The organism is Rhodococcus sp. NPDC079359 (assembly GCF_040702585.1).
Taxonomy (GTDB): domain Bacteria; phylum Actinomycetota; class Actinomycetes; order Mycobacteriales; family Mycobacteriaceae; genus Rhodococcoides.
The window spans coordinates 1-57088 of record NZ_JBFBLH010000019.1 but is presented as its reverse complement, the minus strand read 5'-3'; the positions used below and the strand labels follow the sequence as shown (position 1 = coordinate 57088).

The 57088-nt window shown below is 65.1% G+C and carries 57 protein-coding genes and 1 tRNA gene (1 of these 58 cut by a window edge); 36 read left to right on the top strand and 22 right to left on the bottom strand.

Annotated elements, in window-relative coordinates; genetic code table 11:
• On the top strand, positions 1-276 hold the 3' portion of the coding sequence (locus tag AB0362_RS25955) for a DUF5997 family protein (protein WP_317784332.1). It extends 141 nt beyond the left edge of the window; the window shows 276 of its 417 coding nt (coding positions 142-417); its start codon lies beyond the left edge, outside the window; the stop codon is at positions 274-276.
• Here the strand turns inward: AB0362_RS25955 and AB0362_RS25950 are convergent.
• From AB0362_RS25950 to rhtB, 3 genes are read right to left on the bottom strand one after another with little or no spacing between them, the layout of a single operon-like run.
• Entirely contained in the window at positions 273-656 is a 384-nt protein-coding gene (locus tag AB0362_RS25950; protein WP_149406100.1) for a YchJ family protein, read from the bottom strand. The genes AB0362_RS25955 and AB0362_RS25950 overlap by 4 nt on opposite strands.
• Entirely contained in the window at positions 653-802 is a 150-nt protein-coding gene (locus AB0362_RS25945; RefSeq protein ID WP_155289322.1) for a hypothetical protein, read from the bottom strand. Before AB0362_RS25945 ends, AB0362_RS25950 begins: the two co-directional genes overlap by 4 nt.
• Before the next feature lie 11 nt (positions 803-813).
• Positions 814-1440 carry a homoserine/homoserine lactone efflux protein gene (gene rhtB, locus AB0362_RS25940; protein ID WP_317784331.1) on the bottom strand — a complete coding sequence of 209 codons (627 nt, stop codon included), beginning with the start codon at positions 1438-1440 and terminating at the stop codon, positions 814-816.
• 82 nt (positions 1441-1522) lie between these two features.
• On the opposite strand from rhtB, the gene AB0362_RS25935 reads away from it, so the two are divergent.
• The 12 genes from AB0362_RS25935 to hisI all read left to right on the top strand — a co-directional run bounded on the left by AB0362_RS25935 (position 1523) and on the right by hisI (position 10496).
• Positions 1523-1990: an SRPBCC family protein gene (locus AB0362_RS25935; protein WP_149406097.1), complete on the top strand. Its 468-nt coding sequence runs from the start codon at positions 1523-1525 to the stop codon at positions 1988-1990.
• 21 nt (positions 1991-2011) lie between these two features.
• Positions 2012-2530 (top strand): DinB family protein, encoded by a 519-nt coding sequence (locus AB0362_RS25930; RefSeq protein ID WP_366236292.1) that lies wholly within the window; start codon positions 2012-2014, stop codon positions 2528-2530.
• 89 nt (positions 2531-2619) lie between these two features.
• A complete protein-coding gene (hisD, locus tag AB0362_RS25925) occupies positions 2620-3972 on the top strand; it encodes a histidinol dehydrogenase (RefSeq protein ID WP_094640095.1) in 1353 nt (450 codons plus the stop codon).
• Positions 3969-5099, top strand: coding sequence for a histidinol-phosphate transaminase (locus tag AB0362_RS25920; protein WP_317784328.1), 1131 nt, complete (start codon positions 3969-3971; stop codon positions 5097-5099). Before hisD ends, AB0362_RS25920 begins: the two co-directional genes overlap by 4 nt.
• Positions 5096-5719, top strand: a complete 624-nt coding sequence (gene hisB, locus AB0362_RS25915; protein ID WP_032394340.1) for an imidazoleglycerol-phosphate dehydratase HisB — start codon at positions 5096-5098, stop codon at positions 5717-5719. The genes AB0362_RS25920 and hisB overlap by 4 nt, the downstream gene beginning before the upstream one ends.
• A 61-nt stretch (positions 5720-5780) precedes the next feature.
• Positions 5781-6899, top strand: a complete 1119-nt coding sequence (locus tag AB0362_RS25910) for an MFS transporter (RefSeq protein ID WP_366236294.1) — start codon at positions 5781-5783, stop codon at positions 6897-6899.
• Positions 6896-7525: an imidazole glycerol phosphate synthase subunit HisH gene (gene hisH / locus AB0362_RS25905; RefSeq protein ID WP_037192708.1), complete on the top strand. Its 630-nt coding sequence runs from the start codon at positions 6896-6898 to the stop codon at positions 7523-7525. Before AB0362_RS25910 ends, hisH begins: the two co-directional genes overlap by 4 nt.
• Positions 7522-7728 (top strand): hypothetical protein, encoded by a 207-nt coding sequence (locus AB0362_RS25900; RefSeq protein ID WP_094669887.1) that lies wholly within the window; start codon positions 7522-7524, stop codon positions 7726-7728. The genes hisH and AB0362_RS25900 overlap by 4 nt, the downstream gene beginning before the upstream one ends.
• A gap of 56 nt (positions 7729-7784) precedes the next feature.
• Positions 7785-8519, top strand: coding sequence for a bifunctional 1-(5-phosphoribosyl)-5-((5-phosphoribosylamino)methylideneamino)imidazole-4-carboxamide isomerase/phosphoribosylanthranilate isomerase PriA (priA, locus tag AB0362_RS25895; RefSeq protein ID WP_008715867.1), 735 nt, complete (start codon positions 7785-7787; stop codon positions 8517-8519).
• A gap of 7 nt (positions 8520-8526) precedes the next feature.
• A complete protein-coding gene (locus AB0362_RS25890; protein ID WP_366236291.1) occupies positions 8527-9357 on the top strand; it encodes an inositol monophosphatase family protein in 831 nt (276 codons plus the stop codon).
• A complete protein-coding gene (hisF, locus tag AB0362_RS25885) occupies positions 9354-10127 on the top strand; it encodes an imidazole glycerol phosphate synthase subunit HisF (RefSeq protein WP_366236290.1) in 774 nt (257 codons plus the stop codon). Before AB0362_RS25890 ends, hisF begins: the two co-directional genes overlap by 4 nt.
• A 15-nt stretch (positions 10128-10142) precedes the next feature.
• Positions 10143-10496, top strand: coding sequence for a phosphoribosyl-AMP cyclohydrolase (gene hisI, locus AB0362_RS25880; RefSeq protein ID WP_366236289.1), 354 nt, complete (start codon positions 10143-10145; stop codon positions 10494-10496).
• On the opposite strand, the gene AB0362_RS25875 is transcribed toward hisI, so the two are convergent.
• A complete protein-coding gene (locus tag AB0362_RS25875; protein WP_068052632.1) occupies positions 10487-10993 on the bottom strand; it encodes a MarR family transcriptional regulator in 507 nt (168 codons plus the stop codon). The genes hisI and AB0362_RS25875 overlap by 10 nt on opposite strands.
• An 88-nt stretch (positions 10994-11081) precedes the next feature.
• Complete coding sequence (locus AB0362_RS25870; protein WP_317784325.1) at positions 11082-11543, bottom strand: peroxiredoxin; 462 nt, start codon at positions 11541-11543, stop codon at positions 11082-11084.
• A 56-nt stretch (positions 11544-11599) separates the two neighbouring features.
• Here AB0362_RS25870 and AB0362_RS25865 point away from each other — a divergent pair, with 56 nt between their 5' ends.
• The 12 genes from AB0362_RS25865 (at position 11600) to AB0362_RS25810 (ending at position 28309) form a co-directional block, all read left to right on the top strand.
• Positions 11600-13168: an anthranilate synthase component I gene (locus AB0362_RS25865; protein ID WP_366236288.1), complete on the top strand. Its 1569-nt coding sequence runs from the start codon at positions 11600-11602 to the stop codon at positions 13166-13168.
• Complete coding sequence (locus AB0362_RS25860) at positions 13165-13830, top strand: TIGR02234 family membrane protein (RefSeq protein WP_094688506.1); 666 nt, start codon at positions 13165-13167, stop codon at positions 13828-13830. Before AB0362_RS25865 ends, AB0362_RS25860 begins: the two co-directional genes overlap by 4 nt.
• Positions 13831-13909: 79 nt before the next feature.
• Entirely contained in the window at positions 13910-14719 is an 810-nt protein-coding gene (gene trpC, locus AB0362_RS25855; RefSeq protein WP_037192691.1) for an indole-3-glycerol phosphate synthase TrpC, read from the top strand.
• Between the two features lie 135 nt (positions 14720-14854).
• A complete protein-coding gene (gene trpB / locus AB0362_RS25850; RefSeq protein ID WP_317784487.1) occupies positions 14855-16126 on the top strand; it encodes a tryptophan synthase subunit beta in 1272 nt (423 codons plus the stop codon).
• Positions 16123-16926, top strand: coding sequence for a tryptophan synthase subunit alpha (gene trpA, locus AB0362_RS25845; RefSeq protein ID WP_269593946.1), 804 nt, complete (start codon positions 16123-16125; stop codon positions 16924-16926). The genes trpB and trpA overlap by 4 nt, the downstream gene beginning before the upstream one ends.
• Positions 16923-17942, top strand: a complete 1020-nt coding sequence (lgt, locus tag AB0362_RS25840; RefSeq protein ID WP_366236287.1) for a prolipoprotein diacylglyceryl transferase — start codon at positions 16923-16925, stop codon at positions 17940-17942. The genes trpA and lgt overlap by 4 nt, the downstream gene beginning before the upstream one ends.
• The gene (locus AB0362_RS25835) at positions 17935-18819 is read left to right on the top strand and encodes a TM2 domain-containing protein (protein WP_317808978.1); all 885 of its coding nucleotides are present in this window, start codon (positions 17935-17937) and stop codon (positions 18817-18819) included. The genes lgt and AB0362_RS25835 overlap by 8 nt, the downstream gene beginning before the upstream one ends.
• 38 nt (positions 18820-18857) lie before the next feature.
• On the top strand, positions 18858-19490 hold the full coding sequence (locus AB0362_RS25830; protein WP_317808979.1) for an NINE protein: 633 nt from the start codon (positions 18858-18860) through the stop codon (positions 19488-19490).
• Positions 19491-19756: 266 nt separating this feature from the next.
• A complete protein-coding gene (gene gltB / locus AB0362_RS25825; protein WP_317809000.1) occupies positions 19757-24340 on the top strand; it encodes a glutamate synthase large subunit in 4584 nt (1527 codons plus the stop codon).
• Positions 24333-25838 (top strand): glutamate synthase subunit beta, encoded by a 1506-nt coding sequence (locus AB0362_RS25820; RefSeq protein WP_094640088.1) that lies wholly within the window; start codon positions 24333-24335, stop codon positions 25836-25838. Before gltB ends, AB0362_RS25820 begins: the two co-directional genes overlap by 8 nt.
• A 122-nt stretch (positions 25839-25960) precedes the next feature.
• Positions 25961-27379 carry a pyruvate kinase gene (gene pyk, locus AB0362_RS25815; protein ID WP_082073683.1) on the top strand — a complete coding sequence of 473 codons (1419 nt, stop codon included), beginning with the start codon at positions 25961-25963 and terminating at the stop codon, positions 27377-27379.
• 105 nt (positions 27380-27484) lie between these two features.
• A complete protein-coding gene (locus AB0362_RS25810) occupies positions 27485-28309 on the top strand; it encodes an acyl-CoA thioesterase II (protein ID WP_300521631.1) in 825 nt (274 codons plus the stop codon).
• Here AB0362_RS25810 and AB0362_RS25805 read toward each other — a convergent pair.
• Positions 28275-28793 (bottom strand): DNA-deoxyinosine glycosylase, encoded by a 519-nt coding sequence (locus tag AB0362_RS25805; RefSeq protein ID WP_317784319.1) that lies wholly within the window; start codon positions 28791-28793, stop codon positions 28275-28277. The two genes, AB0362_RS25810 and AB0362_RS25805, sit on opposite strands and share 35 nt — an antisense overlap.
• Positions 28794-28850: 57 nt before the next feature.
• On the opposite strand from AB0362_RS25805, the gene AB0362_RS25800 reads away from it, so the two are divergent.
• Positions 28851-29054, top strand: a complete 204-nt coding sequence (locus AB0362_RS25800) for a hypothetical protein (protein ID WP_141215240.1) — start codon at positions 28851-28853, stop codon at positions 29052-29054.
• On the opposite strand, the gene AB0362_RS25795 is transcribed toward AB0362_RS25800, so the two are convergent.
• Positions 29030-29521, bottom strand: a complete 492-nt coding sequence (locus tag AB0362_RS25795) for an anthrone oxygenase family protein (RefSeq protein WP_317784318.1) — start codon at positions 29519-29521, stop codon at positions 29030-29032. The genes AB0362_RS25800 and AB0362_RS25795 overlap by 25 nt on opposite strands.
• A gap of 18 nt (positions 29522-29539) precedes the next feature.
• Between AB0362_RS25795 and AB0362_RS25790 the strand changes: the two genes are divergently transcribed.
• Complete coding sequence (locus AB0362_RS25790) at positions 29540-30634, top strand: AraC family transcriptional regulator (protein ID WP_317784317.1); 1095 nt, start codon at positions 29540-29542, stop codon at positions 30632-30634.
• On the opposite strand, the gene AB0362_RS25785 is transcribed toward AB0362_RS25790, so the two are convergent.
• From AB0362_RS25785 to AB0362_RS25775, 3 genes are all read right to left on the bottom strand, one after another.
• On the bottom strand, positions 30619-31350 hold the full coding sequence (locus tag AB0362_RS25785) for an AAA family ATPase (RefSeq protein WP_269593954.1): 732 nt from the start codon (positions 31348-31350) through the stop codon (positions 30619-30621). The genes AB0362_RS25790 and AB0362_RS25785 overlap by 16 nt on opposite strands.
• Positions 31351-31353: 3 nt before the next feature.
• Positions 31354-31530 carry a hypothetical protein gene (locus AB0362_RS25780; RefSeq protein WP_188078653.1) on the bottom strand — a complete coding sequence of 59 codons (177 nt, stop codon included), beginning with the start codon at positions 31528-31530 and terminating at the stop codon, positions 31354-31356.
• A 58-nt stretch (positions 31531-31588) separates the two neighbouring features.
• Positions 31589-31665 (bottom strand) — tRNA-Leu (locus tag AB0362_RS25775).
• A 120-nt stretch (positions 31666-31785) separates the two neighbouring features.
• Here AB0362_RS25775 and AB0362_RS25770 point away from each other — a divergent pair.
• Positions 31786-32418 (top strand): ANTAR domain-containing response regulator, encoded by a 633-nt coding sequence (locus AB0362_RS25770; protein WP_317784316.1) that lies wholly within the window; start codon positions 31786-31788, stop codon positions 32416-32418.
• Between the two features lie 173 nt (positions 32419-32591).
• A complete protein-coding gene (locus tag AB0362_RS25765; RefSeq protein WP_068052226.1) occupies positions 32592-33926 on the top strand; it encodes an ABC transporter substrate-binding protein in 1335 nt (444 codons plus the stop codon).
• Positions 33927-34069: 143 nt separating this feature from the next.
• Here AB0362_RS25765 and AB0362_RS25760 read toward each other — a convergent pair whose 3' ends face one another.
• The 4 genes from AB0362_RS25760 to AB0362_RS25745 are packed head-to-tail and all read right to left on the bottom strand — an operon-like array spanning position 34070 to position 38294.
• Entirely contained in the window at positions 34070-34870 is an 801-nt protein-coding gene (locus AB0362_RS25760; RefSeq protein WP_032394315.1) for an ABC transporter ATP-binding protein, read from the bottom strand.
• Positions 34870-35964, bottom strand: a complete 1095-nt coding sequence (locus tag AB0362_RS25755) for an ABC transporter ATP-binding protein (protein WP_230594646.1) — start codon at positions 35962-35964, stop codon at positions 34870-34872. Before AB0362_RS25755 ends, AB0362_RS25760 begins: the two co-directional genes overlap by 1 nt.
• Positions 35957-36946 (bottom strand): branched-chain amino acid ABC transporter permease, encoded by a 990-nt coding sequence (locus AB0362_RS25750; RefSeq protein ID WP_068052136.1) that lies wholly within the window; start codon positions 36944-36946, stop codon positions 35957-35959. The genes AB0362_RS25755 and AB0362_RS25750 overlap by 8 nt, the downstream gene beginning before the upstream one ends.
• A 7-nt stretch (positions 36947-36953) precedes the next feature.
• Positions 36954-38294, bottom strand: coding sequence for a branched-chain amino acid ABC transporter permease (locus AB0362_RS25745; RefSeq protein ID WP_269593956.1), 1341 nt, complete (start codon positions 38292-38294; stop codon positions 36954-36956).
• Positions 38295-38557: 263 nt separating this feature from the next.
• Between AB0362_RS25745 and polA the strand changes: the two genes are divergently transcribed.
• The gene (gene polA, locus AB0362_RS25740; protein ID WP_317784315.1) at positions 38558-41299 is read left to right on the top strand and encodes a DNA polymerase I; all 2742 of its coding nucleotides are present in this window, start codon (positions 38558-38560) and stop codon (positions 41297-41299) included.
• Between the two features lie 84 nt (positions 41300-41383).
• Here polA and trxA read toward each other — a convergent pair whose 3' ends face one another.
• From trxA to AB0362_RS25725, 3 genes are all read right to left on the bottom strand, one after another.
• Positions 41384-41755, bottom strand: coding sequence for a thioredoxin (gene trxA / locus AB0362_RS25735; protein WP_037192657.1), 372 nt, complete (start codon positions 41753-41755; stop codon positions 41384-41386).
• An 86-nt stretch (positions 41756-41841) separates the two neighbouring features.
• A complete protein-coding gene (locus AB0362_RS25730; protein ID WP_317548568.1) occupies positions 41842-42840 on the bottom strand; it encodes a helix-turn-helix domain-containing protein in 999 nt (332 codons plus the stop codon).
• Positions 42841-43050: 210 nt separating this feature from the next.
• Positions 43051-43557: a 2'-5' RNA ligase family protein gene (locus tag AB0362_RS25725; protein ID WP_317784314.1), complete on the bottom strand. Its 507-nt coding sequence runs from the start codon at positions 43555-43557 to the stop codon at positions 43051-43053.
• A 10-nt stretch (positions 43558-43567) separates the two neighbouring features.
• Between AB0362_RS25725 and AB0362_RS25720 the strand changes: the two genes are divergently transcribed.
• Positions 43568-44665, top strand: coding sequence for an isocitrate/isopropylmalate family dehydrogenase (locus AB0362_RS25720; protein ID WP_317784485.1), 1098 nt, complete (start codon positions 43568-43570; stop codon positions 44663-44665).
• Positions 44666-44680: 15 nt separating this feature from the next.
• Here the strand turns inward: AB0362_RS25720 and AB0362_RS25715 are convergent, their stop codons facing one another.
• Positions 44681-45508 carry a class I SAM-dependent methyltransferase gene (locus AB0362_RS25715; RefSeq protein WP_269593959.1) on the bottom strand — a complete coding sequence of 276 codons (828 nt, stop codon included), beginning with the start codon at positions 45506-45508 and terminating at the stop codon, positions 44681-44683.
• Between the two features lie 215 nt (positions 45509-45723).
• Here AB0362_RS25715 and rpsA point away from each other — a divergent pair, with 215 nt between their 5' ends.
• Entirely contained in the window at positions 45724-47202 is a 1479-nt protein-coding gene (gene rpsA / locus AB0362_RS25710; protein WP_027497255.1) for a 30S ribosomal protein S1, read from the top strand.
• A 157-nt stretch (positions 47203-47359) separates the two neighbouring features.
• On the opposite strand, the gene AB0362_RS25705 is transcribed toward rpsA, so the two are convergent.
• Entirely contained in the window at positions 47360-47569 is a 210-nt protein-coding gene (locus AB0362_RS25705) for a hypothetical protein (RefSeq protein ID WP_068050934.1), read from the bottom strand.
• Between the two features lie 129 nt (positions 47570-47698).
• Here AB0362_RS25705 and coaE point away from each other — a divergent pair, with 129 nt between their 5' ends.
• A complete protein-coding gene (coaE, locus tag AB0362_RS25700; RefSeq protein ID WP_317784313.1) occupies positions 47699-48916 on the top strand; it encodes a dephospho-CoA kinase in 1218 nt (405 codons plus the stop codon).
• A 16-nt stretch (positions 48917-48932) separates the two neighbouring features.
• Here the strand turns inward: coaE and AB0362_RS25695 are convergent, their stop codons facing one another.
• Entirely contained in the window at positions 48933-49478 is a 546-nt protein-coding gene (locus AB0362_RS25695) for a DUF402 domain-containing protein (RefSeq protein WP_269593961.1), read from the bottom strand.
• A 78-nt stretch (positions 49479-49556) separates the two neighbouring features.
• Between AB0362_RS25695 and uvrB the strand changes: the two genes are divergently transcribed.
• Positions 49557-51719, top strand: coding sequence for an excinuclease ABC subunit UvrB (gene uvrB, locus AB0362_RS25690; protein WP_128645895.1), 2163 nt, complete (start codon positions 49557-49559; stop codon positions 51717-51719).
• A 19-nt stretch (positions 51720-51738) separates the two neighbouring features.
• Positions 51739-52605, top strand: coding sequence for a hypothetical protein (locus tag AB0362_RS25685; protein WP_366236286.1), 867 nt, complete (start codon positions 51739-51741; stop codon positions 52603-52605).
• Positions 52606-52611: 6 nt separating this feature from the next.
• On the opposite strand, the gene AB0362_RS25680 is transcribed toward AB0362_RS25685, so the two are convergent.
• Together AB0362_RS25680 and AB0362_RS25675 are read right to left on the bottom strand one after the other, a co-directional pair.
• Positions 52612-53469 carry an ABC transporter permease subunit gene (locus AB0362_RS25680; RefSeq protein WP_269593963.1) on the bottom strand — a complete coding sequence of 286 codons (858 nt, stop codon included), beginning with the start codon at positions 53467-53469 and terminating at the stop codon, positions 52612-52614.
• Positions 53466-56339, bottom strand: a complete 2874-nt coding sequence (locus AB0362_RS25675; protein WP_317548565.1) for an alpha/beta fold hydrolase — start codon at positions 56337-56339, stop codon at positions 53466-53468. Before AB0362_RS25675 ends, AB0362_RS25680 begins: the two co-directional genes overlap by 4 nt.
• 184 nt (positions 56340-56523) lie before the next feature.
• On the opposite strand from AB0362_RS25675, the gene AB0362_RS25670 reads away from it, so the two are divergent.
• Positions 56524-56976, top strand: coding sequence for a universal stress protein (locus AB0362_RS25670; RefSeq protein WP_068050983.1), 453 nt, complete (start codon positions 56524-56526; stop codon positions 56974-56976).
• The last annotated feature ends 112 nt before the right edge of the window (positions 56977-57088 follow it).

Below are 57088 nucleotides of genomic sequence, written 5' to 3'. Positions count from 1 at the left end.
CCTCAGTGGTTGACCGACTTGCAGACCAACGGACCCTTCCCGCGCGACGTCATCGCGAAGAAGCTCGGCGTGTCCATCGCAGGACTGGCCCGCGGCGGTGTCACCGAAGCGTTGACCAGTGATGCCATCGATGAGCTCGTCGCCAGCCCGCCGCAGTGGCTCGTCCGGGAGCGTCGCACCCAGATTCAGGTGCGCAAGGATGCCGAACGCATCAAGGAGAAGCAAGAAGCACGTCGTACCGCCGGTAATCGGCCGACAAAGCTCCGCAACCTCTAGCGGGAGACCACCCCGTCGAGGTAACGCCAGCGGCCGTCCACTCGAACGAAGCGGCTCACCTCGGTCATCGAGCCCGCCCCATCGGGATGCTTGTACCGAGCTCGGAATTCGACGGTTCCTGCGTCGTCGAACAATCCACCGGCGTCGGTTGCCAGAATGTCGAGTCGATACCACCGCTGATCGGGGTCCAATTCCAGCTCGGACGGTGCGGTGTCGGAATGCCACGATCTGCGGAGGTAGTCCACGTCTGCGACGGCGAACGCGGTGAATCGCGAACGCATCAGTGTCTCCGCCGTCGGTGCGTTCGCTACTCCGAGCAGATACGGCTCGCAGCATGCGTCGAACGTGTCACCGCTCGAACACGGACACCGCCGACTCACTCCGCTGCTTCCACTTCCACTGTGTAAGTGCCCAGTTCGTGCTCGTCTCGCTTGCCGACGTCCTGGATCCACGTGTTGGCCTCGAGGAGTGTGTCGAACAGTCCCAGTGGGATCGGGTCGCCGCCGAGTGCGTTCTTCATGATCACGCGGTATTTCCTCACGGAGTCACGCGCCGGACGGTCGCGAGAAACGTCGCAGCGGCGAAGAACATCCCGGCGAACGTGCGATTCATCGTTTTCTGCTGGCGCTGCGATTTCATCAGCCGCAGCACCCGAGATGCCAGGGATGTGTATCCGGTCATCACCAGCATGTCGACTGCCACCATCGTGGCCGCGATCGCCAGGTACTGGGCCAGTAGGGGCCGAGCCGGGTCGAGGAACTGGGGGAGCACTGCGACCATGAAGACGACCGCCTTCGGGTTGCTCGCGTTGACGAGGAATCCTCGGGCGAGCATCGTCGTTCCGCGGTCGGCCACCGCTGGAGCGTCGGCGACGTCGGTGGGGGCCGCACGCCATTGCCGAATGCCCAGATAGACCAGGTAGGCGACGCCGAACCATTTGATGGCGGTGAAGGCCAGCGCGGAGTTCGCCAGAACAGCTCCGAGCCCGACGGCGACGATGCCGATCTGCAGGAGCAACCCGATCTGCAACCCGAAGATGTTCCAGTATCCGCGGCGTAGGCCGTAGCGAAGCCCGGTGGACATCGACGCGATGGCACCGGCACCGGGGGAGAGACTGATGACGATGCTCGCGCCGAGGAATGCGAGCCACACTGACCAGGACATGCGTTCATTGAACTACGCCCGTCAACTCCGATTCCGCCCGGCCGCGGGTGTCGAACGCAGCGCGACGGGGTAGACCTCCCGAATGGCAGACATCAGATCCATCGACACAGGACCGCAGCAAGTTTCCAAGCAGACCGAGGTTCGAGCGCCTGCGGCCGAATTGTTCGCGATCGTGGCCGATCCGCGCCGCCATGGCGAACTCGACGGGTCCGGAACCGTCAAGGACACCGTCAAAGGTCCCGATCGTCTCAGTAGCGGTGCCACATTCTCGGTCGGCATGAAGCAGTACGGCGTGCCGTACAAGATCACCAGCACCGTCACCGAGTTCGTCGACGCGGACAAGCACAAGGTCGTCGAGTGGCAGCATCCGCTGGGGCACAGCTGGCGCTGGGAGTTCGAGGAGAAGCAGCCGGGACTGACGACGGTCACCGAGAGCTTCAAGTACGGAACGGCGAAGTCCCCGAAGATGCTGGAACTGTTCAAGATGCCGCAGAAGAACGCCCAGGGCATCAAGAGCACGCTGCACAACCTGGCTGCCCGCTACGCCTGACCTGCATCTATTCTGACCGGCATGCCGATCGATCCCGACACCAAGAACTGGACCTGGGTACTCGAACGAGCGTGCCCGGATTGCGGGTTCGACTCCAGTGCCGTCGTATACGACGACATCCCGGACCTGATTCGCGCCGACGTCGAGCGTTGGGAAGCGGTTCTGCGGCGCAAAGACGTTGCACTGCGACCCGACGACTCGACGTGGTCCGACCTCGAGTACGCCGCGCACGTACGTGACGCGCACCGCGTCTTCCGTACCCGGCTGGCGCTGGTGCTGACCGAGGACGATCCCGAGTTCGCGAACTGGGACCAGGACGCCACTGCGCTGGCGGACGACTACAACTCCCAGGATCCCGCGACAGTGGCGTCGGAACTCGGTGACGCCGCGCGCGCCCTCGCCGACGATTTCGCCGCCGTTCTGCCCGAGAATCGGCATCGGACCGGCCGGCGCAGCGACGGATCGAACTTCTCGGTCGAATCACTGGCCGCCTACTACATTCACGACCCCATCCATCATCTGTGGGACGTGCGGGGCTGAGCGGAATTCGGTGGAACTATCCTGGGTGTTCGAACCACACTGTTACGACCGAACCCCGGCACCGAACCGACTTCACGAAGGGGCCCACTATGCCTGCCCGCATCGAGCTCGCCCGCGTCGATCTACGCGGACGAACTCCATCCACCGCCGAACTACGCGGCGCACTTCCTCGAGGCGGAGTGGATGTCGATTCGGTGCTGCATCAGGTTCGCCCCGTCGTCGATGCCGTCCGCGAACGCGGCACCGAGGCTGCGCTCGAGTTCAGTGAGAAGTTCGACGGCGTCCGGCCGGATCGCATTCGCGTCCCGCAGGAAGAACTGGTCAAGGCCCTCGCCGAGCTCGATTCCGATGTTCGCGCTGCTCTCGAGGTCGCGATCGAACGAACCCGTCTGGTGCACTCGGATCAGCGTCGAACCGACCACACCACTCAGGTGGTACCCGGCGGCACGGTGACCGAACGCTGGATCCCCGTCGATCGCGTCGGCCTGTACGTGCCCGGCGGCAACGCCGTGTATCCGTCGTCGGTCGTGATGAACGTGGTGCCCGCGCAGATCGCAGGCGTCGGCTCTCTGGTGGTGGCATCGCCGCCGCAGAAGAACTTCGGCGGTCTGCCGCACCCGACGATCCTGGCTGCGGCGCAGCTGCTCGGCGTCGACGAGGTCTGGGCCGTCGGCGGTGGACAGGGCGTCGCGCTGCTCACCTACGGCGGCGTCGACACCGACGGCGGCGAGTTGGCACCGGTCGATCTGATCACCGGTCCGGGCAACATCTACGTCACGGCCGCCAAGCGACTGTGTCGCTCGCTCATCGGAATCGACTCCGAGGCAGGACCGACCGAGATCGCGATTCTCGCCGACGCCACCGCGGACCCGATTCACGTGGCAGCGGACCTCATCAGCCAGGCCGAACACGACGTCATGGCGGCCAGTGTGTTGGTCACGGACAGTATCGAACTGGCCGATGCCGTGGACGAGGCCGTCAACGCACAGATGGCGACCACCCGGCATGCAGAACGCGTGGCCACCGCACTGAACGGAAGCCAGTCCGGCATCGTGCTAGTCGACGACGTCACGCAGGGATTGGCCGTGGTCAACGCCTACGCCGCCGAGCACCTCGAGATCCAGACGAAGGACGCGTCCGACGTCGCAGCCCGGGTGCGCAGCGCCGGTGCCGTGTTCGTCGGGGCGTGGTCTCCGGTGAGCCTCGGCGACTACTGCGCCGGCTCCAATCACGTCCTGCCGACGGCGGGATGCGCGCGCCACTCGTCCGGCCTCAGTGTGCAGACGTTCCTGCGCGGAATCCACGTGGTGGACTACAGCGAATCCGCGCTGAAAGATGTTGCAGCACACGTCATTGCGCTGGCGAACGCCGAGGATCTGCCGGCTCACGGAGAAGCGGTGCGGCTGCGGTTCGAAGGGTTGCGTACCGGTGATCCGTCATGACCGATGCTCTGGGACAAGCGGTCTCGCTGGACGACCTCCCACTGCGTGAGGCACTGATCGGCAAGTCACCGTACGGTGCGCCGCAGCTGACCGTGCCGGTTCAGTTGAACACCAACGAAAATCCGCACCCGCCGACGCAGGCCTTGATCGACGATGTGGCGGACTCCGTTCGGCTCGCCGCCGGGCAGTTGCACCGCTACCCGGATCGCGATGCCGACGAATTACGGGCAGACCTCGCCCGCTATCTCACCGAGCAGACCGGCTTCGCGGTCGACGCGGCAAATGTGTGGGCGGCCAACGGCTCCAACGAGATTCTGCAGCAGTTGCTGCAGGCATTCGGGGGACCGGATCGCACCGCGCTGGGCTTCGTACCGTCGTACTCGATGCACCCGATCATCTCCTCCGGGACGCAGACCGAATGGATTCCGGCGAAGCGTCGGGCAGATTTCTCTCTCGACGTCGACTACGCAGTGCAGGCGATCGAAGAACGTCGACCCGATGTCGTGTTCGTCACCAGCCCCAACAATCCGACGGGCCACAGCATCGACGAGGCTGATCTGCGCCGAATCCTCGACGCGGCACCGGGAATCGTGGTGGTCGACGAGGCCTACGCGGAATTCTCCTCTGCGCCGAGCGCGATCGGCTTGATCGAGAGCTACCCCAGCAAGATCGTGGTCAGCCGAACGATGAGCAAGGCGTTCGCGTTCGCCGGCGGTCGGCTGGGATATCTGGTGGCTGCCCCGGCCGTGGTCGACGCAATGTTGTTGGTGCGCTTGCCGTATCACCTATCGGTCGTCACGCAGGCAGCTGCGCGAGCGGCGCTGCGGCATGCCTCGGACACCCTCGGGAGCGTGGCCGAACTCTCCGCCGAACGAGATCGGGTGGCAGCGGCTCTCGGCCGCCAGGGGTACGACGTGGTGCCGTCCGACGCCAACTTCCTGCTCTTCGGCCGGTTCTCCGATGCGGCCGCGACCTGGCAGCGGTACCTGGACGAAGGCGTGCTCATCCGGGACGTCGGAATTCCCGGATATCTTCGCGTCACCATCGGACTGGCGCACGAGAACGACCGATTCCTCACCGTCAGCGCAGCACTCGCATCGACCGAAACAGCAGAGGCACCGAAGTGACCACACCCGCTCCCCGCATCGCCAAGATCGAGCGCACCACCAAGGAATCCGACATCTCGGTCGAGCTGAACCTCGACGGCACCGGCATCGTCGACATCTCCACCGGCGTTCCGTTCTACGACCACATGCTCACCGCGCTCGGCACCCATGCTCGTTTCGACCTGACGGTGCGCGCGAAGGGCGACATCGAGATCGAGGCGCACCACACCGTCGAGGACACTGCGATCGTGCTCGGCCAGGCCCTCGGTCAGGCCCTCGGCGACAAGGCGGGCATCACTCGGTTCGGTGACTCGTTCATTCCGATGGACGAAACGCTCGTGCACGCGGCCGTCGACGTGTCCGGTCGTCCGTACTGCGTACACACCGGCGAGCCGGACTACATGGTGCACTCGGTGATCGGCGGCTACCCCGGTGTTCCGTACTCCACGGTGATCAACAAGCACGTGTTCGAGACGCTGGCCTCGAACGCTCGGATCGCACTGCACGTCCGAGTGATTTATGGCCGCGACCAGCACCACATCACCGAAGCCGAGTTCAAGGCCGTGGCTCGTGCACTGCGTCAGGCCACCGAGTACGACCCTCGCGTCACCGGTGTGCTGTCCACCAAGGGAAGTCTGTGATCGGTCGATCGGCGCTCGTGCATTGAGCAGCCCGAGTTCCATCCGCGGTCTTCCGGCCGCGATGGCCATGGGTGCGGCGTCGTTCGGTGGCTGGGGACTGCTGCTTCCGGTGGTCCCCCTCGCGGTGTCCCAGTCGGGGGCATCGGATGCGGTGGCGGCTGCCAGCACCGCGATCTTCATGGCCACGACGGTGATCACTCAACTGTTCGTGCCGAGCATGCTGATGAAGGTCGGCCACCGCGCGGTCCTCGCGGCCGGATGCCTGCTCCTCGGGTTACCCGCCCTGCTGTTCATCGTCTCCGTCGAGGCCGCACCGGCGCTGGCGGTGTCCGCCCTGCGGGGCACCGGTTTCGGAATGTTGACGGTCGCCGGTGCCGCCATCGTCGCCGAGCTCGCTCCGACGGCGTTGCTCGGCCGGGCAACGGGCGCGCAGGGCATCGCCGTCGCCTTGTCTCAGATGGTCACGCTGCCACTGGGTCTGGTGATTTTCGCGGCGAGTCCGACGGCCGTGTTCGTCCTCGGTGCTCTGGTGCCCGCAGCCGGCCTGATCGGAGTGGCGCTGTTGCCGCCGACCCGGCCCGCACCGCAGCCGCCGAGGATCGAGCGGGTTCGCCTCGACGTACGTCAATTCCTGGTGCCGTGTCTCGTCGTGGCCTCGGTGTCCGCGGCATACGGGGGAATCACCAGTCTGTTGCCGATCGCCGAATCGAACCGAGCCGCGATGATCGGACTCGCACTGGCCGTTGTCAGCGCCGCGATGCTCGTCGGGCGATACGTCGCAGGGTCGGTGGCGGATCGAATCGGAATCGGACGCTCCGTGTTTCCGGCGCTGGTGTCCGCGGCGATCGGGATCGCACTCTTCGCAATCGCCGCGCTCGGCAACATGCCCGCGGCGCTGTTCTTCGTCGCAGCCGTCCTGTTCGGAATCGGGTACGGCGCATGCCAGAACGACAGTCTCGTCATGGCGTTCGACGCAGCCGGCCCCGCCCGTTACAGCAGCGCGAGCGCCGTCTGGAACATCAGCTTCGACGCGGGCACCGGGGCGGGTGCCCTCGCCCTCGGCGTCCTGGCGACAAGTGTGGGGTACACCGCTGGATTCACCGCTGCTGCTGCCACGGTGGTCGTCGTCGCGGCGGTGGCGCTCATCGCGAGACCACGCCCCGATAGACTTCCCACATGACTTCTGTGGTGTTGCTCGATTACGGCTCGGGCAATCTGCACTCGGCGAAGAGGGCTCTCGCCCGGGTCGGTGCCGATGTGACCGTGACCTCGGACTTCGACGAGGCTCTGAACGCAGAAGCGTTGGTCGTTCCCGGTGTCGGTGCGTTCGCCGCCTGCATGGAAGGTCTGTTGGCGGTGAAGGGCGACCGCATCATCGGCCGTCGCCTGGCCGGCGGACGTCCCGTGCTCGGCATCTGCGTCGGAATGCAGATCCTGTTCGACCGCGGCGTCGAGTTCGGCGTCGAGGCGAACGGTTGCGGGGAGTGGCCGGGAACGGTGGAGCGTTTGCAGGCCGAGGTGCTGCCCCACATGGGATGGAACACCGTCGAGGCACCCGAGAAGAGCGTGCTGTTCGACGGCATCGATCCCGAGACTCGGTTCTACTTCGTCCACTCCTACGCCGCGCAGCAGTGGGAGCTCGAACCCAGCGACACCATCGCTGCCCCGTTGCTCACCTGGGCCGATCACGGCGGCCGGTTTCTCGCTGCAGTGGAGAACGGTGCGCTCTCGGCGACTCAGTTCCACCCGGAGAAGTCCGGTGACGCCGGGGCCGCGCTGCTGGAGAACTGGGTCCGATCGGTGTGAGCGAGCGCGAGTTCTCACTCGGGCGCTTGGCCTTTCGAGCACTCGGTGCGGCTGTGATCGTGCTCGCCCTCGCGACGGCACTGATCGCGGTGCTGCAGCCGAGCGCCGGGGTGGGTCTGGTCATCGCGTTGGCCGGTGTGGTCGGCGCGATCGCGGCCATGGGCGTGGTGTCCACACGCATGACGCGCAAGGAACTCCGGTAGCACCACAGTCGACCCGTTTTGAGTTCACACACGCTCGGCCCGTAGCATAACCGCACGTGAGCCTGGTCTTATTGCCTGCTGTCGATGTCGCAGGCGGCGAAGCTGTCCGTCTCGTTCAAGGAGAAGCAGGAAGCGAAACGAAGTACGGGTCGCCTCGCGACGCCGCACTCGCGTGGCAGAACGACGGTGCCGAGTGGGTCCACCTCGTCGATCTCGACGCTGCGTTCGGCCGCGGATCCAACCGCGAGCTGCTGGCGTCGGTCGTCGGCGAGCTCGACGTCAAGGTGGAGCTGTCCGGCGGAATTCGTGACGACGAGTCGCTGCGCGCGGCGCTGGCGACCGGTTGCGCGCGAGTCAATCTCGGCACCGCAGCCCTCGAAGATCCGCAGTGGTGCTCCCGCGCGATCGGCGAGTTCGGCGATCGTGTCGCCGTCGGTCTGGACGTGCTCATCGTCGACGGAGCGCCGCGGTTGCGCGGTCGCGGTTGGGTGAGCGACGGCGGCGACCTGTGGGAGGTTCTCGAGCGGCTCGAGCGCGACGGGTGCTCGCGCTACGTCGTCACCGACGTCACCAAGGACGGCACGTTGACCGGACCCAACCTGGAACTGCTCGCCGATGTGTGTGCCAAGACCGACAAGCCGGTCATCGCGTCGGGTGGCGTGTCCACGATTGCAGACCTGGAAGCGATCGCCGGACTCGTCGACCGCGGGGTCGAGGGTTCCATCGTCGGAAAGGCGCTGTACGCCGGACGTTTCACGCTCCCGGACGCCCTCGCCGCGGTGTCTCGGTAACGCAAGAATGACCCTTCCCGAGGACCCGACTCGTCTGCTCGAGATCGCCGGTGGTCTGCTCGACGGCATCCACGATCGGTTCGTCGCCGGTGTCGGCGCGCCGAGCGCAGTGCAGAAGGGCCCCGACGACTTCGCCACGGCGGTGGACCTGGAACTCGAGCGGCGGCTCGGTGCGGAACTACTCGAGGCCACCGGAATCGCCGTTCACGGTGAGGAGTTCGGGGGACCGGACCTGAACCAGGGACTCGTCTGGGTGCTGGACCCGATCGACGGCACCTTCAACTACTCGTCGGGATTGCCCTCGGCCGGAACGTTGTTGGCGTTGCTCGACGACGGCGAGCCGGTGCTCGGGCTCACCTGGCTGCCGTTGGTGGATCAGCGTTTCGCCGCTGTGGCAGGCGGGCCCCTGCTGCTCAACGGTGTCGCCCTTCCGGCGCTGAAGCCGAAAGCGTTGCGCGAGTCCATGATCGGATTCGGTGCGTTCAACGTCGCCAGCCGCGGTTCGCTGCCGGGCCGGTTCCGATTCCGCATTCTCGAAGAGTTGTCGATGCATTCCTCGCGACTGCGGATGCACGGTGCCACCGGGGTCGATCTGGCCTACACGGCCAGCGGAGTACTCGGCGGAGCAGTCGTCTTCGGTCACCGTGCCTGGGACAACGCGGCCGGTGCGCTGCTGGTACGCGCAGCAGGCGGAATCGTCACCGACCTCGCGGGTGAACCCTGGACCGTCGACTCTGCATCGGTCCTGGCAGCCGGACCGGGCGTGCACGAAGAATTGCTGAAGGTGATCACCGAACTCGGCGATCCCGTCGACTATCTGGAAGGACCGGTGCGATGAGCGTCGCGGTCAGAGTGATTCCGTGCCTCGACGTCGACGCCGGACGGGTCGTCAAGGGAGTCAACTTCGAAAACCTCCGTGACGCAGGCGATCCCGTGGAGCTAGCGGCCGTCTACGACGCCCAGGGTGCCGACGAACTGACCTTCCTCGACGTCACCGCGTCGACCTCGGACAGGGGCACGATGCTCGACGTCGTCAGCCGCACCGCCGAGCAGGTCTTCATCCCGCTCACCGTCGGCGGGGGAGTGCGCACCGTCGGCGATGTGGATCGGCTGTTGCGAGCCGGTGCGGACAAGGTCAGCGTCAACACCGCTGCGATCGCCCGACCGGAGTTGCTGCGCGAGCTCAGCGAACGGTTCGGCTCACAGTGCATCGTGCTCTCGGTCGACGCCCGAACCGTCCCTCAGGGGCAGCAGGACACCCCGTCGGGCTGGGAGGTCACCACGCACGGCGGCAAACGCGGCACCGGCATCGACGCCGTCGAATGGGCAGTACGCGGTGCAGAACTGGGCGTCGGGGAGATCCTGCTCAATTCGATGGACGCCGACGGAACGAAGGCCGGATTCGATCTGCCGATGATCGCCGCCGTTCGGTCTGCGGTGCATGTGCCGGTGATCGCCAGCGGTGGAGCCGGTAGTGTCGAGCACTTCTCGCCGGCTGTGCACGCCGGAGCGGACGCCGTTCTTGCCGCGAGTGTCTTCCACTTCGGCGATCTCACCATCGGCCAGGTCAAAGATGCGATGCGCGCCGAGCACATCGTCGTTCGATAGCGAAGAGGATTTCCGATGACACTCGACCCGACGCTGTCCGCGCGGCTCAAGCGCAACGAGGCCGGGCTGTTCAGCGCTGTCGTTCAGGAAAGATCCACCGGTCAGGTACTCATGGTTGCGTGGATGGACGACGAGGCACTCGCTCGAACCATCGACACCCGTAAGGGCACGTACTACTCACGGTCCAGGCAGCAGTACTGGGTCAAGGGTGAGACGTCGGGTCACACGCAGTACGTGCACGAGGTTCGACTCGACTGCGACGGCGACACCGTGCTCTTGGTCGTGGATCAGGTCGGCGCGGCGTGTCACACCGGCACTCACACCTGTTTCGATAGCGACGTCCTGCTGGGACCCGACACTCAGGCGTGACCGGTTCCCGCTGCTATTCCCTTGTCCAACTGCGCCAGCAGAGTCGAACTCAGGGTCCCGAGTTGCTCGACCTCCGCGTCGGACAGACCCTCGAACACCAGCGACTGCACCGTGCCGACGTGCCCGGGTGCCGATTCCACGACTTTGGCCATACCTGCGTCGGTCAGCACCGCATAGGATCCCCGGCTGCCCGGGATACTCTCGCGCTCGACCCACCCGGCCTTCTCGAGCTTCGTCACCACGTGTGAGAGGCGCGAGAGCGACGCGTTCGCGTATTCGGCCAAGTCGCGGAGTTGGATCCGCCGCTGGGGATTCTCGCTGACCGTCGCGAGGACGAAGTAGTCGAAGTGGGTCAGCTGCGAATCGCGCTGCAGCTGAGCGTCCAACGCTGCCGGCAACCGAGTGACCAGCGCGACGAGTGATCGCCAGGCCTCCTGTTGACTCTCGGTGAGCCAACGGGGATCCACCGTGTGTTGCGGTGTCGCCGACGTATTCATCGCGGGGAACCTCTCGATCGAGTTGGTTGTCGCCTGCACATGATGCCTCGAGGTTCCCCCCACCCGAGGCATCGCGTCGGACAGTGCTCTAGCTGCGATGTGCCCGCAGGTACTCCAGAGCCTTGTCCGCATGGGCTTCGAACCGTACTTCGCTCGAGAAGGTCTCGAGTACCTTCCGGTCGGTGCCGATCACGAACGTCGCGCGCTTGACCGGGGAGAGCTTTGCCAGCAGACCGCGCTTGACGCCGAATGCGGTGGCGACACTGCCGTCCTCGTCGGAGAGCAGCGGGTAGTCGAAGGACTTGGCGGCGGCGAACTCTGCCTGCTTGGCGACGGCGTCGGCACTGATGCCGACGCGGGTTGCTCCGACCTCGGCGAACTCCGATGCCAAGTCCCGGAAGTGGCACGCCTCGGCGGTGCAACCGGGAGTGAAGGCCGCGGGGTAGAAGAACAGCACGATCGGACCGTTCGCCAGCAATTCGGTCAGTGTTCGGGTCTCTCCGGTCTGGTCCGGCAGGGAAAAATCGGGAACGAGCTCGCCTGGTTTCATGCTCGGCAGGTTACCGCGAGCACCGACCTTCCTGCCGCACCTGGGAGGATGGAGAAATGCACGGCGAGACGACCACCGACCCCAGCCCCACTCCCGATACCGAGAACTCGGACTCGACCACCTCACGTGAGGTGTTCCGGCATCTCGCCGCAGAGCACCGCGTGGTGCCCGTGACGCGAAAGGTGCTCGCCGACTCCGAGACTCCACTGTCTGCATACCGCAAGCTCGGTGCCGACCGACCCGGAACCTTCTTGCTGGAGTCCGCGCAGAACGGCAGCTCGTGGTCCAGGTGGTCGTTCATCGGTGCAGGCGCTCCGGCGTCGCTCACGGTCATCGACGGTGAGGCCGCGTGGCGCGGCAACGTCCCCGCGGGCGTGCCGAGCGGCGGTGATCCTCTCGAAGTGCTGGCGCGGACATTGGAGCTGTTGCACTCGGAGCGGCTGCCCGGTCTACCCCCGTTGACCGGCGGCATGGTGGGTTACCTCGGATACGACTCGGTGCGGCGCATCGAAAAACTGCCCGACTACGCGCAGGACGACCTCGGTGTCCCGGAGATGGTCATGCTGCTCGCCACCGATCTCGCGGCCGTCGACCACCACGAGGGAGCGATCACCCTGATCGCGAACGCGGTGAACTGGAACGGCACCGACGAGCACGTCGACGAGGCGTACGACGACGCCGTGCGTCGCCTCGATCGCATGTGTGCGGACCTGTCGAAGCCCGCGGCCTCCACCGTCTCCACCGTCTCCAGGCCCGCGCCGCAGTTCCGGCGTCAGCGCACGTCCGAGGGCTTCGGTGCCGACGTCGCTCGCCTGGTCGAGGAGATCGAAGCAGGAGAGGCGTTCCAGGTTGTGCTCTCGCAGCGTTTCGAGATGGACACCGACGCGTCACCCCTCGACGTCTACCGAATGCTGCGCGCCTCCAATCCCAGCCCGTACATGTATCTGATGCACGTACCGGGCGAGAACGACGAGACGGCGTTCTCCATCGTCGGATCGAGCCCCGAGGCATTGGTGACGGTGGTCGACGGTCTGGCCACCACACATCCGATCGCGGGTACGCGGTGGCGCGGCACGTCCGAGGAAGAGGACGTGCTGCTCGAGAAGGACCTGCTCGCCGACGAGAAGGAGAACGCCGAGCACCTGATGCTCGTCGATCTGGGCCGCAACGATCTCGGACGCGTCTGCGCTCCCGGCACCGTTCGCGTGAGCGACTACCGCCACATCGAGCGATACAGCCACGTCATGCATCTGGTGTCGACGGTCACCGGACGGTTGTCCGAGGGCAAGCGCGCCCTCGACGCGGTCAAGGCCTGCTTCCCGGCAGGCACCCTCTCCGGGGCCCCGAAAGTGCGCGCGATGGAACTGATCGACGAGCTGGAACCGACGCGACGCGGTATCTACGGCGGCATCGTGGGCTACCTCGATTTCGCGGGGGACGCCGACACGGCCATCTCGATTCGCACCGCTCTGATCAAGGACGGCACCGCCTACGTTCAGGCCGGGGCAGGCGTCGTGGCCGACTCGGTTGCGGAATACGAGGACGACGAGGCACGGAACAAGGCGATGGCGGTGCTGGGAGCCGTCGCGGCAGCGGAATCGCTCCGTGAGGTCGGCGGCCGATGACCGAGCGATCCGGTCGCCGCGGGTCGGCCGCTCTTCCCGTCGCCCTTCTGGTCGTTGCAGCGGCGTGCCTGTGGGGCGCGTCGAGAATGACCTGGGTTCGGGTGACATCGTTCGACGGCCTCGGTGAGAGCCGGACCGACGAGCTGCTCGGCAGCACCTGGGCTGCTGCCACGACGCCGCTCGCGCTGGTGCTGGTGGCAGCGATCGCAGCGTCGTTCGCCGTGCGAGGGTGGGCCTCTCGGGTGCTGGCCCTGTTGATCGCCGTCGTAGCCGTGGCGGCCGCGATTCCGGCAGTTCGACTGCTCACTGCCGGGGCTTCGGATTCCGAATCCGCGGCGCTGGCTGAGCTCCCTGCACGCGCCCAGGTCTCGATGACGGACGTCTCGATTCTGCCGGCGATCGTCACCCTCGTCGGTGCAGTCTGCGCCTTCGCTGCTGCTGTGGTGTCGATTCGGAAAACGTTTGCCCCGCAGGTACTCTCGTCCAAGTACGACGCCCCGGCGGTGCGTCGCGACGAGGTCGCTCGGCGCGCGCGTACCACGGCATCCGGTGCCGGCGCGGAGGACGAGGGAGAGGACCTCACCGAACGCATGATGTGGGACGCGCTCGACGCAGGCGAAGACCCTACCGACGAGTCCGGTACCCGGCGTTCGTCGGATTGAAACGGACCTCTACGCTAGGTCCGACCCCGATGAGATTCCTCACATCGGACGTCGACGCTCAGAAAGGACTGGGGGCACCATGACTGTTCTCGACTCGATTCTCGACGGTGTGCGAGCCGACGTGGCCGCGCGTGAATCGGTGGTCGATTTCGCCGCCGTGAAAGCAGCAGCGAAAGCAGCCCCGGCCCCCCTCGACGCGGCAGCTGCCCTCCGTGAGGACGGCATCGGCGTCATCGCCGAAGTGAAGCGGGCGAGCCCGTCCAAGGGCGCGTTGGCAGACATCGGTGATCCGGCTGTTCTCGCTCGCGCATACGAGCAGGGCGGCGCTCGCATCATCAGCGTTCTCACCGAGGAGCGTCGGTTCCACGGTTCACTCGCGGACCTCGACGCGGTCCGTGCCGCCGTCTCGATTCCCGTGCTGCGCAAGGATTTCATCGTCGGTCCGTACCAGATCCACGAGGCTCGGGCCCACGGTGCCGATGTCATCCTGCTGATCGTCGCGGCACTGGAACAGGATGCGTTGACCTCGTTGCTCGACCGCACCGAGTCGCTGGGTATGACTGCGCTCGTCGAGGTGCACACCGAGGCCGAAGCGGATCGCGCCCTCGAAGCCGGTGCCAGCGTCATCGGTATCAACGCCCGCAATCTGAAGACGCTCGAGATCGACCGTGACAGCTTCGGCCGTATCGCGCCCGGGTTGCCCAGCGAGATCATCCGTATCGCGGAGTCCGGGGTGCGGGGCACTGCAGATCTGCTCGCCTACGCCGGTGCCGGTGCCGACGCGGTACTCGTCGGCGAGGGCTTGGTCACGGCAGGGGATCCACGCACGGCCGTCTCGGACCTGGTGACGGCGGGAACACATCCGTCGTGCCCCAAGCCCGCACGCTGACCCGAACGCGACCGACCCGGCACCCGACCCGAGCGCGGCTGCGGTCCGCCGTTGGGGCACACTGGACCGGTGAGCACCAGCAATTCTTCTTCCACCACGGACGCCCCGCAGGCAGTCCGTTTCAAGGGCGCTGATCTGCCGCAGAGCAGCATCGGCCTCACCGATCGCAGCGCGCACGAGCCCGATGTGGGTGGCCACTTCGGCGTCTACGGCGGCAGATTCGTGCCCGAGGCTCTGATGGGTGTGATCGAGGAAGTCACCGCCGAGTACGAGAAGGTGCGCAGCGACAACGAGTTCCTCGCTGAACTCGACCGACTGCAGCGCGACTACACCGGTCGCCCGTCACCGGTCTTCGAGGCGACACGGCTGTCCGAGCACGCAGGCGGCGCTCGTATTCTGCTCAAGCGAGAAGACCTCAACCACACCGGTTCTCACAAGATCAACAACGTTCTCGGCCAGGTTTTGCTCGCCAAGCGGATGGGCAAGACTCGTGTCATCGCGGAGACAGGTGCCGGTCAACACGGCGTCGCGACCGCCACGGCCTGTGCGCTGATGGGTCTCGACTGCGTCGTCTACATGGGCGAGGTCGACACCGAGCGCCAGGCCCTCAACGTCGCACGAATGCGTTTGCTCGGGTCGGAAGTCGTCGCAGTGAAGTCCGGTTCACGCACTCTCAAGGACGCGATCAACGAGGCGCTGCGCGACTGGGTCACCCACGCGGACAACACGTATTACTGCTTCGGCACTGTCGCCGGGCCGCACCCGTTCCCGGTCATGGTGCGCGACTTCCAACGCATCATCGGCCTCGAAGCGCGGCAGCAGGTGCTCGCGTCCACGGGCAGGCTGCCCGACGCCATCGCTGCCTGCGTCGGAGGTGGCTCCAACGCGATCGGCATCTTCCATGCCTTCATCGACGACGCCGACGTTCGACTGATCGGTTTCGAGGCGGCAGGTGACGGCGTCGAGACGGGTCGCCACGCCGCGACCATCAGCGGTGGAACCCCCGGAGCGCTGCACGGTGCGTACTCGTATCTGCTGCAGGACGAGGACGGTCAGACCGTCGATTCCCACTCCATCTCGGCGGGGTTGGACTACCCGGGCGTCGGTCCGGAGCATTCGTACCTGCACGACATCGGGCGCGCCGAGTACCGCGGCATCACCGATACCGAAGCCATGAACGCCTTCAAGCTGCTGTGCCGCACCGAGGGCATCATTCCGGCGATCGAGTCCTCGCATGCGATCGCCGGTGCATTGACACTCGGCAAGGAGCTGGGCGAAGGTGCGATCATCCTGGTCAACCTGTCCGGGCGTGGCGACAAGGACGTCGACACCGCGGCCGAATGGTTCGGGCTGATCGACGGAGACGGCGAAGCGAACGTGGACGACGAAGTGGGTATCAAGCCATGAGCAACAACGACTCTCGCCTCTCCGGGACCTTCGCGCAGTGCCGCGCCGAAGGGCGCGCAGCACTCGTCGGATACCTACCCGCGGGTTTTCCGACCGTGCCGCGCTCGGTCGAGGTGTTCAAGACCATGGTCGACGCCGGATGCGACCTTGTCGAGGTCGGTATTCCGTATTCCGATCCCGTGATGGACGGCCCCACGATTCAGGCCGCAGCCGACGTTGCGCTGCGAGCCGGTGCTCGGGTCAAGGACGTGTTCGCAGTGACCGAGCAGGTCTCTGCCGCGGGCGGAAAAGCGGTCGTCATGACCTACTGGAACCTGGTGCTCAAGTACGGCATCGAGAACTTCGCGCGGGATCTCGCAGGCGCGGGTGGGCTCGGAATCATCACTCCGGATCTCATTCCCGACGAGGCGCAGGAATGGATCGAGGTCTCGAACCGCTACGAACTCGACCGAATCTTCCTCGTCGCGCCGTCGTCGACCGAGGAGCGGCTCGTCAGCACCGTCGAAGCCAGTAGCGGCTTCGTCTACGCGGCCTCGACGATGGGCGTCACCGGAGCCCGCGACGCGGTGTCCTCGATGGCCCCCGCGCTCTCGGCGCGCATTCGTGAGCACTCCGACATCCCGATCGGTGTCGGCCTCGGTGTCCGTTCCGGTGCGCAGGCTGCCGAGATCGCCCGTTATGCCGACGCCGTGATCGTCGGTTCGGCATTGGTCAGTGCCGTGGACAAGGGACTCGACGCCGTGCGTGACCTGACGACGGAACTCGCCGAGGGTGTCCGTTCCGCTAACGTAGCGTCGTGACTTCGACCGCGATCCTGGCCTACATTCCCAGTCCGCCGCAGGGGGTGTGGCACGTCGGACCGTTGGCTCTGCGGGCCTACGCCCTGTTCATCATCATCGGCATCGTCGTTTCCGTGGTGTGGGGTGATCGGCGCTGGGTGGCCCGAGGCGGAACCAAGGGCACAGTCCTCGACGTCGCAGTCTGGGCCGTCCCGTTCGGGTTGCTGGGCGGGCGTCTGTACCACGTCGCAACCGACTGGAAGACCTACTTCGGTCCCGGCGGAAACCCGATCGAAGCGTTGTACGTCTGGAACGGCGGATTGGGAATCTGGGGAGCGGTGTTCCTCGGCGGCGTCGGTGCCTGGATCGCCTGCCGTCGACGCGGAATTCCGTTGCCGGCATTCGGTGACGCTGTCGGCCCACCGATTCTTCTCGCCCAGGCGATCGGCCGCATCGGTAACTACTTCAACCAGGAACTGTACGGCCGTGCCACCACTCAGCCGTGGGGTCTGGAGATCTACGAACGGGTCGACGCCAACGGACGGCTCGATCCACTCAACGGAGTCTCGACCGGTTTCGTGGAAAAAGTGGTGCATCCGACGTTCCTGTACGAGCTGTTGTGGAGCGTCGCGGTCGTAGTCCTTCTGGTTCTCGTGGACCGCAAGTACGCGATCGGCCACGGTCGACTGTTCGCGCTGTACGTTGCCGGATACTGCGCGGGGCGGTTCTGGGTGGAGCTCATGCGCGACGACTTCGCCACGACGATCGCTGGTATCCGCATCAACACCTTCACCTCCGCCATCATCTTCGTTCTGGCGGTCGCGTACTTCGTGATCGCCACCAAGGGCCGAGAAGAACCGGCGACGCTGAGGTCGAACGACGACGAGGATCGTGAGGTCTCCGAGGTCACCTCGTCGGATCCGACAGGCTCGCGCCCGACGCCGGTCGACGACACCACGGACGCGGGCACCGCCGACGTGCAGCCCGCTGGGAAGTCCGACAAGAAAGCCGAGGAAGAAGGCAGTACGCGTGGTTGATTTCGACAAGACCCCTGGACCCGAGCCCGAGCCGGGTTCCGGCACTGCCGATTCCAGCGACAACGCGACCGAGCCGACCGCGTCGTTCGGCACGCCGTTCGACTACGACGCCACTGCCGAAGCGTCGCTCTCGGAGCCTCCTGGAACCTCGGAGTCCGCGCCCTCGCACGGTCCGACCGGCCCCACGGGTCCGGGGTGGGACACGTACTCGGGTATCGGAAACGGGCCGGGTTGGTCCAGCACGCCGAGCTACCCGGCACCGAGTCCGGACGGCAGTACCGATAATCCGCTGGGTGGATTTCCGCCACCCCCCGGTTACCCGCAGCAGGGTTACGGCCAGCAGAGTTATCCGCAACAGGGGTATCCGCAACAGGGGTATCCGCAACAGGGCTATCCGCAACAGGGGTACGGCCAGCCACAGAATTTCGGTCAGCAGGGTTACCCACAGCCGGGTTATCAACAGCAGGGCTACCCACAGCAGGGGTACGGCCAGCAGGGTTTCCCGCAACAGAGCTACGGTCAGCAGGGCTATGGCGTACCCCCTGGCTACCAGGGCGGACCCGGGTTCGGTGTAGGCCCCGATGCGCCGTACGGGCGTGATCCGATGACCGGCGAGCCGCTGTCGGACAAGTCCAAGATCGTCGGCGGCCTGTTGCAGATATTTCTCGGCTGGTTGGGTGTCGGTCGCTTCTATCTCGGCAGTATCGGGATCGGTGTCGCCCAGCTGCTCCTGTTCTTCTTCGGGGTGCTGCTCACCGCAGTGTTCGGCCTCGGACTGATCGTGTTGTTCGGGCTGTTCGTCTGGCACCTCGTCGACGGCGTGCTGATACTGGTGGGCAATGTGACGGACCCTCAGGGGCGAAAACTGAGAGACTGAACCCTTGTTCGCACCGCATCCGCACAAGGGAGCCCGAAGTGAGTGACTCAGGTAAATGGCCGTCCAACGGTTCGCCGGAAGACGGATCCGGTTCGACGGAGCCGACGATCTCGTTCGAGAAGAACGCCCCTACAGGATCGGGTCCCGTCTACGGCGCACCCGACCCCAAGTACACGACCCCGAACCACGGCACCCCGAACACCCCTGGTGCCGGTGCCGGTGATCAGGGTCAGCAGTTCGGACCTCCGCCCGGCACCGGTTACCCACCGCCGTCCGAGGGTTCCGGCCAGTACGGTGCGCCGCCGCACTATGCGGACGGTCAGTACGGCGCTCCCCAGTACGGCGGTCCTCAGTACGGCGCTCCCCAATACGGTGGTCCCCAGTACGCGGGCGGGCCCGGATACATGGACCCGATGGCTCCGTACGGTCGGCACCCGGTCACCGGTGAGCCGTTCTCGGACAAGCAGAAGCTGACGGCAGGTCTGCTCGGCATCCTGTTGGGCGCGTTCGGAGCCGGGCGTTTCTATCTCAACCAGCCGGGCATCGCGGTGGCGCAGATAGCCGTCACGTGGCTCACCTGCGGTATCGGCGGAATCTGGCCGTTGATCGACGGCATCGTGATGCTCACCGGCAGCGTGCGTGATCAGCACGGTCGGCCGTTGCGCGACTGACGATCACATTCGTCACAGCCGACATTCGCGATTGCATCGATGCGAATGCCAGCTGCTACGATTTCGCCATCCGGGAGAGATCCCGGATTCTTTCGCGGGCCAGAGCTGTCCCGGTGAATTCCCGATAGGCAGTTCAACTCGGCTCATCCGACCGTTTCGGTCGATCCGAGCCGACCAGCCGACGGGGTTGCCGAGACTTCCGATGCAGGGTCGTAGACACTGCACCGCTTGCACGCACCCCACCGGCCTACGTGGAGGTGATCGTGGTGCTGTTTTCTCGGATGCCTGCGGAGCAAGGTCTGTACGACCCGAGCTCGGAGAAGGATTCCTGTGGCGTGGCGATGATCGCCGACATCGCGGGTCGCCGTTCCCACGCGATCGTCGCCGACGGGGTTCTGGCACTGGAGAACCTGGAACATCGCGGAGCTGCCGGTGCCGAGCCCAACAGCGGTGACGGCGCGGGCATTCTGATTCAGCTCCCTGTCGAACTCCTCGACTCCCTCGCGCCGTTCGACCTGCCCGCGCCCGGAGCCGACGGTGACAACACGTTCGCGGCCGGAGTGTGTTTTCTGCCGCAGGGCATCCGTGAGCGGGCCATCGCCGTCGAGCGCGTCGAATCCGTTGCGGCCGAGGAAGGTCTGGACATCCTGGGCTGGGTTCCGGTCGAGGTCGATCCCGATCGAGCCGATGTGGGCCTCACCGCCCTCGGCTGCATGCCGTACATGAGCTACCTCTACGTCACCGCTCCCGAGGTCGACGGCACACGTCCGGCCGGTCTGGCTCTCGACCGTCTCGTCTACGGATTGCGTAAGCGTTCCGAGCGGGTCACCCCCGAGATCGAGGCCGAGGGGTCGGGACTGTTCTTTCCGTCGTTGTCCTCGCGCACCATCGTCTACAAGGGCATGCTCACCACGATGCAGCTGCCGCTGTACTTTCCGGAACTGCGTAACCCGTTGTGCAAGAGCGCCATTGCCATCGTGCACAGTCGATTCTCGACCAACACGTTCCCGTCGTGGCCGCTGGCGCACCCGCATCGCTACGTCGCGCACAACGGCGAGATCAACACCGTCAAGGGCAACCGAAATCGGATGCGGGCTCGCGAAGCGCTGCTGTCGAGCGACCTGATCCCCGGCGACCTGGAGCGCTTGTTCCCGATCTGCAACCCCGATGCCTCGGACTCGGTGTCCTTGGACGAGGTGCTCGAACTACTGCACCTCGGCGGACGCAGCGTGCCGCACGTGGTGATGATGATGGTGCCCGAGCCGTGGGAGAACCACCGCACGATGGATCCGCGGGTGCGAGCGTTCTACCAGTTCCACTCGTCGATGATGGAGGCCTGGGACGGTCCGGCCTGCGTGACGTTCACCGACGGCAGTTATGTCGGAGCTGTGCTGGACCGCAACGGCCTTCGCCCCGGCCGCTGGTGGCAGACGGCGGACGGCCGTGTGATCCTCGCCAGTGAAGCAGGCGTGCTGGACGTTCCCCAATCCGAGGTCGTTGCCAAAGGTCGCCTCGAGCCAGGAAAGATGTTTCTGATCGACACCGTCGCCGGACGTCTCGTGCCGGACGAGGAGATCAAACTCCAACTGGCAACCGAACATCCGTACCAGGAGTGGCTGCACGCGGGCCTGCTCGAGATCAAGAGCCTGCCCGAGCGGGCTCACATCCAGTACAACCACGACTCGGTGGTGCGTCGGCAGGTCGCCTTCGGCTACACCGAGGAAGACCTACGCGTCGTGTTGACGCCGATGGCCGCATCCGGGGGCGAGCCGCTCGGATCGATGGGTACCGATACCCCGGCCGCGGTGATGTCGCAGCGGTCGCGTCAGCTCTACGACTACTTCATCGAACTGTTCGCACAGGTCACCAACCCGCCGCTGGACTCGATCCGCGAGGAGATCGTGACCTCGCTCGCGCGGGTGATGGGCCCGGAGCAGAACCTGCTCGAGCCCACTGCGGCGTCGTGCAGGCAGATCGTGTTGCCGTGGCCGGTGCTCGACAACGACGAGCTCAACAAGATAATCCACATCAACGACGACGGAGACCATCCGGGACTGTCGGCCACGGTGCTGCGTGGGCTGTACGAGGTGGAGCGCGGCGGCGAAGGTCTCGCGGAGGCCATCGAGGAGTTGCGGGCCCGGGCTTCGGAGGCGATCGCTGCGGGGTACACCACGCTGATCATCTCCGATCGCGATTCGGACCATACTCGGGCCCCGATCCCGTCCCTGCTGGCCACCTCGGCGGTGCACCATCACCTGGTTCGCACCAAGGAGCGCACCAAGATCGCGCTCGTCGTCGAATCCGGTGACGCGCGCGAGGTGCACCACCTGGCCCTGCTCATCGGCTTCGGTGCCGCAGCGGTCAACCCGTATCTGGCGATGGAGTCGATCGAGGATCTGGTCGGCGAGGGCGAACTGACCGGAGTCGAACCGACGATCGCGGTACGGAACTATCTGTACGGTCTCGGCAAGGGCGTACTCAAGGTGATGTCGAAGATGGGCATCTCGACCGTCGGGTCCTACACCGGCGCACAGGTTTTCGAGGCCGTCGGTCTCGATCGCGAGGTGGTGCGCGAGTACTTCAAGGGCACGGTCAGCAAGCTCGGTGGCGTCGGTCTCGACGTGCTCGCCGAGGAGGTCAAGCTGCGCCATCGTCGGGCGTACCCCGAGAATCCGACCGACCGCGTCCATCGCCGGCTGGAGATCGGCGGCGAGTATCAGTTCCGACGCGAGGGCGAGCTGCACCTGTTCACGCCCGAGACGGTGTTCCTGCTGCAGCATGCCACGCGCACCGGTCGATACGACGTGTTCCAGAAGTACACCGACGAGGTGGACCGGCTCGCTCGCGAAGGCGGTGCGCTGCGCGGTCTGTTCGAGTTCAAGGACGGCGTCCGGCCGCCGGTTCCGCTCGACGAGGTGGAATCGGTCGAGTCGATCGTCACGCGGTTCAACACCGGCGCGATGAGCTACGGATCCATCTCCGCCGAGGCGCACGAGACGATGGCCGTTGCGATGAACAATCTCGGCGGACGGTCCAACTCGGGGGAGGGCGGCGAGGACGTCGACCGGCTCTACGATCCGACGCGACGCAGTGCCGTCAAGCAGGTCGCCAGCGGTCGGTTCGGTGTCACCAGCGACTATCTGGTCAACGCCACGGACATTCAGATCAAGATGGCGCAGGGTGCCAAGCCGGGCGAGGGCGGTCAGCTGCCCGGGTACAAGGTGTATCCGTGGGTGGCCAAGACCCGACACTCGACGCCGGGTGTCGGCCTCATCTCGCCGCCCCCGCACCACGACATCTACTCGATCGAGGATCTCGCGCAGCTGATCCACGATCTGAAGAACGCCAACGAGAAGGCGCGCGTGCACGTCAAGCTCGTCAGTTCCGTCGGCGTCGGCACGGTGGCGACGGGCGTCAGCAAGGCACACGCCGACGTCGTTCTCATCTCCGGATACGACGGCGGAACCGGTGCTGCGCCGTTGACCTCGCTCAAGCATGCAGGCGCTCCGTGGGAGATCGGCCTCGCCGACGCCCAGCAGACGCTGGTGCTCAACGGGCTGCGTGATCGCATCACCGTGCAGTGCGACGGCGGCATGCGCACCGGACGCGACGTCATCGTTGCGGCATTGCTCGGCGCGGAGGAGTTCGGGTTCTCGACGGCCCCGCTGATCGTGGCGGGCTGCATCATGATGCGCGTCTGCCACCTGGACACCTGCCCGGTCGGTGTCGCCACCCAGAACCCGGAGCTGCGCAAGAGGTTCACCGGCAAGCCCGAGTTCCTCGAGGACTTCTTCAAGTTCATCGCCGAGGACGTGCGAAAGTACCTCGCGCAGCTCGGTTTCCGGAGTATCGATGAGGCGGTCGGTCACGCCGACGTGCTGGAGACGGCAGCCGGAGTGGCGCACTGGAAGAGCAAGGGACTCGATCTGACCCCGATCTTCGCGATGCCCGTCGACCGACACGGTGCCCCGATGACACAGCGTCGACGCCTCCGCGCGCAGGACCACGGTCTCGATCTCGCGCTGGACCGGACTCTGATCCAGTTGGCCGAGGGAGCGCTCGAAGACGCGCATCCGGTCAAGCTCGAGCTGCCGGTACGCAACGTCAATCGCACCGTCGGAACGCTGGTGGGGTCCGAGGTCACCCGGCGCTACGGCGCGGTCGGGTTGCCGGACGACACCATTCGCATCGCGTTCACCGGATCGGCCGGCCAGTCTCTCGGGGCTTTCCTGCCGCCGGGTATCACCATCGATCTGGTCGGTGACGCGAACGACTATGTCGGTAAGGGATTGTCGGGCGGCCGAATAGTCGTGCGCCCTGCCGACGACGCACCGTTCGTCGCAGAGGACAACGTGATCGCAGGAAACACGATTCTCTACGGTGCCACCTCGGGCGAGGTGTACCTGCGCGGTAAGGCAGGGGAGCGGTTCGCGGTCCGTAACTCGGGAGCGATCGCGGTGAACGAGGGCGTGGGCGACCACGCGTTCGAGTACATGACCGGCGGTCGCGTCGTGGTGCTCGGGCCGACCGGTCGCAACATGGCTGCGGGTATGTCCGGTGGCATCGCGTTCGTCCTCGGTCTCGATCCGGCGGACGTGAACATGGCGATGGTCGAACTGCAGGTGCCCAACCCGGACGATCTGGTGTGGCTGCGCGAGACCGTCGAGAATCACCGCCGGTGGACCGGTTCCACCGTCGCGACCTCGCTGCTGGCCGACTGGCCCCGCCGGTCTGCGTTGTTCACCAAAGTCATGCCCGTCGACTACCAGCGAGTGCTGGAGGCGACAAGAATGGCGCGTGCCGAAGGGCGCGACGTCGATGCTGCGATCATGGAGGCTGCACGTGGCTGATCCACAGGGATTTCTGAAAGTCGTCAAGCGTGAGGCTGCCAAGCGTCCGATCGGCGAGCGCGTCAAGGACTGGAACGAGGTGTACTCGCACCAGCCGACGAGCGAACGTGCCGCCGAGGTCTCCGATCAGGCGCGTCGCTGCATGGACTGCGGTATTCCGTTCTGCCACTCGGGGACTGCGGGTTGCCCGCTGGGAAATCTGATCCCCGAATGGAACGACCTGGTGCGCCGCGGCCGCTGGGATGCGGCCAGCGACCGACTGCACGCGACCAACAATTTTCCGGAGTTCACCGGGCGGGTCTGCCCGGCCCCGTGTGAATCGGCATGTGTGCTGTCGATCTCCGAGGCGGCCACCGGCGGAAGCGTGACGATCAAGCGGGTCGAGCAGACCATCGCGGACCTGGCCTGGGAAGACGGCAGCATCGTTCCGCAGCCGCCGACCATCACCACCGGCAAGCGGGTCGCCGTCGTCGGATCCGGTCCTGCGGGATTGGCTGCGGCGCAACAGCTCACGCGCGCCGGGCACGACGTCACCGTGTACGAGCGGGACGATCGTCTGGGCGGTCTGCTGCGCTACGGCATTCCCGAGTTCAAGCTCGAGAAGTCCGTGCTGGATCAGCGGCTCATGCAAATGCGGGCCGAGGGAACGCACTTCGTCACCGACTGCGAGGTCGGGATCGACTTCACCGTCGAGCAACTGCGTGAATCCTTCGACGCAGTCGTTCTCGCAGTCGGAGCTCTGCGGGCCCGTGACAACGCCGAGGTCATCGGTCGCGAACTCGACGGCATCCACCTGGCCATGGAGCATCTGGTGCCGTCGAACAAGGAATGTGAGGGCGACGGTCCCACGTCGATCTCCGCTGCGGACAAGCACGTGGTCATCATCGGCGGCGGCGACACCGGAGCCGACTGCCTGGGAACGGCGCACCGCCAAGGTGCCGCATCGGTCACTCAGCTCGACTACAACCCGGCTCTGCCCGGGGCTCGCGACGACAGTCTCTCGCCGTGGCCGTCGTGGCCGCTGGTGCTGCGCACCTCACCCGCGCACGCCGAGGGTGGCGTCGTGCGTCATCAGGTCGCGGTGCAGCGATTCCTCGGTGACGAGCGCGGGCACGTTCGTGCGATGGTGCTCGCCGAGGTGGAGGTGCAGCGCGACGCGGACGGTCGACGCATCGTCACGCCCATCGGGGAGGAGATCGAATTGCCCTGTGATCTGGCGTTGTTCGCGATCGGTTTCGAAGGTGTCGAGCACGGTCCGCTGTTGGACGAGTACGGCCTGGCGCTGACCAAGCGGGGTGCGCTCTCGTGTGGTCCCGACTGGCAGACCACGGCACCGGGCGTGTTCGTGTGCGGGGATGCGCATCGCGGTGCGTCGTTGGTCGTGTGGGCCATCGCGGAGGGTCGATCCGCGGCCCACGGAGTCGATGCGTTCCTCACCGGACACTCGGAATTGCCGTCGCCGGTACACCCGACCGCACTGCCTCTGGCAGTCGTGTGACTCCCGTCTCTGAACCGGTACAGACCGTCCCAGCAGCAGGGTAGTGCGGCTACCCGTCGGTAGTATTCGGGTGGATGCGTCTGCGATAGAGAACGCGGCGTCCAGCGGCTAGGCTCGCCTTCGTGAGCCGACGTACGAAGATTGTCTGCACCCTTGGACCCGCAACCGCAACCACAGAGCGCATCCGCGAACTCGTCGAGAGTGGAATGGATGTCGCACGACTGAACTTCAGCCATGGTGATCACCCCGATCATCAGGCCAACTACGAGAGGGTCCGCGCAGCATCGGACGCCACCGGCAAAGCCGTGGGTATCTTGGCCGACCTGCAGGGACCGAAGATTCGTCTCGGCCGATTCGCCGAGGGCTCGACCACCTGGGCGGCCGGTGAGCTGATCCGCATCACCGTCGAGGAGTGCGAGGGCACTCACGACCGGGTGTCGACCACGTACAAGGAGCTGGCCCAGGACGCCAAGGAAGGCGACCGCCTCCTCGTCGACGACGGCAAGGTGGGCCTCGTGGTCACCGGCGTCGAAGGCAACGACGTACTGTGCCGTGTCACCGAAGGCGGACCGGTCAGCAACAACAAGGGCGTGTCCCTGCCGGGCATGGATGTGTCCGTCCCCGCCATGAGCGAGAAGGACATCGCCGACCTCGAGTTCGCCCTTGCCCTCGGTGTCGACTTCATCGCGCTCTCGTTCGTCCGTTCTCCCGCGGACGTCGAACTCGTCCACGCCGTGATGGACCGCGTGGGCCGTCGAGTTCCCGTCATCGCCAAGCTCGAGAAGCCCGAGGCCGTCGACAATCTCGAAGCCATCGTGCTCGCATTCGACGCGATCATGGTCGCCCGCGGTGACCTCGGCGTCGAGTTGCCCCTCGAGCAGGTACCGCTGGTGCAGAAGCGTGCCATCCAGATCGCCCGCGCCAACGCCAAGCCCGTCATCGTCGCGACCCAGATGCTCGAATCGATGATCGAGAACTCCCGCCCGACGCGCGCCGAGGCGTCCGACGTCGCCAACGCAGTGCTCGACGGTACCGACGCGGTCATGCTCTCCGGTGAGACCTCGGTCGGTAAGTACGTGATGGAAACCGTGCGGACCATGGCTCGCATCGTCGAGACGGTCGAGACCGAGGGCGACAGTGTTCCCCCGCTGACGCACGTCCCGCGCACCAAGCGTGGCGTCATCTCCTACGCCGCCCGCGACATCGGCGAGCGCCTGGACGCGAAGGCACTCGTCGCGTTCACCCAGTCGGGTGACACCGTTCGACGGTTGGCTCGTCTGCACACCAAGCTTCCGTTGCTCGCCTTCACCTCCATCTCCGAGGTCCGCAGCCAGCTGTCGCTGAGCTGGGGAACCGAGACGTTCCTGGTCCCCGATGTGGGCTCGACGGACGCGATGGTCAAAGAGGTCGACAAGGCGCTGCTGGAACTCGGTCGGTACAACAAGGGCGATCAGGTCGTGATCGTGGCCGGTGCCCCTCCCGGCACAGTAGGCTCGACCAACTTGATCCATGTGCACCGAATCGGAGAAGAGGACCGGTAAGTGGTCGAAGCGGGGGGAACCGGCGTCAGCGAAAGCGCGCCGAGCAGTACAGCTGTACGCAGGACAGATCTAGAGACGCTCCTCGATCTCCTCGCACTCGAGGAGATCGAGGAGGACGTGTTCGTCGGGGTTCACCCCGAGCAGGTGGGCAGTCGAACGTTCGGGGGGCAGCTCGTTGCTCAGGGCCTGATCGCGGCGGGCCGGACCGTATCCGGTACGTCGCGGGACGTGCACGCGATCAATGCGCACTTCATTCGCGGGGGTGACGTCAAGAAGCCCATCGAGTACCGGGTCTCGCGTCAGCGCGACGGCCGAGCCTTCGCCAACCGGCAGGTCACCGCCGTACAGGACGGCAACGAGCTGTTCGTCATGCTCGCGGCCTTCCAGGATTTCGGTAAGGGCCTAGAGCACAGCGTCGAGGTTCCCGAGGTTCCGTATCCCGACGCACTGCCTCCGCTCGGCGATCATTTCGTGGGGTACGAGGACCGTCTGCAGATGTTCGTCGACGCCCTCAAGCCGATCGACATGCGCTACGCGAACGATCCCGCGTGGATCATGCACGGCACCGGGGAGAAGCTCAATCACAATCGCGTGTGGATGAAGGCCGACGGGGATCTGCCCGACGCCTCGATCTTCCACGCCGCGACCATGGGCTACGCGTCGGACACCACCGTGCTCGATTCGATCATCACCACCCACGGCCTGTCGTGGGGACTCGACCGCATCGTCGCGGCGACGGTGAATCACTCCATCTGGTTTCACCGGCCGTTCCGGTTCGACGAATGGGCTCTCTACGCCACCGAGTCGCCGGTCGCGGCCGGCTCGCGCGGACTGGCCACCGGCCGCTTCTTCTCGATGGACGGGCAGCTGCTCGCCACCGTCGTTCAGGAAGGTCTCATCCGGCACTTCCCGAAACGGGTCCGCGACTGAGTGCGTCGGCCCATATTCGCGTCTTCGCCTGCAGATCGAGTGCTGCGTGCGCCGGACTGGTCGACGGTAGTCGCGTGAATTCCACCTGGGGCGTTGCCGATTTCACGTACCGCCGGTAAGTCTCGGCGGCCTTGGCTCCGTTGAAGAACACCCTGTCGATGCCGGGATTCTCGGCGAACAATTGCTCGAAATCGTTTGTCTCGATGGACGATTCGACGATCGCCGAGTCCAGGCTTCCTTCGCGCGTGCACAGCTTCAGCACGTCCCATATCGCGACGCCCTGGCTGCGCAGACGCTCGGTGCGCGCATCGTAGGGAAGTTCGGGGCCTGCACCGAACAGCGTTCCCATGATCGGCCAGAACGCATTTCGTGGGTGCGCGTAGTACTGCTGCGCGGCCAGCGACGCGACGCCGGGCATCGATCCCAGAATCAAGGTGTTCGCGCCGCGGCCGAGAATCGGTGCGAAGCTGTGCACGACGTTCATTGCGTGATTACAGCAAATCCCCGCGGGGGCACCGGACGGGGGACCACAATGGAGGTCATGCTGGATCCACGTGTACTCGACAACAACGAACTCGAAGCCGAACTTGCTGCATTGCGTCGGGGTCGTGACGCCTCGATGGACGAGGGCGCGCGCGATGTGTCCACGGCAGACACCGACCACCTCATCGCGCGGTTCGAGGAAGAAATCCGTAAGCGACACCAGGACTCGGTGTCCGATCAGCCCAGCGCCGATCTACCCTGACCGAGGATCAGAACGGCGCAGGCCGCAGTCGCGGCCACTGTTCTGACGGTGTTCCATCGCGTCCACTTCTCGGTGAAGTTCTGCCACACCTGGGTGCCGGCAGCACTGCCGGGATCCACCCCGGCCAACGCGTCGTTGAGGGGGACGTTCGCAACGGCCGTGATCGCGAGGCATCCGAGAACGTAGAGAACGGCTCCGCTCACGACCAGCACCGGTGAACCCCGACCGGTCGATACGGCGAGAATCGCTGCGAGAGTGCACGATACGGCGGTCCCGACGAACAGTGTCAGGAACAGTGGGTTCAGAATTGCAGCATTGAACCTCTGCATGGCGGCAATCGCGTCGGGTGCCGGCAGTGCTGCCAGGCCGGGGAGCACGCTGATGGAGAAGGCGAGCAGCACTCCGGCAACGAGCCCACATCCGACGGCGGCAACGGCGGTCGCGACTGCGAGCATTCGATCCAACACGGTGGTTCCCTCCAGTAGGTGAGCGTTCAGTTGTCCACCCTCGTCCCGAGGGGCGGGATGAGCAATGCGCACACAGCCGCATTCGATGTCCGATCGTCCATTTCGTGGGACGATCGGTGCATGCGCGGCGCAGATCCCTGGAAGTCGTCCGACCCTCTGGGCGAAGCGCTGCACTTTCTACGGATGACCGGATCGTTCTACGTGCGCTCCGAGATGAGCGGATCCTGGGGTCTCGCACTGCCCGCCATGGAGGATGCGCTGTGGTTTCACACGGTCGTCGACGGCAGTTGCGCATTGTCGGTTCCCGGCGAGCCGACGCGTGAGTTGGTCCCCGGCGATTTCGCGTTGGTACCGCACGGGCGAGGGCACGTGCTCACTGCAGCCGGCGACGCTTCGGTTCGGGCGACGAGCGTTCACGATCTCCCGCACGAGTACATCAGCGATCGCTACGCGGTGCTCACTCACGACGCGGGCGGTGCCGGCCGTGCTGCGACTCTCGTGTGCGGGGCGGTGCGGCTGGATCATCCTGCCGCGCAGAAGCTCGTTCGCCTGTTGCCCGCGCTGGTGGTGGTCGACGCTGATCCGGGCCCGAGGCAATCGAGGATGCAGAACGTGCTGGCCATGGTCGCGGACGAGGCGCGTGTGCTCGAGCCCGGGGGAGAAGCGGTGATCACCCGGCTGTCCGACATTCTGGTGATCCATGCGCTGCGGTCGTGGATCGCGAATACGCCAGGTGCGCAGTCGGGTTGGCTCGGTGCATTGCAGGACGATCGGATCGGAACGGCGTTGGCGCTGATCCATCGACACCCGCACGAGCGGTGGACCGTTGCGGGTCTGGCATCGAGGGTGAACATGTCTCGCTCGGCGTTCTCGGCACGTTTCACCGAGCTGGTCGGTGATTCCGTGATGAGCTATCTCGCGACGTGGCGGATGCAGGTCGCGTACGGCACGTTGCGATCCGAGGACGTGGTGATGGCCGAAGTGGCCCGGCGCAGTGGGTATCTGTCGGAGGCTGCGTTCGGGAAGGCGTTCAAGCGCGCCACGGGCGTCTCGCCGGGAAGTGTGCGTCGCCGTCGTGAGGTGTCGATGGCCGACGGTCAGTCGAGCAGGTGACGGAGATAGCTGTTCGGGTCGTCGAGGTAGCGGCGCCAGTGCTGTACCAATTCGAGTTCGTCCCAAGTGCTTCGGCGTAGACCGTGTTCGCCTACTTCGACGATGTCCGCACCGGGCGTCGACGCCAGAATCGGTGAGTGGGTGGCGCAGACGATCTGCGCGCCGTCATTGCCCAGCTCGGACATCAGTGCAACGAGCTGCAGGCTCGCGGTGAACGACAGGGCCGATTCGGGCTCGTCCAGAACGTAGAAACCGGGTTCGGCCAACATTGCACCGAACATGGTCAGGAAGCCTTCACCGTGGCTCATCTCGGCGGTGTTCTCGTCCCAGAAACCCGGCACGCCGCCGAGGTTCTCGGCCATGTCGAACGCGGTCTCGGCGCGCAGGAAGAAGCCGCGCTTGTTCAGTCGTGGGCCACGAAGCATTCGAGAACCTCGTGGAGTGGTCTCGAGTTCGAGTACCTCTCCGAGCGCGCTGGTCACCTCGTCGAGTCGACGCGACTGCTGCGCCGCCCGACCGCCGCGGGCATCGATTCCGAATCCCTCGGCAATTGCTTCGACGAGAGTCGATTTACCGGAACCGTTGTCTCCGACCAGAATTGTGACCGGTGCCAGGAACTCGAGTCCGTCGCGAGCGAGGTCGGCGACAGCAGGCACGGTGAAGGGCCAGTCCGATCCGACATCGTCGGCATGGACGTACGCGCGTTCTACGAACATGTTTCAGGCAGTGACCAGGCGGTCCACGTAACCGGTCTCGTGGGTGGAATCGGCGCTGCAGGTGTAGAAGACCCACTGGGCGGACTGGTCCGCCGAATCCCCGAAACGATGGTCGACCTTCGCTGCGCACAAATTGCCCGCACTGGTGTCGTGGCAACGAAGACTGCTGGGTATGTACATCACTCCACTGTAGGCGCGATCACGAGCGGCCTTTACCGATACCGATTCGTGGCTGCTGTGGTGCCCTCGGTGAGACTCGAACTCACACTGGACGGGTTTTGAATCCGTTTCCTCTGCCAATTGGGATACGAGGGCTGGCGTCTTTCAAGCAACGATTGACGAGTTTAGAAGATGCGCTTTCGGCCTCGCGCACCGGTACCCTTCAGATGCTCGACGGCCCTGATGGGCGATGACTGTCAAAGGAGACCGATACAGATGAATGCTCCTGGTGCGCACGGTACTGGCAAGCCCCCGCTTCGTGTGGTGGTGGCAGAGGACGAATCCCTGATCCGATTGGACCTCGTGGAGATGCTCCGCGAGGAGGGGTACGACGTGGTCGGTGAAGCGGCCGACGGTCAGCAGGCGGTGGAGTTGGCCGTCGAACTGCGTCCCGATCTGGTCATCATGGATGTGAAGATGCCGCGTCGGGACGGAATCGATGCGGCGTCGGAGATAGCCGAGAAGCGCATTGCGCCCGTCGTCATTCTCACCGCGTTCAGTCAACGCGAGCTCGTGGAGAAGGCGCGCGATGCCGGGGCCATGGCGTATCTGGTCAAGCCGTTCACCAAAGCCGATCTGATGCCTGCGGTGGAGTTGGCCGCCAGCCGTTTCGGTGAGATCTCCGCCCTCGAATCCGAGATCGTGGATCTGCAGGATCGGCTCGAGACGCGCAAGCTCATCGAGAAGGCCAAGGGCATCCTGATGGAATCGCAATCGCTCACAGAACCGCAGGCGTTCAAGTGGATTCAGCGCGCTGCGATGGATCGCAGGACGACGATGAAGGCCGTCGCGGAGGTCGTGATCGACACGCTCGGTACCCCTGCGAACAAGCCCGCGGGAGAAAGCTGATCGGCCGGCGAAAGCTACGGCCACGTAAAACTTCGACTCTCTAGGTCACAGTCAGGTCACGAGCGTCGTTCTAGGCCTTGCGAATCGGCTCCGAGCATTAGCGTCTGACCCACACGTGAGCCACATGTAACTCAGGTGCGCTTCATCGACGAGCAATTTCAAGGAGAACCTAGATGGCAATTCGGACCTATGTCCGCACGGCTGCGGTGCTGAGCGTTACCTCGCTCGCACTGTTCGGCTGTTCGTCGAGCGACGACTCGGGCTCGACCGACTCCACCAGTGCCAGCGGCGGCACTGCAGCCGCGGAAACGACCGTCTCCACCGACTGCACGCCCGAGCAGGCCACTGCCGGGGCAACCCCCGACACGGCCCCGCTGGTGGTGGGAACCCTCCTCCCCGAGACCGGAACCCTGGCCTTCCTCGGCCCGCCCGAAGTTGCCGGTGTGCAGCTGGCCGTCAACGACGTCAACGAAGCCGGTGGCGTCCTCGAGCAGCCCGTCACGCTCATCCCCGGTGACTCGGGCGACACGACGACCGATACCGCCAACACCACGGTGGACCGCTTGCTCGCCGGCGGTTCCGACGTCATCGTCGGTGCAGCGTCGTCCTCGGTCTCGCTCAAGGTCATCGACAAGATCGCCAGCGCAGGCGTCGTGCAGTTCTCGCCGGCCAACACGTCCGATCAGTTCGTCTGCTACCCGGACAAGGGTCAGTACTTCCGTACCGCACCCACCGACGTGCTGCAGGCGCAGGCCCTGTCCCAGCTGATCGCCCAGGACGGTGCGCAGCGCGTCGCCATCCTCGCGCTCAACGACCCGTACGGCACGGGCCTGGCTGCGAACACCGCGGACAACCTCGAAGAGGCAGGCATCGCGGCGGACCAGATCCAGACCACGATCTACGACCCGAACGCACAGTCGTTCAACGCCGAGGTCGACGGTGTGAAGAACTTCAACCCGGACGCCGTGGCCATCATCGGCTTCGAGGAGTCCGCGAAGATCATCACCCGTATGCACGAGATCGGCATCGGACCGTCCGACGGCACGCTGGTCTACGGCGTCGACGGCAACATGGGCAACGCTCTCGGTGAGTCGGTCGCAGCGGGTCTGCTGGACACGATGCGCGGCACCACTCCGTTGACCGATGTCGGCACCGGATTCCAGGATCGTCTCAAGGTCGTCGATCCGGCTCTGGTCGACTTCAACTACGCGGGTGAGTCCTACGACGCAGTGATCATCTCGGCGCTCGCTGCCGAGCAGGCCAAGTCGACGGCAGGTACCGACATCGCTGCCAACATCAACAGCGTCACCAAGGACGGCACCAAGTGCACCAGCTACGCCGAGTGCCTTCCGCTCGTCAAGGCCGGAACCGACATCGACTACGACGGAATCACCGGCGCGCTGAACTTCAGTGACGCAGGAGAGCCCGCCACCGGTTCCTACGGCAACCTGGTCTTCGGACCGGACAACACCCTGACGACGGAAGATTACATCGTCGTCGGTGAGTGATCTGTAACTGTCACACAGCCTCTGGGCCCGAGTCCTCGATCAGGACTCGGGCCCAGAGGTTTTCGTAGGTGTCGCACGTTCGACGGCAACGACGAAGGCCCCGGTTCGACATCGAACCGGGGCCTTCATCGTTTGCCGAGCAGCTACTTCTTCTCTTTGCTTCCCGCCAGTGTGCCGAGGTACAGCTCGATCACCTTCGGGTCGTTCATCAATGCCGGACCGGTGTCGGTGTAGGCGTTGCGGCCCTGATCGAGTACATAGCCACGGTCGCAGATCTGGAGGCAGCGACGGGCGTTCTGCTCGACCATGATGATCGAGACGCCCGCTGCATTGATCTTCTTGCAGCGGATGAACACCTCGTCCTGGAACATCGGTGACAATCCGGCCGACGGTTCGTCGAGCAGCAGTACCGACGGCTCCATCATCAGAGCGCGTCCCATGGCGACCATCTGTCGCTCACCGCCGGACAGCGCACCTGCCTTGACCTTCTTGCGTTCGCCGAGCAGCGGGAACAGCTCGCTGACGAACTCGAAACGCTCACCGAACTTCTTGGGACGCAAATAGATTCCCATTTCGAGGTTCTCTTCGATGGTGAGCGACGGGAACACGTTCTGCGTCTGCGGAACGTAGCCGACTCCCTTGGTGACCAACACATGCGCTTCCGCGGAGGTGATGTTGTCGCCGCGCAGTTTGACGCTGCCCTCACGGACGGCGACCAGCCCGAACAGGGTCTTGAGGAGGGTCGACTTTCCGGCACCGTTGGGTCCGATGATGCCGACGATCTCGCCGTCGTTGAGGAAGAAGTTGCACTCGCTGAGGATGTTGACACCGGGGATGTATCCGGCCACCAGTCCGTCGGCGCGCAGCAGTGCACCTTCGGCGAGTCGAGCATGTTCCTCGGGTGTCGCGGCGAATTCCGCCGGCGTCAATGTCTGTTCGCTCATCAGTTGTCCTCCTTGGCCCGGTGTGAGCCGCCCTCGGCCACGTCGGGCGTCACTGGGCTGACGAACTCCGGTTCCGAAAGATCGCCTCCCGCTTCGAGTTCTTCCTTCTCGGCCTGCTTCAGTGCCTCCGCCAGTTCGGCGGTTGCCCCGACCGGATTGCCGTCGGCATCGAATTCGAGAGCCTGATCGTGATGGCTACCGAGATACGCGTCGACGACGGCTCCGTTGTTGGAGAGCTCCTCGGGGGTGGACTCGGCAATGATGCTGCCTTGAGCCATCACCACCACCCAGTCACTGATGTCGCGGATGACGTCCATGTCGTGCTCGACGAACACCACCGTCATACCGTCGTCGCGAAGCGACTTGATGTGCCCCAGAAGTGACTGCGTCAGAGCTGGATTGACCCCGGCCATGGGCTCGTCGAGCATGACCACCGACGGATCGGTCATCAACGCACGCGCCATCTCCAGCAGCTTGCGCTGGCCGCCGGACAACGAGCCGGCGAGGTCGTCGGCCTTGGCGTCGAGCTTGAAGCGGCCCAGTAGCTCGTAGGCGCGTTCGGTGATCTGACGTTCTTGGGCTTTCCATGTCCACGGCATGAAGGTGTTGATCATGCGCTCACCGCGCTGACCGGTTGCACCCAGCCGAACGTTGTCCAGCACAGTCAGTTTCGACAGTGCCTTGGTCAACTGGAACGTGCGCACCACACCTTTGCGGGCCACCTGATGCGGATGCATCCGGCCCAGTTCCTGGCCGTCCATCGACCAGGTCCCGGTGTCGGGTCGATCGAATCCCGTGAGCAGGTTGAACAGGGTGGTCTTGCCTGCGCCGTTGGGCCCGATCAGGCCGGTGATGCAGCCACGCTGAATCTCCAGGTGCGCCACGTCGACGGCCTTGAGGCCACCGAAGGTGCGCGAGACGCCGTCGACCACCATGGTGGCGTCCGGTTTCGGTGCGCCGGGTTCGTTGGGCACACCGGCGAACAGGGCCGCGCGTTGATCGCTCGACAACGCCTGCGCAGCGCGTGATTCGAGTGTGCTTGCTTTCTTGCTCGGTGCGGCCGTTGCAGCAGCATCCTTGCTCGGGTCAGGCATTGAGTTGAACCTCTCGCTTGTTGCCGAGAATGCCCTGAGGTCTGAACACCATCAAGACGGCGATCAGGATTCCCAGGAGCACGAATCGCGTGGCACCGACCTGGGCACCGGTGAGGTTGAGCACCGGGTCGTCGCCGGAGATCAATTGCCGCAGAATCGCATCGGGAATGGACAGCAGGAACCAGAAGAGCATCGCGCCCAGTACCGGGCCGAACACTGTTGCCGCCCCACCGAGAATCAGTGCGCCGAAGGCGAAGAACGTCTGGGCTGTCGAGTAGAAGTCCGGGTTGATGGATTGGGTCTGCAGTGCGTTGAACACACCGCCCATACCGCCGATGACGCCACCGAGAACCAGTGCCTGCATCTTGTAGACGAAGACGTTCTTACCCAGCGAACGGGCTGCGTCCTCGTCCTCACGGACAGCCTTGAGGACGCGTCCCCACGGGCTGTGCGTCAGCAGGTAGACCACGCCGCACAGCAGCAGGACCAGCGTCCAGCCGACGAGCATGGCCCACAGATCGTTGCCGAGGAACCGCACGCCGATGAATTCGTAGGACTTACCACCCTCGAACGGGCTCATGCTGGTGAACGGGCCGGCGAAGCCGGTGATGCCGTTGGTGGATTTGGTCACCGAATCCGTTGCGGTGGAACGAAACACCAATCGGAGAATCTCCGAGGCGGCGATGGTGACGATCGCGAGATAGTCGGCTCGCAGTCGCAGGGTCGGAATGCCGAGAACCAGGGCCAGTAATCCGGCTGCAGCGAGGCCGACCAGAATGCCCAGCCACAGCGGCTGTTCGTAGGTGATCGTAGTGATGCCGACGCCGTAGCCGCCGAGCAGTGCGAAGCCGATCTGACCGAAGTTGAGCAGTCCGGCGTAACCGAAGTGCAGGTTCAGGCCGATGGCGAGTAGAGCGTAGAAGATGGCCGACGGGCCGACCAGCTGAGCGAGTGAGATCTGAAGTGCGCCGATGATATCCATGTGAAGGTCACCCGATCCTTTGTCGCGAGCCGAGGATGCCCTGTGGACGGACGACGAGGATGAGAATCAAGACGAGCAACCCTCCGATGTATTTGAGATCGGGATTGATGACCAGCGTCGACCACTGCACGAGCAGACCGACGATGACGCAACCGAGGAAGGCGCCGTAGGCCGTTCCCAGTCCACCGAGTGTGATGCCGGCGAACATGAGCAACAGGAGTTTGAAGCCCATCTCCCACTGGACGCGACCGCCGAGTTCGGAGAGCCCGAACAACACGCCGCCGAGGGCAGCCAGGCCGCCGCCGAGGCACCAGACGAACGTGACCACGCGCTCGACGTTGATGCCGGAGGACGCAGCGAGGTCCCGGTTGTCGGCAACCGCACGCATGGCCTTGCCGATCTTGGTGCGCTGCAACATCAGTGCGACGCCGACCAGGACGACGATGCTGATGACGATGCAGGCGAGGTTGACGTTGGTGATCGAGAGCGGACCCCAGTTGTTCTCGGTCTGAGCCTGGTAGTCGTCGAAGGGTTCGGAGCGGTCCGAGAAGAAGATCAGGATGAGATAGCGCAGTGCGATTGCGAGGCCGATCGTCACCACGAGCTGCGCGATGAGGCCGGTCCGTCGCTTGCGCAACGGCCGCCATATCAGGGCGTTGTTGAGCCAGCCGATCGCGACTCCTACGACGATTGCCAGCAGCGTGGCCGGGATGAGTTGTATCCCGACACTGACGTTGAAGAACCACGCCGCGACGGCACCGAGCGTGACCATTTCTCCGTGCGCGAAGTTCGTCAGACCGGTGGTGCCGAAGATCAGACTCAGTCCGACCGCGGCGAGCGCGATGACGAGGCCGAAACGAAAGCCGTCGACCGTGGTGCGGACGAACTTCTCGTAGAACGGAATGCTGGTGGCGGTTCTGGCCTCACCGAACGAGAAGATGACGGTGTTGGAACGCCCGGCCTGCACATCGCGCTGGACCTCGCCCTGGACGCTGACGCCGTCGGGGAGCGTTTCCTGAACCACCTGGAATGTGTATGTGCCGGGCGACAATTCGAGGGTCCACCGACCGCCGGTTTCACTGGTGGTGCGGGCGACTTCGGCGCCGGACGCGTCCAGCGCCGCGACGTCGACTCCGATGAGTCGTTCGCCACCGTTGTTGAGAGATCCGGCGACGCTGACGGCGTCCGCCGGCGGTGCCTGTTCGGCGCTGGTCCCCGGTGCTGCCGGGGGAGTGGGGGTAGGTTCCTGGGCCAATGCCGGCGCACTGAACAGCAGCGCGGCAATGGAACTCAGAACGGCGAGTAGGAGTGTTCGCTGGAAGAGCCGAACGGCAGATCTTGCGCGCAACCTCGGCGGTTGCACCTTTCTGGTCCATCGAACATTTGGAGCCACGCACGTCCTCCGGACGGGTTGTCGTTGAGCCACGGGTATGTGGGGTTTCCTGCAATTGTCGGACTCTATCCGCTGAAACGACGCAAAATCGGCGACTGAGATTTCCGGAAAGTATCGGTTGTGTTTCGCGGTGCACGACGCGCGCCGTGAGAGCGATCGCGTCGCGGCACCTGCATCCGGCTTCGAGTTGTCGGACCCGCTCCCTAGACTGGTCAACCGTGAGCCCAGTAACGGAGAAAAGTGCAGCGCCCGCAGCCGAGACCGACGCGAAGGCGGGCGGGGAGCGGCCCACGTTGCTGCTCATCGACGGCCACTCGATGGCGTTCCGTGCTTTCTTCGCGTTGCCTGCGGACAACTTCAAGACCACCAGCGGTCAGTCCACCAACGCGGTGTACGGGTTCACCTCGATGTTGATCAATCTGCTGCGGGACGAGAAACCGACGCACATCGCGGCGGCGTTCGACGTCTCGCGGCAGACCTTCCGCGCCGAGCGGTTCCCCGAGTACAAGGCCAACCGCAGCAAGACTCCGGACGAGTTCGCCGGCCAGGTCGACATCACCAAGGACGTACTCGGGGCCATGGGTATCCCGGTGATGGCAGAGGCCGGCTTCGAGGCGGACGACATCATCGCCACTCTGGTGACCCAGGCGGAGGCGCTCGGCTACCGCGTCCTGGTGGTCACCGGCGACCGCGATGCGCTGCAGCTGGTGACCGACAACGTCACGGTGTTGTATCCGCGCAAGGGCGTCTCGGATCTGACTCGGTTCACTCCCGACGAGGTCGCCACCAAGTACGGGTTGACGCCGTCGCAGTACCCGGACTTCGCGGCCCTGCGCGGAGACCCGAGCGACAACCTTCCTGGCATTCCTGGGGTCGGCGAGAAGACGGCCACCAAATGGATCATCGAATACGGTTCCCTCACCGCCCTCGTCGACAACGTGGACAAGGTCAAGGGCAAAGTGGGAGACGCACTGCGCGCCAACCTGTCCAGTGTGGTGCTCAACCGCGAGCTCACCGAGATGGTCCGAGATGTGCCGTTGCCCTACACCCCCGATCAGCTCGAACTCGCTCCGTGGGACCGCGAGAAGATCCACGCCTTGTTCGACGACCTCGAGTTCCGCATTCTGCGGGACCGGTTGTTCGAGACACTCGCGTCGGTCGAACCCGAGGCGGAGGAAGGGTTCGACGTCCGCGGCGGCATCGTCGCACCGGGTGAACTGGCCGCCTGGTTGGCGGAACACGCAGCCGACGGCAGGCGCAGTGGGCTGTCGATTCTCGGCGCGCGTCGGCCGTTCGACAGCGATGCGACGTCGGTGGCGATCGCCGCGGCCGACGGCGAGGGCGCGTTCGTCACGACGACCGCTCTGGACGAATCCGACGAGCAGGCACTCGCGGCCTGGCTCGCAGATGCAGCGCAACCCAAGGCCTTGCACGAGGCCAAGTGGGCTCTGCATGCGGTTCGTGGGCGCGGCTGGACCCTCGGCGGCTTGACCACCGACACCGCACTGGCGGCGTACCTGGTGCGGCCCGGTCAGCGATCGTTCAATCTCGACGACCTGTCGTTGCGCTACCTCAAGCGCGAACTCCGGGTGGAGGATGCGGGTGAAGGTCAGATGTCGTTGCTCGACGCGGAGGACACCGCCGATGCGGCGTTCGCGGAGGGCGAGATTCTCAAGGCGCGGGCCGTCATCGACCTGGCCGATGCGCTGGACGCCGAGCTCGCCGCCATCGAGTCGACCACCCTGCTCTCCGAGATGGAGCTGCCTTTGCTGACGGTGTTGGCAGATGTCGAGGCAACGGGTATCGCCGTGAACGGTGATCACCTGCGCGCGCTGCAATCCGGATTCGCCGCGCAGGTGGACGAGGCCGCGAACTCCGCCTACGGCGTGATCGACAAGCAGATCAACCTCGGGTCTCCGAAGCAGTTGCAGGTGGTGTTGTTCGAGGAACTCGACATGCCCAAGACGAAGAAGACCAAGACCGGGTACACCACCGATGCCGATGCGCTGCAGGGGCTGTTCGAGAAGACCGAGCATCCGTTCCTGAAGTTCCTGCTCGATCACCGGGACGCGACGCGGATGAAGGTGACGGTCGACGGCCTGCTGAAATCCGTCGCCGACGACGGCCGCATTCACACCACGTTCAACCAGACGGTCGCGGCCACCGGACGACTGTCGTCCACCGAGCCGAACCTGCAGAACATTCCGGTGCGCAACGAGGCGGGACGCCACATCCGTGACGGCTTCGTCGTCGGGGCCGGATACGACACACTGCTCACTGCCGACTACAGCCAGATCGAAATGCGCATCATGGCGCACGTATCCGGCGACGAAGGTCTGATCGAGGCGTTCAACACCGGCGAGGATCTGCACAGTTTCGTCGGTGCCCGGGCGTTCGGCGTGCCGATCGAGGAGGTCACCCCCGAACTGCGTCGCCGGGTCAAGGCGATGTCGTACGGATTGGCATACGGACTCAGCGCATTCGGTCTCGCCGCGCAGCTCAAGATCTCCACCGACGAGGCGAAGCAGCAGATGGAGGCGTACTTCGCGCGGTTCGGCGGCGTCCGTGACTACCTGCGCAACGCCGTCGAGGAAGCGCGCAAGGTGGGATACACCTCCACGCTGTACGGCAGGCGCCGCTACCTGCCCGATCTCAACAGCGACAACCGTCAGCGCCGCGAGGTCGCCGAGCGGGCAGCTCTCAACGCCCCGATCCAGGGCACCGCCGCAGACATCATCAAGGTCGCGATGATCGACGTGCACCGATCACTGGCGGAGTCGACGCTGAAGTCACGAATGCTGTTGCAGGTCCACGACGAACTGGTGCTCGAGGTCGTCGAATCCGAGCGTGAGGAAGTCGAAGCGCTCGTACGCGACAAGATGTCCTCGGCCATCGAACTGTCGGTGCCCTTGGAAGTCTCGGTCGGCACCGGCCGCAGCTGGGATGCCGCTGCGCACTGATTCGAGGCCGCGCAGGACGAACGACGAAGGGCCGCTCACCGAATTCGGTGAGCGGCCCTTCGCGTCGTGTGCAGCGGCGAGAAACTACTCCGCCGCGGGAGCCTGCTCGGCGATCTGCTGGCGCACGACGTCCATGTCGAGTGCCTTGATCTGACCGACGAGGTCCTCGAGCGCCGGCGCAGGCAGTGCACCGGGCTGTGCGTACACCAGAATTCCTTCGCGGAACGCCATGATCGTCGGGATCGACTGGATCTGCGCCGCGGCAGCAAGTCCCTGCTCGGCCTCGGTGTCCACCTTGGCGTGCACCACGTCGGGGTGCGCGTCGGACGACTTCTCGAACGTCGGCGCGAACTGGCGGCACGGTCCGCACCAGGACGCCCAGAAATCGACCAACACCACGTCGTTGTTCGTCACGATCTCGTCGAAATTCTGCTGGGTCAAAGTCTGAGTGGCCACGCGGTCCCTTTCGATTGATTGCGCTTCTGGAGTGTTCCAACGCAGGTACTCACCGGAATCATCCCGGCCGGGTCGGAGCGCCTGCGTCAGGCGGGCTGGGGTGCGGCACGGAACGTGCGGCGATACGCATTCGGCGTGGTGCATCGCAACCTCACGAAATGCTGCCGCAAGGCTGCCGCATTTCCGAAACCGACCACCTCGGCGATCGAATCCATCGGCAGATCCGAGTTCTCCAACAGCTGCTGCGCCGCCAGTACTCGTTGGTCGTTGAGCCAGCGCGCGGGCGTGGTTCCGGTTTCGGCCGCGAACTTGCGGGCGAAGGTTCGCGCCGACATGTTCACCCTCGCCGCCAGTCGACCGATGGTCAGCTCGGAGTCGAGGTTCTCGGTCATCCAGTCCAGCAGCGGAGCCAGTGTCTCGGTACGAGTGGCGGGCAGGGGACTGGTGACGAATTGAGCCTGGCCGCCGTCACGATGCGGAGGAACGACCATCCGGCGAGCGATCCCGTTGGCCACGACGCTGCCCTGGTACTTGCGCACGATGTGCAGGCACAGGTCGATTCCGGCCGCTGTGCCCGCGCTTGTCAGCACGTTTCCGTCGTCGACGTAGAGGACGTTCGGATCGACCTGCGCGAGTGGATATTTCGCGGCCAGCAAAGCGGAGTGCCGCCAATGCGTCGTACAGGGGCGGCCGTCGAGCAGTCCGGCCTTGCCCAGTACGAACGCGCCGTTGCACAGGCTGGCGACCATGGCACCCCTGTCGACGGCCGCGCGAAGTTTGGCCAGTAGTGGCTCGATGGACGAGTTGTATCCAGCTCCGCAGACGTATGTACCGTCCTCGGCGGCTTCGGTGCCGCCGGCCGGAATGATGATCAGATCGGCGCTGTCGAGACTGTCGAGATCGTGAGGGACGTCGATGGTGTAACCGACGCGGGTGCGGATCGGTTGGGGGACACCTGCGATCAGAGAGAAGTCGTAGGTGGGTAGGCCCTCGTCCGAGCGATCGAATCCGAACACCTCGCAGGCGACGCCCAGCTCGAACTGTTCGGTCAACGGCATCAGCGCGACAACCACTCGTTTCAGCATGAAAAGAAGTATGGCAGAAAGTCGTCGATATATGGCTTTACTGCCACTCGTGCGCATTCTTCGCAGGTTGGAAGCTTGCGGCATGACAATTGTATTGGTAGTTGTGCTGCTGTTCCTGGCCCTCGACGCCGTCGTGCTCGCAGGCTTCGCTCCCGATACCCACGCGGAGGTGACCCAGTTCGGCGACTTCCGGTTCTAGAGTGCCCCGGGTCAGCCGATCCGCCATTCGCGCTTGGCCTCGCCGTCCCATCGGCGCAGCGCCACCGCAGATCCCACCAGATCATCGATGTCCGCCGAGAGCAGGCGCACCGCCGCTCCTGCCTCCTCGGGCGTCAACCGTCGAGCCAACGTCGCGTGCGGCGTCCATCGGCCGGGTTCGAGGTGGTCGAGCGAACGTTCGCCCACTGCCTCGTGCATCCGGGCGTGCAGATCGAGCAACTCGCTCGACGGAACGACCAGTCGCGCCAGGGTGATCGTTCGACCGCCGAACACGACGAGCCCGCCCAGGCGCACATCGAACGGATCGAAGCGGACCGCATCGCCGTCGTCCCCCGCGGCCGGCATCGACGACGCCACTGCGACGGTGACGTGCGGGCGATTCGACTCACCGCGGTGGCGGTTCTGACTCGGGAGCCCGGCCTCGGACAGCGCCGCCCACTCGCGGCGCACCGCTGCGTCGAGGCCGGAGTCGAGTAGTAGTTCAGCGGACTGCACCATGGAGCCCATGATGTCGCAGACGGACGCACGGAATACGACGACGCTCAGGATCGGGGCCATGACCGGCGACGGGATAGGCCACGAGATCGTGCCCGCGACGATCCGGGTGGTCGACGCGGCCCTGGCGTCCGTCGGCGGACCGGCCGTGGACTGGGTGCGCCTCCCTCTGGGCATGGACGCCATCGACCACCACGGAACGCCGATACCCGGGAACACGCTGGACGAATTGGGTGAGCTCGAAAGCTGGATTCTGGGACCGCACGACAGCGCGTCGTATCCGGAGCCGTTCCGATCCGAACTGACTCCAGGCGGACGGATTCGCAAGAAATTCGACCTGTTCGCCAACATTCGGCCGGCGAAGGCACTGCCCGGCGTACGGGCGGTGTCTCCGCGGATGGATCTTGTGGTCGTGCGGGAGAACACCGAGGGTTTCTACGCCGATCGCAACATGTTCGTCGGCAGCGGGGAGTTCATGCCCACTCCCGATGTGGCGTTGGCCGTCGGAGTGTTCACGCGTGCGGCCTGCGAACGCATTGCACGTGAGGCATTCTCGCTGGCTGAGCGACGCAGCAGGAAACTGACCATCGTGCACAAGACCAACGTGCTGTCCATGACGACGGGGCTGTTCCGCGATGCGTGCCGCGCCGTGAGCGAGCAATTTCCGCACGTCCAGGTAACCGAGGAGCACGTCGACGCGCTCGCGGCGCACCTGGTTCGGCGGGGCGAGGACTACGACGTCATCGTGGCCGAGAACATGTTCGGTGACATTCTGTCGGATCTGACGGGTGAGCTGTCCGGGTCGTTGGGCACCGCGCCGTCGATCAATTCCTCGGAAACCCAGGCGATGGCGCAGGCCTCGCACGGATCGGCCCCGGACATCGCAGGGAAGAACCGGGCCAATCCGACGGCACTCTTCCTGTCCGCTGCAATGCTGCTCGAGTGGCTCGCCCCGCGGCACAGGGACGATCGGCTGGCCGCGGCCGCCGGCCGGATCCGTGACGCCGTCGACGCCACGGTCGAATCCGGGGTCGCGACAGCCGACCTCGGTGGGCAGGCGTCGACCAGCGCATTCACCGAGGCCGTGGAAGCCCGGGTGCACCGGCGCTGATCGCGGCGGACTCCGTCAGTGCGGTTTGCGGCTGCTGAAGATCGCGGTGCCCGGAAAGAGCTGGCCGCGCAGTGGGCTCCACTGTCCCCACTCGCGGTCGAGCCATTCCGGCCAGTCCGGTTCGACGATGTCGCGCACCTCGAGACCTGCGGCGACCAGTTCGCGCACGCGGTCACCGATCGTGCGGTGATGCTCCACGTAGTTGGGAGTCCCGTCGGCGTCGTATTCGACGTACGGGGTTCGATCGAAGTACGGAATCGTCGCGGTCAGACCGCCGACCCCGGGATCGTCCGGAAACACCCAGCGCATCGGATGGTTGACGGCGAACACCCAGATCCCGCCCGGCCGGAGTACCCGCGCGACTTCCTTCATCACATTGGCCGAGTCCGCGACGAACGGCACCGCACCGAAGGCCGAGCAGACGATGTCGAACCGTTCGTCGGCGAACGGCAAGGACTCGGCACTGGCCTGCACCAGCGGAACCGTCGACCCGCCCGCGGTCATTGCATCGACGCCGCGCTGCAACATGCCCATCGAGATGTCGAGACCGATCGCGCGCGCACCCTGGGTTCCGAGCCAGCGGGCGCACGGTGCACTGCCGCAGCCCACTTCGAGGACGTCCTTGCCCGCGACGTCGCCCAGCAGATGCACGTCGCCCTCGTGCAGCCCCTCCGGGCACCAGACGAACTCCCCGGATTCGGTCGACACTCCGAGAAACGCGCCGTGCGTACGGTGGTAGCTCTCGGCGTCGGAATCCCACCAGAGACGACTCGCGCGGTCGCTCGCGACCGAATCGATTCGGCCGCGGCCGGGAGTGGACGACGGTGTGGAAAGATCGGTCACACGCCGACTCTAACCGGGTTTGTGCTGGTACTGCGGCATCGCGTACCCTGTTCAACGCGAGTGTGTTCATGCTGCGCCCAGGTCGGGTTCCCTCGACCTCGGCGCACACGGATCCGGCAACGGATTCGCCGAAGATGCTCGTGTTGCACACGTTTCACCAAGTCCGACCGAACATCCATCAACCGATACCCAACCCGTCCGGAGCAACTCAACACATGCCCTCAACCACAACCTCACCGCAGGTAGCCGTCAACGATATCGGCTCCGCAGAGGATTTTCTCGCCGCCATCGACGCCACGATCAAGTACTTCAACGATGGTGACATCGTCGAGGGCACCATCGTCAAGGTCGATCGTGACGAGGTTCTACTCGACATCGGTTACAAGACCGAAGGCGTCATTCCTTCCCGCGAGCTCTCCATCAAGCACGACGTCGACCCCAACGAGGTCGTCTCCGTGGGAGATGAGATCGAAGCACTCGTCCTCACCAAGGAGGACAAGGAAGGCCGTCTGATCCTGTCCAAGAAGCGAGCTCAGTACGAGCGCGCTTGGGGCACGATCGAGGAGCTCAAGGAGAAGGACGAGGCCGTCAAGGGCACCGTCATCGAGGTCGTCAAGGGTGGACTCATCCTGGACATCGGTCTTCGTGGCTTCCTTCCCGCCTCGCTCGTCGAGATGCGTCGCGTCCGCGACCTCCAGCCGTACGTCGGCAAGGAGATCGAGGCCAAGATCATCGAGCTCGACAAGAACCGCAACAACGTGGTCCTGTCGCGCCGCGCATGGCTCGAGCAGACCCAGTCCGAGGTCCGCAGCGAGTTCCTGCACCAGCTCCAGAAGGGCCAGGTCCGCAAGGGCGTCGTGTCCTCCATCGTCAACTTCGGTGCCTTCGTGGACCTGGGTGGCGTCGACGGACTCGTGCACGTCTCCGAGCTGTCCTGGAAGCACATCGATCACCCGTCCGAGGTTGTCGAGGTCGGCACCGAGGTCACCGTCGAGGTTCTCGACGTCGACCTGGACCGCGAGCGTGTTTCGCTGTCGCTCAAGGCAACTCAGGAAGATCCGTGGCGCCAGTTCGCTCGCACCCACGCGATCGGCCAGATCGTGCCCGGCAAGGTCACCAAGCTCGTTCCCTTCGGTGCATTCGTGCGCGTCGAAGAGGGCATCGAGGGCCTCGTGCACATCTCCGAGCTGGCCGAGCGCCACGTGGAGGTTCCGGACCAGGTCGTGGGTGTCGGCGACGACGCACTCGTCAAGGTCATCGACATCGATCTCGAGCGTCGCCGGATTTCGTTGAGCCTCAAGCAGGCCAACGAGGACTACGCAGAAGAGTTCGATCCGTCCAAGTACGGCATGGCCGACTCGTACGACGAGGGTGGCAACTACATCTTCCCCGAGGGCTTCGACTCCGAGACCAACGAATGGCTCGAAGGTTACGAGAAGCAGCGTGAAGAGTGGGAAGGTCGCTACGCCGAGGCGGAGCGTCGCCACAAGATGCACACCGCTCAGATGGAGAAGACGGCCAAGGACGAAGCTGCCGAAGCCGCCAACACCAACTACTCCTCCGAGTCGGGTCAGGCCCCCGCCGATGCAGAAGGCGACGCTCCCGCAGCGTCGGCTCCGGCCTCGACCGGTGGTTCGCTGGCCAGCGATGCGCAGCTCGCTGCACTTCGCGAGAAGCTGTCGGGCAACGCCTGATAGAAGTGGTCCACCCGTGAGGGTGTGACACCGAGCCCCGGTTCTCCACGTGAGAACCGGGGCTTTCTCGTTTCGAATCAGGGGAGCAGAGAAGCTGCGGACACGACAATGGACCCGGTTCCGATGAACCGGGCCCATGTGTGAGGGGGAGTGCGAACTACGCGGCGGTGGCTGGACTCCACTGGCCGACGCTCTCCGTGCGCTTGCGCATGCTGGCGAAGCTGTGGCGGGCGGGGGTCAGGAGGTTGGTGAACCAGTTACGCCGATGGTCGGCCAACGCCGAGGCTACTTCCGGGATGAGAATGCAATGAACGCCTGCATCCATGCCAAGGCGGTGCCGACCCGGTTGGATCTGATTGCTTCGCATGGGTGTCCTTTTCAATAGCTGTGGGTCGGCACATCGAGGTCGCGCTCGTCGAAGATAACCGACCCACCTCCGAAAACGGTGCATTTGAGGCTGGTGTGATTCGGCGTGTTCGAGTGTCAGACTGGGTGCATGCTGAGACTGGGACTGACCGGTGGAATAGGTGCCGGAAAATCGACCGTTGCCAAGGTGCTGACCGAGCTCGGGGGAGTGCTCGTCGACTCCGACGTGCTTGCCCGTGAAGTCGTGGAGCCGGGAACACCTGGGCTGCAACGACTGACGGACACCTTCGGAGCCGACATTCTCGCACCCGACGGCTCGCTCGACCGTCCGGCATTGGCGGCCAAGGCATTCGGCGACGAGGAATCCCGCAAGAAGCTCAACGCCATCGTTCATCCGTTGGTCGGCGAGCGCACCGCCGCGATCATCGACGGTGCAGCGCCGGATGCCGTAGTGGTGCAGGACATTCCGCTCCTCGTCGAGGGATCGATGGGCCCGTTCTTTCACCTGGTGGTCATCGTGTGGGTCGACGCCGAGGAACGGGTGCGTCGTCTGACGGGACAGCGAGGCATGCCCGAGGCCGACGCTCGCGCGCGGATCGCAGCACAGGCAACCGATGATGCGCGCCGCGCCGCAGCAGACGTGTGGATCGACAACACCGGTGCGCTGGGCAGCGTCGACGACGTCGTCCGAGCCCTGTGGAGCGAACGTCTGATTCCCTTCGAGCGCAACATCAGGGAGGGGATCATCGCGCGCGTTCATCCGGAACAGGTGACAGCCGACCCCACGTGGGAATCGCAGGCCCGACGCATCATCTCGCGCCTGGCCCTTGCCTGCGCGGACAAAGCGGTCCGAATCGACCACATCGGCTCCACCGCGGTGCCCGGTCTCGACGCGAAGGATGTCATCGACATCCAGATCACCGTGCGCGGGCTCGACGACGCCGATGCTGTCGCCGAGCAGCTGCGCGTGGCAGGGTTCCCTCGGCGAGAGGCCAGCAACTTCGACTATCCAAAGCCCGCATACGGAATCGGCGGAGAAGCCGATCCTGCCGTGTGGGCCAAGCGTTTTCACGGCAGCGCGGACCCCGGCCGGCCGGCGAACGTACATATCCGGGTCGACGGCTGGCCGAATCAGACGTTCGCCCTGCTGTTCCGGGACTGGCTGCGGGCGGACGACAACATCACCACCGAGTACGCCGGAATCAAGCGACGCGCCTCCGAGGCGGCTGCCGGAATCACCGACTTCGAATCGGCCATCGAGGCCTACGAGAACGCGAAAGCCCCATGGTTCGACGTGGCATACCGTCGGGCATGGCAGTGGGCGGAGCAGACCGACTGGACCGCGTGAATCGGGGCCGACCGAGTCAGGACGGCTTGCCGTTCCACTCGGTCGGCATTCCGAGGGATGCGAGCCACGCGTTCAGGTCGTAGTCGTGCCGCGTCAGTCCTTCGATGGCCGTGATCGATCTGGCCAGCGCGAGCTCGGCCGTGGGGGTGTCGAGATGGTGCGCCACCCGAGCGTCGAACAACTCGTCGACGTCGAGCAGGTCGTAATCGCGGCCGGTACGCACGCTGAGGTCGAGATAGTGGTCGACGGATGTCCATCGGGTGGTGCCTGCGGTGTACTCGCCGATGTCGACGTAGTAGTCCTGATCGCGGGCGTGCGCGGGCAGATAGTGGAACACCGAGGCCCGTAGCCCCAGAGCGGGCAGCAACCAGGACTCCAGGTAGTCGAAGTGGGCGTGATCGGACGGGCGGGCCATGTACAGCCCCCACGGCTCGACGCGGTATTCGTCGACGACCCGGACGAACCCCTTGGGATCCACGTTCGTCTTGGCGACGAGGTCGAACGTCTCGTGCTTGGGGGCATGAACGACGGTGTGCGCACCGGCTGACGTGTGAGCGACCATGCCTGTAGAAGCTACCGGGAACCGACGTCCGGGGTCTGCCCGACGGAACTTGTCGGTGGTCGCGTCTACGCTTGTGAAATGGCGTTTGCATCCGAACATCCCGTTGTCGCGCACTCCGAGCACCGTCCGGTGGGCGCAATCGAGCGCACCGGACCGGCGTTCGAGGTCGTCAGCGAACACACGCCGGCAGGCGATCAGCCGACCGCCATCGCCGAGCTGGAACGGCGGATCAAGGCGGACGAGAAGGACATCGTGTTGCTCGGTGCCACCGGTACCGGTAAGTCGGCCACCACTGCCTGGCTGATCGAGAAGCTGCAGCGCCCCACTCTGGTGATGGCACCGAACAAGACCTTGGCGGCGCAGTTGGCGAACGAGCTGCGAGACATGTTGCCCAACAACGCAGTCGAATACTTCGTCTCGTACTACGACTACTACCAGCCCGAGGCGTACATCGCGCAGACCGACACCTACATCGAGAAGGACTCGTCGATCAACGACGATGTCGAGCGTCTGCGGCACTCGGCGACGGCATCTCTGCTCTCGCGCCGCGACGTGGTCGTGGTGGCGTCGGTGTCGTGCATCTACGGTCTCGGTACTCCGCAGTCGTACGTCGATCGGTCGATCGAGCTGGAGGTCAACGTCGAAGTGCAGCGTGACGCGCTGCTCCGGTTGCTCGTGGACGTGCAGTACACCCGCAACGACATGGCCTTCACCCGCGGATCGTTCCGAGTTCGCGGTGACACGGTCGAGATCATTCCGTCCTACGAGGAACTGGCGATTCGCATCGAGTTCTTCGGCGACGAGATCGAAGCGCTGTACTACCTCCATCCGCTGACCGGCGACATCGTTCGGCAGGTCGATTCGGTGCGCATCTTCCCGGCCACGCACTACGTTGCCGGGCCGGAGCGGATGGAACGAGCCGTCAAGGACATAGAAGCCGAACTCGAGGGTCGGCTCGCGGAGCTGGAGGGCAAGGGAAAGCTGCTCGAGGCTCAGCGGCTGCGGATGCGGACGCAATACGACCTGGAGATGATCAAGCAAGTCGGATTCTGCTCGGGTATCGAGAACTACTCGCGGCACATCGACGGACGCGGTGCAGGTACCGCGCCTGCAACGTTGATCGATTACTTTCCCGAGGACTTTCTGCTCGTCATCGACGAGTCTCACGTGACGGTTCCGCAGATCGGGGCGATGTACGAGGGCGATATGTCCCGCAAGCGCAACCTCGTCGACTTCGGTTTCCGCCTGCCGTCCGCGACCGACAACCGACCGTTGACGTGGGAGGAGTTCACTCAGCGGATCGGTCAGACGGTCTACCTCTCGGCAACTCCGGGCAAGTACGAGCTGGGCCAGACCGGGGGAGAGTTCGTCGAGCAGGTGATCCGTCCGACCGGACTCGTCGATCCCAAGGTCGTCATCAAACCGACCAAGGGCCAGATCGACGACCTGGTCCATCAGATCCGAGAACGCGCGGAGAAAGACGAGCGTGTGCTGGTGACCACGCTGACCAAGAAGATGTCGGAGGATCTGACCGACTACCTGCTCGAATTGGGCATTCGTGTCCGCTACCTGCACTCGGACATCGATACGCTGCGCCGCGTCGAACTTCTCCGGCAGCTCCGACTCGGCGAGTACGACGTGCTGGTGGGCATCAACCTGCTCCGTGAGGGTCTAGACCTGCCCGAGGTCTCGCTGGTGGCGATTCTCGACGCCGACAAGGAAGGCTTCCTCCGCAGCGGCACCAGCCTCATCCAGACCATCGGTCGTGCCGCCCGAAACGTCTCCGGCGAGGTACACATGTACGCCGACAAGATGACCGATTCCATGACCTACGCGATCGAGGAAACCGAGCGTCGGCGTGAGAAGCAGATCGCGTACAACAAGGAAAGAGGCGTCGACCCTCAGCCGCTGCGCAAGAAGATCGCCGACATCCTCGACCAGGTTTACCAGGAAGCCGAGGACACCGATTCCGTCGTCGAAGTCGGAGGGTCCGGTCGCAACGCCAGCCGGGGCCGGCGAGCGCAGGGCGAGGCGGGCAGGTCGGTCAGCACCGGGGTGTACGAGGGCCAGGACGTCTCGTCGATGCCGCGCGCCGAACTGGCCGATCTGATCAAGAACATGACCGATCAGATGATGAACGCGGCACGCGAGCTCAAGTTCGAGCTCGCCGGCCGACTGCGCGACGAGATCCAGGATCTGAAGAAAGAACTGCGCGGGATGGATGCGGCCGGCCTCAAATAGGTTCGGTTACGGTTCAACGATGGACGCAACCACCGCCGGCCGCACCTCTCGCGCGCTCGAGCTCATTCACTCGATGACCTATTTCCTTCCGGAGACGCAGGACGCTCTCGTCGCCGCCGGGTTGCCGCCGCGGGCCTGCTATTTCGCGGGCCGGGCAGCGCCTCTGGGGCGGGTCGGTGCAGGTGTCGTCACCGCCACGTTCTACAACTTCAATCGTGAACTGATCGCGCCGCTGATTCCGGCCGCCTGGGACATCGCGTCCCCCGACGAGATCATGGCAATCCGGTACGACACGCTCGATGCCGCCTTCGCCCGACTGCTCGGGCCCGAGGTCCTGACGTCCGCGGATATGGCCGAGGCCGCAGACCTGGCATCGATCGCAGCCCGTGGCATTCCCGGTGACGACGGCCGACCCCTGTACGCCGCGTATGCCGAACTCGATTGGCCGACAGCTCCGCATCTCGTGCTGTGGCACGCCCTGACTCTGATCCGCGAATACCGCGGCGACGGTCACCTCGCGGCGCTGCAGACGGCGGGACTGAGCGGTCTCGAAGCGCTCATCACCCATACCGCCACCGGCTACGGATTCGAGAAGGAGTTCGCCCGCAAGCGTCGCGGATGGTCGACCGAGCAGTGGGACGGGGCCGTTGCGTCTCTGGCCGACCGTGAGCTGCTCTCGTCCGACGGCGCGCTGACTCAGGACGGAAAGGATCTCCGGACGTTGGTCGAGGACATCACCAACGACCTCGCCGCCGCGCCGTGGGCTGCGCTCGGCGAGGACGGTGCGGCGCGGCTTGTTTCGCTCGCGACGCCGTGGCGCGAGTCGATCGTCGGTGCGGGCGTCATTCCGGATGGTGTGTTCGGGCCCGCGATGAAGAAGAAGTAGCCCGCCTCAGCTGGTGATGTCCTTGGTGCCGAAGCGTCGCCACGCGATCAACCCGAACAGTGCCGCGTACGTGACGGCCGAGAACGAGCCGACCACCATGTCGTTCCAGTCGATGCTCGTGCCGAATGCATCGATCCACGAATTGGCGTAGTGCCCGGGCAGGTAGTTGCGGAGTGATCCCAGTGCCGTGATCTGGTCGAGAATCTGCATCAGAATCGATGTCATCACCGCGCCGCCGACGGCCCCGAGAGGGGCGTCGGTGAGCACGGACAGCAGCATGGCCAGGCCCGCGACCCACAGCAGGTTGATGCCGATGTACGCGACCGCGATCAGTAGCCGAACCAGTGAGGTGCCGTAGGGCAGCCCCTCGCCCAGCGGGGTGATCAGCGACTCCGCGCCGTACATCACGGTGCCGATCAGCAGGGACACCCCGACGAGCACCAGAATCGCAGCACTGGACAGCGTCGCCGACACCAATGCCTTCTGCGTCAGCAGTCGACTCCGGGGCACAGGAATGGCCAGCAGGTATCGCAGACTCGACCACGAGGCTTCGCTTGCCACCGAGTCGCCGAAGAACAGGGCCACCACCACGATCAGCAGAAATCCCACGGACATGAACAGAGCGAAGACCGTGAAGTTCATGCCTCCGCGAGTGCCGAGTTCGATCAGCCCACCGGCGTCCGAGTCCGCATCCGAGCTGCCGACTGTGAACGCAATGGCCAGAATTACCGGCAGCAGCGCCAGGAAGCCGATCGCCAGCTGAGTGCGTCGACGTCCCAGTTGCCTGCGCAACTCGGTACGGAACGGCAAGGTGCTGCCGCCGGTGTATCCGGCAGCGCGCCCGTCTGCGTGTGTGGTGCTCATGAACGATCCTTGCTGGTGGAAGACCCTGGGGTGTCTCGGTGGACGAGGTCTAGGAACACGTCTTCGAGGCGCGTCGATTGCGAGAATCCGCGCACCGAGATCCCCGCGGTGACGAGCTCTCGGATCACGACGGCGGCATCCGCGTCGGTCAGGTCGACGGTCACCGTGCCGTCGTCGACGACGACTGCGCCGTCGTGGCCGGAGGTAGCAAGCACGGACTGCGCGCGGGTGGCGTCGTCGACCCTGATCTCCGTTTGTCCGCCTGCCGCGGTCAGTTCGCGGACAGTGCCGGAACTGATCACCGATCCGCGATTCATGACGACCACGTGGGTGCAGGTCTGCTCCACTTCGGCGAGGAGATGGCTCGACACCAACACGGTTCGTCCGGTCTTCGCGTAGTTGATCAGCACGTCGCGCATCGTCCTGATCTGCGGTGGGTCGAGTCCGTTGGTCGGCTCGTCCAGGACCATCAGATCCGGCAACCCCAGCATGGCCTGGGCGATGGCGAGCCGTTGCCGCATGCCCTGGCTGTACGACTTGACCTTGCGTTCGATCGCGGTGCCGAGGTCTGCGATCTCGAGGGCTTCCTCGAGATGGGCGTCCTCGATCGGGCGACCGGTCGCTTCCCAGTACAGCCGCAGATTCTGTGTTCCGGTCAGGTGCGGCAGGAAGCCCGATCCCTCGACGAAGGAGCCCAACCTGGACAGCACCGGTGCTCCTGGCGTCACCTTGTGACCGAAGACCCTGATGTCACCACCGGTGGGAGTGATCAGGCCCATCAACATGCGCAGGGTCGTGGTCTTGCCTGCACCGTTCGGCCCGAGCAGACCCAGAACCTGGCCCTGCTTCACCTCGAAGCTGACGCCGTCGACTGCCCGAAAACCGTTGGAGTACGTCTTGGCCAGATCGGTGATCACCAGAGGGGTGTCGATCAGACTCTCGTCCACTTCGGCGACCGCGCGGCGTCTGGTCTGCACGACTCCGGCCACGATCGCACCGGCGACCGCGAGCAGGACGACCCCGATGCCGATCAGTGGTGCCACCGGAACAGTGCTGTTCGCGCTCGCTTCCGCGGGGACGGTGGGCAACGCAATGGTGTTGTCGGTCATGGCCACGCTGAACTGTGCGGGTTCGAGCGGCACGGCATACGCCTGATCGGTGGTGGAGATGCTCAGTTCGAGGCGATGACCCTGCTGGACGAGGTAGCTGATGCCAGGCAGGGCAACGGTGACGTCGACGGGATCGATGCCCTCGGTGTCTGGCAGGCGGATCGCCGAGACGGCCCCGCCCGGAAGCGTTCTCGTGCCGTTCGGCGCGACGTCGTAGAGCTTCGCGAACAGGACCGCTTGACCCGGCGAGGCCAGCGACGCCACGCGCAGATTCACCCGCGGCACACCGGTGACCGTCACGGACGAATCGACGGGTTCGCTGGTGAACGTTGCCGACTGGCCCGGCAGGTCCGCGGTCAGGGCTGCTCCGGCCCCGGTCGATCCCAGGGTCGAGAGCACCGAGCCCAAACCGGGTATCGACGAGATCGCCGACGGCGACGCCCCGGGCGGACGGATGATCGACTGGTTCTCCGCAGCGGGAGTGAACGTCACCGATCGAGTCTCGGTGGGGTCGGAGTCGGGGCTGAGCCCCGGGTAGTCAGGAGCCGTCATTCGGCGGTTGCGGTCGCCGCCGCGTTCGTCGGCTGCCCGCTGAGTGGAGTAGACGAACGGCTGGCTGTCTGTAGCAGCATCGCTCTCACGCAAGGTCGTGTCGAAGAAGTCGGCGATGGCCTGATCGCTCGTGCCGTCCGTCCCACCTGCGTCGTGACCGCCGTCGAACCATCGCACGGTGACGTTCCCACCGGCCGCCGCGATCTGACGAGCCGTCGCGTCGGCCTGATCCAGACCGAACAGCGTGTCCTGGCTGCCCTGAACCAGCAGGGTCGGCGCGGTGATGTTCGACGCCACCGCGACCGGCGAGTGGGCCGTGAGCAGATCGAGGAGCTGTTGGCTGGGGATTCCGGTCACTGCGGACTGGGCGTAGGCGTCGCAGAATTCGGGTGCGAACCGTCCGCAGGCGGATGTCTCCTCGGCGGTGCCGGCTTCGTTGCCGTCGGTTCCGGTTCCGGTGCCGTTGCCGTTTCCGTCGCCGGCCGGTGCTGCACTGGAGGCGCCCACTCCGAAGAACACTCCGGCCCAGCCGCGCTTGAGGACGCCGGGTCCGCCGTATTCGGCAGCTGCGGGGGTGGCGGTGTCGCCGAGGGCTTCTCGGCCCTCGGCGGAGGTGACGCCGTAGTTGGGGAACAGTGCCTGACCCAGGTCGTTCCAGGTGATCGCTGCGGCTATCGAATCGATCCGGGGGTCGGTGCCGCCTGCGCTCAGAGCCAGTGCGCCGCCGTACGATCCGCCGGCGACACCGACGTGCGGGTCACCGGGGGCGTCGAGTTCCACCTCCGGTTGTTCGGCGAGCCAGTCGATGAGTCCGCGTGCGTCGGCGACCTCGCGGTCGGGGTCGTTGAGCGAGATCGAACCCGTGCTGTCGCCGAACCCGCGTGCACTGTAGGCGAGCACGGTGTACCCGCGGGCGGCGAGGTCACGTGCCTCGCCGTCGACCGAGTCCTTGCTGCCGCCGAAGCCATGGGCGAGCAGCACCGTCGGTGCGGGGGTGACGGCGGGGACGTACAGACGAGCGTCGATGTCGACGGTGCCCGTCGATCCGGGGCTGTCCGGTAGCGTGATGCGCGCATCACGCGTGGATGTGTCGGCGCTCGAATCCTGGGGGAGGAGTACGAATGCGAGGGCGGCTACAGCCAGAACCGCAATCACGGCGGCACCGACAGTCATGGCCCGTCTCGACAGTGGCGGGCGGGGAATCGGCATGGAAACCAATGTATGTGAGTGGCGCGGATCGTGTTGTTCCCCAAGTTCACGTGCCGATCGGCCGGTTCCGGCTAATGTCAGCGAATCAGTCCCCGGACCACGTTTTTCGGTCCTGTGACTTGCACCAATCGAGTTCGAGCAGAAGTGTCACATCTGTGTGTGTGACCGACAAATGGAGGAATGAATGAGCGCCTACCGCACCGTCGTCGTCGGGACCGATGGCTCCGAATCGTCACTGCGGGCAGTGGAGAAGGCCGCGGCGTTGGCGGGAGACGCCGCTGCCACCCTGGTGATCGCTTGTGCGTACTACCCGGCCGATCCGAAGGACACGTCCGCTGCCGCCGACGCATTGCGTGAGGACGCCTACCAGATCACCGGATCGGCACCGACGCGTGAGATTCTGCGCACGGCGCGCGAGCACGCCACCAAGGCCGGTGCGAAGAACATCGAGGAGAAGGCGATCGTCGGTGCTCCCGTCGAGTCGCTGCTGGCACTCGTGGACGAGGTCAAGGGTGACCTGCTCGTCGTCGGCAACCGCGGCCTGAACTCGTTGACGGGCCGGCTGTTGGGTTCGGTTCCGTCGGACGCCGCTCGCAAGTCCACCTGCGACGTTCTGATCGTGCACACCGTCCGCTGATTGCACGCCGCACACACCACCGGCCCGCTCCGTCGAATCGACGGGGCGGGGCGGGGGGGTGGGGGGGTGTGGAGGGGTGCGGCGCGAACGGCGGCAGCGCCGCGAGGTAACC

Bases quoted from the DNA above. Each gene is read 5' to 3' on its own strand.
- rhtB (WP_317784331.1), bottom strand. From the start codon at position 1,440: ATGTCCTGGTCAGTGTGGCTCGCATTCCTCGGCGCGAGCATCGTCATC.
- AB0362_RS25935 (WP_149406097.1), top strand. From the start codon at position 1,523: ATGGCAGACATCAGATCCATCGACACAGGACCGCAGCAAGTTTCCAAG.
- AB0362_RS25930 (WP_366236292.1), top strand. From the start codon at position 2,012: ATGCCGATCGATCCCGACACCAAGAACTGGACCTGGGTACTCGAACGA.
- hisD (WP_094640095.1), top strand. From the start codon at position 2,620: ATGCCTGCCCGCATCGAGCTCGCCCGCGTCGATCTACGCGGACGAACT.
- AB0362_RS25920 (WP_317784328.1), top strand. From the start codon at position 3,969: ATGACCGATGCTCTGGGACAAGCGGTCTCGCTGGACGACCTCCCACTG.
- AB0362_RS25910 (WP_366236294.1), top strand. From the start codon at position 5,781: ATGGCCATGGGTGCGGCGTCGTTCGGTGGCTGGGGACTGCTGCTTCCG.
- hisH (WP_037192708.1), top strand. From the start codon at position 6,896: ATGACTTCTGTGGTGTTGCTCGATTACGGCTCGGGCAATCTGCACTCG.
- AB0362_RS25890 (WP_366236291.1), top strand. From the start codon at position 8,527: ATGACCCTTCCCGAGGACCCGACTCGTCTGCTCGAGATCGCCGGTGGT.
- hisF (WP_366236290.1), top strand. From the start codon at position 9,354: ATGAGCGTCGCGGTCAGAGTGATTCCGTGCCTCGACGTCGACGCCGGA.
- hisI (WP_366236289.1), top strand. From the start codon at position 10,143: ATGACACTCGACCCGACGCTGTCCGCGCGGCTCAAGCGCAACGAGGCC.
- AB0362_RS25875 (WP_068052632.1), bottom strand. From the start codon at position 10,993: ATGAATACGTCGGCGACACCGCAACACACGGTGGATCCCCGTTGGCTC.
- AB0362_RS25870 (WP_317784325.1), bottom strand. From the start codon at position 11,543: ATGAAACCAGGCGAGCTCGTTCCCGATTTTTCCCTGCCGGACCAGACC.
- AB0362_RS25865 (WP_366236288.1), top strand. From the start codon at position 11,600: ATGCACGGCGAGACGACCACCGACCCCAGCCCCACTCCCGATACCGAG.
- AB0362_RS25860 (WP_094688506.1), top strand. From the start codon at position 13,165: ATGACCGAGCGATCCGGTCGCCGCGGGTCGGCCGCTCTTCCCGTCGCC.
- trpC (WP_037192691.1), top strand. From the start codon at position 13,910: ATGACTGTTCTCGACTCGATTCTCGACGGTGTGCGAGCCGACGTGGCC.
- trpA (WP_269593946.1), top strand. From the start codon at position 16,123: ATGAGCAACAACGACTCTCGCCTCTCCGGGACCTTCGCGCAGTGCCGC.
- AB0362_RS25805 (WP_317784319.1), bottom strand. From the start codon at position 28,793: ATGAACGTCGTGCACAGCTTCGCACCGATTCTCGGCCGCGGCGCGAAC.
- AB0362_RS25800 (WP_141215240.1), top strand. From the start codon at position 28,851: ATGCTGGATCCACGTGTACTCGACAACAACGAACTCGAAGCCGAACTT.
- AB0362_RS25785 (WP_269593954.1), bottom strand. From the start codon at position 31,350: ATGTTCGTAGAACGCGCGTACGTCCATGCCGACGATGTCGGATCGGAC.
- AB0362_RS25780 (WP_188078653.1), bottom strand. From the start codon at position 31,530: ATGTACATACCCAGCAGTCTTCGTTGCCACGACACCAGTGCGGGCAAT.
- AB0362_RS25770 (WP_317784316.1), top strand. From the start codon at position 31,786: ATGAATGCTCCTGGTGCGCACGGTACTGGCAAGCCCCCGCTTCGTGTG.
- AB0362_RS25765 (WP_068052226.1), top strand. From the start codon at position 32,592: ATGGCAATTCGGACCTATGTCCGCACGGCTGCGGTGCTGAGCGTTACC.
- AB0362_RS25760 (WP_032394315.1), bottom strand. From the start codon at position 34,870: ATGAGCGAACAGACATTGACGCCGGCGGAATTCGCCGCGACACCCGAG.
- AB0362_RS25755 (WP_230594646.1), bottom strand. From the start codon at position 35,964: ATGCCTGACCCGAGCAAGGATGCTGCTGCAACGGCCGCACCGAGCAAG.
- AB0362_RS25750 (WP_068052136.1), bottom strand. From the start codon at position 36,946: ATGGATATCATCGGCGCACTTCAGATCTCACTCGCTCAGCTGGTCGGC.
- AB0362_RS25730 (WP_317548568.1), bottom strand. From the start codon at position 42,840: ATGCTGAAACGAGTGGTTGTCGCGCTGATGCCGTTGACCGAACAGTTC.
- AB0362_RS25725 (WP_317784314.1), bottom strand. From the start codon at position 43,557: ATGGTGCAGTCCGCTGAACTACTACTCGACTCCGGCCTCGACGCAGCG.
- AB0362_RS25720 (WP_317784485.1), top strand. From the start codon at position 43,568: ATGTCGCAGACGGACGCACGGAATACGACGACGCTCAGGATCGGGGCC.
- rpsA (WP_027497255.1), top strand. From the start codon at position 45,724: ATGCCCTCAACCACAACCTCACCGCAGGTAGCCGTCAACGATATCGGC.
- AB0362_RS25705 (WP_068050934.1), bottom strand. From the start codon at position 47,569: ATGCGAAGCAATCAGATCCAACCGGGTCGGCACCGCCTTGGCATGGAT.
- coaE (WP_317784313.1), top strand. From the start codon at position 47,699: ATGCTGAGACTGGGACTGACCGGTGGAATAGGTGCCGGAAAATCGACC.
- AB0362_RS25695 (WP_269593961.1), bottom strand. From the start codon at position 49,478: ATGGTCGCTCACACGTCAGCCGGTGCGCACACCGTCGTTCATGCCCCC.
- uvrB (WP_128645895.1), top strand. From the start codon at position 49,557: ATGGCGTTTGCATCCGAACATCCCGTTGTCGCGCACTCCGAGCACCGT.
- AB0362_RS25685 (WP_366236286.1), top strand. From the start codon at position 51,739: ATGGACGCAACCACCGCCGGCCGCACCTCTCGCGCGCTCGAGCTCATT.
- AB0362_RS25680 (WP_269593963.1), bottom strand. From the start codon at position 53,469: ATGAGCACCACACACGCAGACGGGCGCGCTGCCGGATACACCGGCGGC.
- AB0362_RS25675 (WP_317548565.1), bottom strand. From the start codon at position 56,339: ATGCCGATTCCCCGCCCGCCACTGTCGAGACGGGCCATGACTGTCGGT.
- AB0362_RS25670 (WP_068050983.1), top strand. From the start codon at position 56,524: ATGAGCGCCTACCGCACCGTCGTCGTCGGGACCGATGGCTCCGAATCG.